Raw genomic sequence first — 57,061 nt, 5'->3', positions numbered from 1 at the left:
TGGCGCACTGGATCCCTGTGACGAGCACAGGGATGAGGGTGGGGAAAGGTCTGCGCGCCTATGGAAACGAAGCCGCTCCTTGCGCTGCCTGAAGACAAGAAAGCCTTTCCCAAAATAACAAAAAAGGCGGCGCCGAGGGCACCGCCTTGGACCGGTCTATCCGGTCAATGCCCGCGAGCTCAAGGGGAGGAGGCTCGAGCGGGCTCTACTGCATTCCAATAGGCCGGTCCGGGAGGGAGGAGACGGACCGGCTTTCAGACTCAGAACGCGTAGCTGGGGGCGCCCTTGTGGCGTGCGGCACGCTGGCCGGCGCCGAGCAGCTTGAGGCTGTCCTCATTCTGCGGGCGGCGGGCGCCGATCACGTGACGTACGGTCTGGCGTTCGCCAGCCTGCACCGGGCTGCTATATGCGAAGCGCGAGAGAGAGGCGGTCATTTCAAGAATTCCTTGTTTGCAGGTTCATCGCGAACCGTTCGATGGCGTCTATATAGCTATTCTGAAATGCGGAGGCAGAGGGTTTCGCTCATGGGAGCCATGCGGCTAATGCATAAAGCGTGCCAAATTAACTTTTGGCGTCACAGTTCTGTCAAAATCTTGAGCGGCCCCAGGGGTTTCGACTCGTTTCGTCGCTTTTTCTCCCCATCGGTTGAAATTTCGCTAACATGGTCGGCATCCCATTCACCGGATTCGTCTCAACCATTCGGGTTTTCCAGCATGTTCCAATCTTTCGAGGTCACCTCCACGCCGCATTTCGGCAGGGATCGCGTATCGGCGCTGCGCGCTGCTTTCGATTCGCTCGGCATTGACGCCTTCCTCGTGCCGCGCGCCGACGAGTTCAATGGCGAATATGTTCCGGCATGTTCGGAGCGCTTGGCATGGCTGACGGGCTTCACCGGTTCGGCCGGCATTGCGCTGATCCTGCGCACGCAGGCAATCGTCTTCGTCGACGGGCGCTATGTGACGCAGCTTGCCGAACAGGTCGACGGCTCGGTCTTTACAGGCGGCGACCTCGTCAACGAGCCGCCGCATCTCTGGCTGGCCGCAAACGGTGCCAGGGGCCTACGGCTCGGCATCGATCCCTGGCTGCATGCGGGTGCCGAGGTGCGCCGTCTTGAAAGGGCGGTTGCGGAAATCGGCGGGACGCTGGTATTCCTGCCGCACAATCCGCTCGACAGGCTCTGGAGCGACCGGCCGGCCGAACCGCTCGGTGCGGTCAGCATCCAGAACGTCGCGCAGGCCGGCGTGCTGGCGAGCGACAAAATCGCGACTGTTGCCGCCGACCTTTCGAAGAAGGACCTCGCAGCGGTGCTGATCGCCGATCCCTCCTCGGTCGCCTGGATCTTCAACATCCGTGGCGCCGACGTGCCGCACACGCCGCATCCGCTGGCGCGCGCCATCATCCATGCCGATGGGCGGGCGGAACTCTTCCTCGACAAGCGCAAGACCGGCATCGAGCCGGAAGCCTATCTCGGGCAGATCTGCACGCAGTTGCCGCCCTCGGCGCTGGAGGAGAGACTGGCTGCGGTTTCCAGGGACGGCGGCCGCATATTGATCGACCCCGATATCGCCTCCTATGCGCTGGCGGAGATCATCCGTAAGGCGGGCGGCGAAGTGGTGGAGGGCGCCGACCCCGCCAAGCTGCCGCGCGCGGTGAAGAACGACGTCGAAATCAACGGCTCGGCCGCGGCGCATCTGCAGGACGGCGCGGCGATGGTGGAATTCCTCTATTGGCTGTCGCAGGAAAAACCCGGCACAGTGAGCGAAATCGCCGCCGCCGAACGTCTCGAAGCGACGCGCGCCCGCGTCGGTGAGAGCATGCAGAACCCGCTGAAGGACATATCCTTCGACACGATTTCGGGTGCGGGCGAACACGCGGCGATCATGCATTACCGGGTGACGACCGAGACCAACCGGATGATCGAGGCCGGGGAACTCTTCCTGATCGATTCCGGCGCGCAATATATCAACGGCACGACCGACATCACCCGCACCGTCGGCATCGGCGCTGTCTCCGAGGAGCATCGGCGCTTCTTCACGCTGGTGTTGAAGGGGATGATTGAGATCAGCACGGCGCGTTTCCCGAAGGGCACGCGCGGCTGCGACCTCGATCCGCTGGCGCGCATCGCGCTGTGGCGGGCAGGGGCCGATTTCGCCCATGGCACCGGCCACGGCGTCGGCTCTTATCTCTCCGTGCACGAAGGGCCGCAGCGCATCTCCAGGCTTTCGACGCAGGAATTGCTGCCCGGCATGATCCTCTCGAACGAACCCGGCTACTACCGGCCCGGCAGCTTCGGCATCCGCATCGAGAATCTGGTCTATGTGCGCGGCGCCGAGGAGATCGAGGGCGGTGACGCGGCGATGCTCGGCTTCGAGACGCTGACCTTCTGCCCGATCGACCGCAGCCTCGTCATTCCGGAGCTTCTGACCCATGACGAGCTGCACTGGTTCAACGACTATCACCATCGCACATGCGAGGCGCTGATGCCGCTGATCCACGACCACGACGTGAGGGCGTGGCTCGAAAACGCGACGCTGCCGCTGGAATATTGAAAAGGGCGTCGACGAGCCGGCACCGTCGCGCTCAGGCGCCGATCGTGTGGCGCCAGGTCATGACGACGATCCAGGCTGCGACCAGCATCCATGTATGCGAAACGCGCAGGCCGACGAAGAGGGCGACGATCAGCGCCAGTTTCGATTCCCAGCCGCCGATAAAGAAGGCGGGGGCGACCAGCGTCGTCAGCACGGCGGCCGGCACGGCATTCAGCGCCGCCTCCATGCGCGGCGGAATGCTCTTCATCCGGGTGATGAGGATGTAGCCGCCGATGCGGGTGGCGAAGGTGGCGACTGCCGCGGCAATGATGACGAGCGCCATGTGAAGATCGAATTCCATGGCTCAGACCTCGTGCACTTCGGATTGCAGGGCGCCGGCTTCGAGATCAGGCGCTTGCGGCGGCAATGGCAGCAGGGCGGCAAGCACGATGCCGGCGGCCGCACCCAGGCTGACATGCCAGGGCGAGCCGACATAGCGATAGGCGAGCACGGAGGCCACGGCGCTGACGAGCGCCACGGGCAGAAAACTGTCGCGCTTGCGGAAACCAAGGACGATGCCGAGGAAATAGGCCGGCAGCAGGATATCCAGGCCGATCGCCTTGGGATCGCCGATGAAACCGCCGAGCAAACCGCCGGCGACGCTGGTCAGTATCCAGGGGACGTAGATGATAATGGCGAAGCCGAAATACCAAGCGAAGCTCACCGGCAGGCCGGACTCGCCGCGTTTCACCGCTGCGGCAAATTGCGGATCGACGAGCAGGAAGAAGGTGAAGAATTTCTGGACCGGCGTGAACTGGCCGATATAGCGGGCCATCGCCGCCGAATAGAGCACATGGCGGAAATTGACGGCGAGGATCGACAGCACGATCAGCCAGGCATGGACATTATGGCCGAAGAGTTCGATGCCGACCATCTGGCTGGCGCCGGCATAGACGGTGGCGCTCATGAAGGCGGCCTCGGAGAGCGACATGCCGTTTTCGACGGCGAGCGCTCCGAACAGGGCGCCAAAGGGCGCCGATGCCAGCGCAACGGCAAAGCCGCCCCGCAAACCTTCAACAAAGTCGGCGCGATTCATGCGATCTTGTCCAGTTGGAATTCAGGTTTCCCTTATGGTCTATGGCTTGCAACGGCAATTGAATTTCCTTGATTGACCAATCGATTTCGCTGAACCATCAAAATCCCGAGCGCATTCGGCCAAGAGGAAACCATGAAGAAGATCGAATTTTCCAAGGAAGCGAAGGCGGCGATCGTTTCAAGCATCCGCCGCTATTTCGAGGCGGAGCTCGACCAGCCGATTGGCGCGCTGCCGGCGGAGTTCCTGCTCGATTTCTTCGCAGACGAGATCGGCGCCCATTATTACAATCAGGGTCTTCGCGATGCGCATGCCGCCCTTCTCAGGAAGATGGAGGACCTGGCGGAAGACATCTATCTGTTGGAGCGCGAGGAGAAGAACAAGGGCACTGCTGCATAGGTTACAGCATTCCCTGCGACGGGACGTAGAATTTGATTCATGCAATGCGCTTTAAGTCATTGTTTTCGTGAATCAGCCGGCCAGGACCTCAGCGCTATCGACGATCGCGATGCCGTGCGCCCGCATCTCCTCAATCGCGGCGGCGACGCCTTCGGGGGTGATGCCGCGGCTTGCATCCTTGATGAAGCGTACGCGGACATCGGGCATCATCTCCAATGCGTCGAGCGCGGAGAACTTGACGCAATAATCGGTCGCCAGCCCACAGATATCGAGATCGGTGACGCCCTGGTCGGTGAGGAAATCGGACAGGCCTGTCGAGGCATCGCGGTCATTGTCGCGGAAGGCCGAATAGCTGTCGATATGGGGATGCTCGCCCTTCTGCTGGATCAGGTCGATCTCTTCGGATTTGAGCGCGGGATGCAATTCGGCATCAAGCGTTCCCTGAACGCAGTGGTCGGGCCACATCATTTGCGGCTTGCCCGAGAGTTCGCCGATCTCGAAGGGAACGGCACCCGGATGGGCAGAGGCGAAGCTGCCATGGCCAGGCGGATGCCAGTCCTGCGAGGCGACGATCAGGTCGTATTTGCCGCTGTCGATCAGGCTGTTGGCGATGGGAACCACTTTGTCGCCATCCGGCACCGGCAGATTGCCGCCCGGGCAAAAGCCATTCTGAATATCGACGAGCAGCAGCGCTTTCATCAAGGCCAATCCCTTCGCTTATTTCAGTGTAAGACGCCAAGCACATTGAACGCATCAACTAGTGAATTTCCGGGAGCGCACATGCAAGTGCTAATTCTGGCGCCAGCGGTAGCAAGCGGCTGAAAAAGCATATCCTAATGCAATCATTGAGAGAATCCGGAGGTTCTCGTGTTGAAATGGACGGCAATGATGCGGGGTCGCGGGTAGATGCCAGCCGGCAGAGGCGGCGATCGCAGTCAAACTCGGCTGCCCGACAAGGCGCTTTTCGCAGATCGATGGATCGAGGCTCCCCCGGCGGAGCCTCATCTCAGCCGGTCAGGCCGCAGCCACGTCGTCGGTTGCCGTATCGGCCGCCACAGCGGAAGAGCCGTAGGTATTGTGGTAGGCCTGAAGGGCCGTCTGCATATCGCTCAACACCTTGGTGAGGAGCGGATCGCTGTCGCCTGACGTTTTGATGCTGCTCGTATCGGCGGCGAGGAATTCGGACTCGGTCAACTTGCCGTCGCCATTCGTATCCATCGAGGCGAAGACGCCCTTGGAAGAGTCGCCGCTCTGATCGCTGCCCTCACTCTGATCATCGCTGCCGTCGGTCTTCTGCAGGGACAGCATCAGCGATAGGATGTCGGCGGTGATCTTCTTGACGATATCGCTGCTCTTGTCGTCGCTGTCGCCGGTCGAGGCCGTGCTTGCTGTCGGGGACTGCGAAGCGGCGGCGAGTTCGTCCGGCGAAATCACGCCGTCGCCATTTTTGTCGAGGCTGGAAAGCGGAGACTGGTACTGGGTCAATGTGCTGCCGAGAGATGAAACACTGGTCACTTGAACCTCCTTCGAAAAGTTCGTCGTGAAACCCGCCTTTCATGGGTGGGCAGCCTCCGGGCTAAGCTGATTTGCGGAAAGCGTCAAAGCGACGTTTTGACAGGGAAGAAGTGCGATTGACGAGGCGGGGCAACGCACGTTAACCTTTCGGTTACCAAAATCATTTCATTGAAAATATTGGATTTTATGAACGCCGGTATGTTCTGGCGCGCGCGAATTATGCCGTTTATCGGATGAGATCGCGCCGGCGCGGCTGGCGGAACGAGCGGCGGCGGATGCGGCCTGCTTCGTGCTGCTGCGGCATTTCGTCCATCTGCTCGGCAGGCGATGCCGGATCGATCTTGCTCGCGGCCGCGATTTCTGCCTTTCTTGCCTCAGAAGCGGGAAGAGAAGCAATGTCCGAGCCCGGGCCAGACGAAAAGATCGATGCGACGTTCCGCAACGGATCGCTGACGGCGACCGGGATCATTCTCGGTTTTTCCCTCAACTTCATCAGTCTTTGGGTCTCCAATCCCAATGACTGGAGCCGCATCGACCTGCTGCCGATGTCCTTCCTGACCGTCGGCATCGTCATTCAGGTGAAGGTGTTTGCCGATCTTTTGGCGCGCGACTCGCTGCTTGCCGTCAAATATGATCGATCGCGGCGGCTCTTCCTGATCGGATTGAGCATCGTCGCCGCGGGAATGGGCATCGCTCTGATGAATGATATTCTTGGTCTCGGAAGCATGCGGATGCTCGGGTGAAGGTTTAGGAGGCGAGGCCTGCATGCCGGCCGCCTGATATCACACGCGCTCGACGAACCCGTCCAAGACGCGCTTCTGCCCCGCACGGTCGAACTCGATCGTCAGCTTGTTACCTTCGATGCCGGTGATGTTGCCGTTGCCGAATTTCAGGTGGAACACGCGGTCGCCGAGGGTGAACCTCGACGGTTCCGACGAGGTCGATTTCGCCACCAGCTCGCCTTCGATCGTGCGCCCTTTCGGGCCGCTTTCGCCGTAGCCGATGCGTTCGACCGCATGGCCGGAGCGGCTGCCCCAATTGTCGCGGGTGGCGTCGGTCTTGTTGGCCTGGGCGCGTTTCCAGCCGGGCGTGGAATAGGAATTGGCGAAGGGTTCGGCCTTGTCGAAGCGCGACTGGCCGTAGCCGCCGCGGCCGTAACCGCCGTAGCTCTGCTCCATCTCGGCGACCTCGACATGAGTTTCCGGCAGTTCGTCGAGGAAACGCGAGGGCAGGGTCGATTGCCAGAGGCCGTGGATGCGGCGGTTGGAGACGAACCAGATGTGGCAGCGATGCTTGGCGCGGGTGATGCCGACATAGGCGAGGCGGCGTTCTTCCTCCAGGCCGGCGCGGCCGCTCTCATCCAGCGAGCGCTGGTGCGGGAAGAGGCCTTCTTCCCAGCCGGGTAGGAAGACGGTGTCGAATTCCAGGCCCTTGGCCGAGTGCAGCGTCATGATCGAAACGGCGTCGAGGTTCTCGTTAGTCTCGGCATCCATGACGAGGGAGACGTGTTCGAGGAAGCCGCGCATCGACTCGAAGCTTTCCATCGAGCGGATGAGTTCCTTCAAGTTTTCGAGGCGGCCGGGGGCTTCGGCGCTCTTGTCGTTCTTCCACATGTCGGTATAGCCGGACTCTTCGAGGATCTGCTCGGCAAGTTCGGTATGGGGTGTGTTTTCAAGCAGTTCCTGCCATCGGCGGAAAGATTGTATCACATCGAAGAGGGCTTTGCGCGCCTTCGGCTTCAGCTCGTCGGTTTCGATGATGTCGGCGGCGGCGGCAAGCATAGGGATATCGCGGGCGCGCGCATAGTCGTGCAGCGCGCGCACCGTCGTATCGCCGAGGCCGCGCTTCGGCGTGTTGATGATGCGTTCGAAGGCGAGATCGTCGGAGGCTTGAGCGACCAGCCGGAAATAGGCCATAGCATCGCGGATTTCCAAGCGCTCGTAGAAGCGCGGGCCGCCGATGACGCGGTAATTGAGCCCGAGGGTGACGAAGCGGTCTTCGAACTCGCGCATCTGGAAGGAGGCGCGCACGAGGATCGCCATGTCGTTCAAGAGATGCTTGTTCCGCTGGAGTTGCTCGATCTCCTCGCCGATGGCGCGCGCTTCCTCCTCCGAATCCCAGGAGGCGTGGACCTGCACCTTGACGTCGTCGGGATCGGAGCGATCGGTGAACAGCGTCTTGCCAAGCCGGCCTTCATTATGGGCGATCAGATGGGCGGCAGCGCCGAGGATATGTTCGGTCGAGCGGTAGTTGCGCTCGAGCTTGATAACCTTGGCGCCGGGGAAGTCCTTCTCGAAGCGCAGGATATTGTCGACCTCGGCGCCGCGCCAGCCATAGATCGACTGGTCGTCGTCACCGACACAGCAGACGTTCTGCGGCTCGCCCTTGGCGCGCTGGGCCAGCAGCCTCAGCCACATATATTGGGCGGTGTTGGTGTCCTGGTACTCGTCGACGAGGATATAGCGGAAGCGGCCGTGATATTCCTTCAGGAGATCCGGATTCTTGCGGAAGATCGCGATCGGATGCATCAGCAGGTCGCCGAAGTCGCAGGCGTTCAGTGTCGTCAGGCGCGCCTGATAGGCAAAATAGAGATCGCGGCCGCGGCCATTGGCAAAGGCGCGGGCGTCGCCCTCGGGAATATCGGCGGGGCCGAGCCCCTTGTTTTTCCAGGTGTCGATCATGCCGGCGAACTGCTTGGCTGGCCAGCGCTTGTCGTCGAGGCCTTCGGCCTGGATCAGCTGCTTGATCAGGCGGACGACGTCGTCGGTATCGAGAATGGTGAAATCGGAACGCAGCCCGACGAGTTCGCCGTGGCGGCGCAGCAGCTTGACGCCGATCGAGTGGAAAGTGCCGAGCCAGGGCATGCCTTCGACGGCGCCGCCGACGAGCAGCGCGATGCGCTCCTTCATCTCGCGGGCCGCCTTGTTGGTGAAGGTGACGGCGAGAATCTGCGAGGGAAAGGCGCGGCCTGTATTGAGGATATGGGCGATGCGGGTGGTCAGCACCCGCGTCTTGCCCGTGCCGGCGCCGGCAAGCACGAGCACCGGGCCTTCCAGCGTTTCGACGGCTTCGGTCTGTTCCGGGTTCAGCCCGGCGAGATAATCCGGCCGCTTGCCGCCGTCACGGGCCGCCATGGCGCGCGCAGCAATGCCGCCACCGGCGGGCGCTCTTCCGGCGGGGGGGGCAGGAGGCTGCGGCTTGCGCGCCATCTCGCCCGGCTCTTCGTCGAAAAAGGGAATATCGTCGAAACTATTGCTCATGGCGCGTAATGTAGTGATTCGGGAAGGAAAGACCAGAAAAGATGTTCTGCTTTCATTCCCGAACTGCCGCAATCCCAAGGGGTTTCCCCAGGCTCGGAAGTCGCGGCTGTGACGTCCATAGAGCGGAGGCGGCTGAAAAAACCTGATGCAGCCTGTCGGAGCCGATCCACGTCGGCCGTCCTTGGATCATGGGACAACGTCCGGATCAACCATCAACAAGGAGGCTGTTCATGCCGAAGGTCGTTTCAAATCTGTGGTTTGCGGAGGAAGCCCGCGAAGCCGTCGCATTCTACGTGTCGATCATTCCGAATTCCAAGATCGACCGCACCACTATATTGCCGGCGGAAACGCCGAGCGGGCCTCCCGGCAGCGTCGAGCTGATCGAGTTCACGCTTGGCGACCAGGCCTTCCTGGCGATGAAGGCCGGCCCGCTCGACAGCTTCAACCATTCCTTCTCGATCGCGATTCTTGTGGAAAACCAGGCCGAGATCGATCGGATATGGGGGGCATTCCTCGCCAATGGCGGCGCGCCGGAGGCCTGCGGCTGGCTTAGGGATCGCTGGGGTCTTTCCTGGCAGATCGTTCCGCGTATTCTTTCCGAAATGATCGCCGACAGCGACCGTGAACGGGCGAAGCGCGTGACCGAGGTGATGCTCGGCATGGTCAAGATCGATGTCGCTGCGCTGGAAAAGGCGTTCAATGGCTGAATCGGGTCGGCGGGCGCACGAATTGGCGGCGGCCGGGATGTGCCCGATTCCATCTGTCAGGGGCGGATCGGCACATGCTGTCCAGCATCGACTTTGCGCAGATTTGGTTGCCAATCGTCGATTTTTCGAGAGTTCGAATCACGGGCGACATTGCACACCCTTTTCATCTTTCTGTCACGTCGCGAAATGTGCTGATACCGCAATGGTGCTTTTTTCAACTATCATGAGAAACAGTTTCGTAGAGTAAAAATAACCGGTGCATGCACGTTTTTGTGCGTTGCAAGAAACGGCCGGTGAGCGTCGAATATACCTGCGAAATTATTGATTCTTAGGAACGTCGTAGCCATCTCGATGGTTATAGACTTTGAGCCTGCGGCATAACCTTACTGGAGGGCCCATGCTGAACGGATCCGTATTTGATGCGTTTACGCGCAGTTACGAAGCGCGCCGCGAAACCGATATGTCGGTGCAGGAGTATCTCGATCTCTGCAAAAAAGACCCGATCGCCTATGCCAATGCGACGGAGCGCCTGCTCGCCGCGATAGGCGAGCCGCAGATGGTCGACACCGCGAGGGATGCGCGCCTCGGCCGCATCTTCATGAACAGGACCATTCGGATCTATCCGGCCTTTGCCGGCTTCCACGGCATGGAAGAGACGATTGAACGCATCGTTTCCTTCTTCCGTCATGCCGCGCAGGGGCTGGAGGAGCGCAAGCAGATCCTCTACCTGCTCGGCCCGGTCGGTGGCGGCAAGTCGTCGCTGGCGGAGCGGTTGAAGCTCTTGATGGAAGTTCATCCGATCTATGTGCTGAAGGCGGGCGACGAGATCAGCCCCGTTTTCGAAAGTCCGCTCAACCTCTTCGATCCTGAGACGATGGGGTCGCTGCTCCAGGAGCAATACGGCATCCCGCTGCGGCGCCTGAACGGGCTGATGAGCCCCTGGTGCCTGAAGCGGCTCGACGACTTTGGCGGCGATATTTCCCGCTTCCGTGTCGTCAGAGTTCAGCCTTCGCGGTTGCGCCAGATCGCCATCGCCAAGACCGAGCCCGGAGACGAGAACAATCAGGATATCTCGTCGCTGGTCGGCAAGGTCGACATCCGCAAGCTGGAAACCTATTCCCAGAACGATCCCGATGCCTACAGCTATTCCGGTGGGCTCAACCGCGCCAACCAGGGCATCCTCGAATTCGTCGAGATGTTCAAGGCGCCGATCAAGATGCTGCATCCGCTGCTGACCGCGACGCAGGAGGGGAACTATATCGGCTCCGAGAATATCGGCGCCATACCCTTCTCGGGCATCGTGCTGGCGCATTCGAACGAAGCGGAATGGCAGACCTTCAAGGCCAACAAGAACAACGAGGCCTTCATCGACCGTATCTGCGTGATCAAGGTGCCCTATTGCCTGCGCGTGACGGAAGAGCAGAAGATCTACGAGAAGCTGATCGAGGGATCGGAACTCGCCAATGCGCCATGCGCCCCGGCGACGCTCGAAATGCTTGCCCGCTTCTCCGTGCTTTCACGCCTGCGCAAGCACGAGAATTCGACGTTCTTCTCGAAGATGCGCACCTATGACGGCGAGAGCCTGAAAGAAACCGATCCGCGCGCCCGCAGCGTTCAGGAATACCGGGATGCTGCCGGTATCGACGAGGGCATGGACGGCATATCGACCCGCTTCGCCTTCAAGGTGCTCGCTTCCACCTTCAACCACGACACCACGGATATCGGCGCCGATCCGGTTCACCTGATGTATGTGCTGGAGCAGTCGATCCGCCGCGAGCAGTTTTCCGACGACGTCGAGAAGCGCTATCTGGAATTCATCAAGGCCGATCTTGCGCCGCGTTACGCAGAGTTCATTGGCAATGAGATCCAGAAGGCCTATCTTGAATCCTATGCGGACTACGGACAGAATCTGTTCGACCGCTACGTCGATTATGCCGATGCCTGGATCGAAGATGTGGACTTCAAGGATCCCGATACCGGTCAGCTTCTCGACCGCGAGCTCCTCAATCAGGAACTGACGAAAATCGAAAAGCCGGCGGGAATCGCCAATCCGAAGGATTTCCGCAACGAAATCGTCAAGTTCTGCTTGAGATCGCGGGCAGCCAACGGCGGAAAGAATCCGTCATGGACCAGCTACGAGAAAATCCGGGAAGTCATCGAAAAGCGGATGTTTTCGCAGGTCGAGGATCTTTTGCCGGTCATTTCCTTCGGGTCGAAAAAGGATTCCGAAACGGAAAAGAAGCACAGCGAATTCGTCTCGCGCATGGCCGCGCGGGGTTACACCGAGAGGCAGGTTCGACGCCTTGTGGAATGGTACATGCGCGTCAAACAGGCAAGTTAATGCGGAGCCATTATGCACATTGTCGACCGGCGGCTAAATCCGCGCGGTAAAAGTCTGGAAAATCGGCAGCGGTTCCTTCGACGCATGAAGGGCGCCGTGCAGCAGGCGGTGAAACGCTCGCTGCAAAACCGCAACATCCGCGACGTGCTCGACGGCGGGGAGATCAGCCTGCCGATCGATGGAATGGCCGAACCGAACTTGCGACGGGGCGGCGGCGGCATCCGCGATCACATCCTGCCTGGAAACAGGGCCTTCGTCGAAGGCGACATCCTTCCTCGCCCGCCGGGGAGCCGGGGCGGGAAACCCAAGGATGCGGGCGAAGGCGACGGTGAGGACGGCTTCCGTTTCGTGCTGACGCGCGAAGAATTCCTAGACGTGTTCCTCGACGATCTGGAACTGCCGGACCTTGCCAAGCGGCGGCTAGCCGAAACCGAGGAGGAAACGCCGTTCCGGGCCGGCTATTCCGTCTCCGGATCGCCGTCCAACATTGCCGTCGGTCGCACGACGAAGCTCGCGATGATGCGCCGTGTTGCGCTTCACCGCCCGCGCCGCGAAGAGATCGAAGCGCTGCAGCGGCAGATCGAGGAATGCGAGGACGACGAGAGCCGCCTGCTGCTTGAGGCAAAACTCAAATCCCTGACGGATAAAAGCCGACGCATTCCCTATATCGATCCGCTCGACGTCAGATATCGCCGTTTCGAAAACGAGCCGAAGCCCGTGGCAAAGGCTGTGATGTTCTGCCTGATGGACGTGTCCGGCTCCATGTCGGAACACATGAAGGACCTGGCGAAGCGGTTCTACCTGCTGCTCTATCTCTTCCTGTCGAAGCGCTACAAGAAAGTGGAGATCGTCTTCATCCGCCATACCGACAGGGCCGAGGAGGTCGACGAGGAAACTTTCTTCTACGGTCCTGCAACGGGCGGCACATTGGTATCCAGCGCCCTTGCTGCGATGCGGGCGATCATCGCGGCGCGTTTCGATCCGGCTGAGTGGAACATCTATGGCGCCCAGGCCTCGGACGGCGACAACGCCCATTCGGACGGAAACCTGACCGGCCAGCTGGTGCGCGAGATTTTGCCGCTGTGCCAGTATTTCGCCTATATCGAGGTCGGGGAAGAAGGCGGCGATTCCTCGGTATCCCGTTCGCCTCTCTGGATGCTCTATGACGGGATCCGGTCCGAACCGCTGCCGCTCTCGATACGCAAGGTCTGCCGGCGAAGCGAGATATTTCCGGTTTTCCACGATCTCTTCCAGAAACGTGAAGCCCAGTCGAAGGTAACGCCATGACCACGATGCTGAGGTCGAAAGAGCTGCTTCTGTTCGAAGGTGCCGATTGGGACTTTTCAACGCTGCAGCGGATCCACGACGCCTGCGAGGCAATCGCGCTCGGTGAACTCGGCCTCGACGTCTACCCGAACCAGATCGAAGTCATCACCTCCGAACAGATGCTGGATGCCTATTCCTCCACAGGCATGCCGCTCTTCTACCGCCATTGGTCCTTCGGCAAGCACTTTGCCCATCACGAAGCCTTCTACCGCCGCGGCATGCGCGACCTTGCCTATGAGATCGTCATCAACAGCTCGCCCTGCATCTCCTACCTGATGGAGGAGAATACGGCGACGATGCAGACGCTCGTCATCGCACATGCGGCTTTCGGCCATAACCACTTTTTCAAGAACAACTATCTCTTCAAGCTCTGGACCGACGCGGAAGGCATCCTCGATTACCTCGATTTCGCCAAGGGTTATATCTCACGCTGCGAGGAACGTTATGGAGAGGTGGCCGTCGAGCGCACGCTCGACGCGGCGCATGCGCTGATGTCGCACGGGGTGCATCGATATGCCGGCAAGAACACGCTCGACCTGCGCCAGGAGGAGAAGCGGCTACAAGAGCGCCGCGCCCACGAAGAGCAGATGTTCAACGATCTGTGGCGCACGGTTCCCGTCGGCAAGGCCAAGAAGGCGGGCGACATCGGTCTCGAAAAGCGCCGCGCCGCCCTCGGCCTTCCGCAGGATAACATCCTGTATTTTCTCGAGAAGACGGCGCCGCGGCTGCAGCCGTGGCAGCGCGAAATCCTTCGCATCGTCCGGCATGTCGCGCAATATTTCCATCCCCAGCGGCAGACCAAAGTGATGAATGAGGGAACCGCCACGTTCGTCCACTACCAGATCATGAACCGGCTGCACGAACGCGGACAGATTAGCGACGGCAACTTCCTCGAATTCCTGAAGTCGCATGCCAATGTCGTGTTCCAGCCGAATTACGACGACCGCCGCTTCTCGGGCTTCAATCCCTATGCGCTCGGTTTTGCAATGATGCAGGACATCGAGAGGATCGTGAAGACACCGACGGAAGAGGATCGCGCGTGGTTCCCCGATATCGCCGGACGCGGCGATGCGATGGGTGTCCTGCGTGACGTCTGGGCCAATTACCGGGACGAAAGTTTCATCAGCCAGTTCCTGAGCCCCAACCTGATCCGGCAGCTGCGGCTGTTCCATCTCTACGACGATCCGGAACAGACCGAGGGAGTGCTCGTTTCGGCGATTCACAACGAGCGCGGCTATCTCCGCATTCGCCGCCAGCTCTCTCGCGAATACGATATCGGCTGGACCGATCCGGCAATCGATATCGTCGATGTCGACCTTGCCGGGGACCGGCGTCTGTTGCTGCAGCACATCGTCGTGAATGGCTGCTATCTCCAGGAAGACGATACGAAGCTTGTCCTGCAACATCTCGCCGATCTCTGGGGCTACGACGTCTTGCTTCAGGAAATCGACAGTTCCAGCACGGTGGCGAGAGAACACACGGCGAGCCCGCGCAAGATCGTGCAGTGATCCAGCGTTTTTCTTGAAGTGTAGGATTTGGAAGGCTCGGGAGCCGATGGCGGGCCGGGGAAGGTCTTGCTTGCTTCCTGCTGGCGGTATGTATCATGATAGCTATCGCAATGCGGAGGCTATCGTGGCATCGAAAACGGCCAAGATTTTTACGACCGGCCGCAGCCAGGCGGTGCGGCTCCCTGCGGAGTTCCGCTTCGAGGAGAGCGAGGTGTTCGTTCGTCGCGATCCGAAGACCGGCGATGTCATATTATCGCGCAAGCCGGATTCATGGGATGGCCTTTTCGAACTCCATGGGAGAGATCAGGTTCCGGACGATTTCATGGGGCCGGCCGATCGCAGCCAGCCTTCGCAGGATCATGATCCTGCGAAGGCTGGAGGGACGGCGTGGATGCTCGACACCAATATCGCCAGCCATGTCATCAAAGGCGATCGGCCGGAGATCCTTAAAAGGCTGGCGGCGCTTCCGATGGACGAGATCGTCATCTCATCGGTCACGGAAGGGGAGTTGCTCTACGGTCTTGCCAAGCGTGGCTATCCGAAGGCGCTATCCGAGCGGGTCAGGCAATTCCTCCTCAGGGTCGATGTTCTCCCCTGGGATCACGACGTCACGCGAGCCTATGGCGATCTGCGCGCTGCTTGCGAAGCCAAAGGCGTGGCTCTGGCGTCCCTCGAGATGATGATTGCCGCCCACGCCGTCGCGACTGCCGCAACCCTCGTTACACGCGACCAGGCTTTTGCCCGCGTTTCGGAGCCTTTGAAGCTCGATGACTGGGCGAATGAAGGAAGTTGAATCGTCCCGGCCGCCTCGCATACCCGGAAAACGCGGGTCGACGATCAGCAATTATCGGTGGCAACGAACACAAAGGCTTAGTAACTTACCGCCGTTGCAAGCGCCTACGATCTCCTATCGACCAGTTTCAACCTTTGCAGCGATCTTTCCGGGACCGATAGCGCGGAGACGAGAGACCATGAGTGACACGCGGCGCAAGCTGACGACGATCTTCTGTGCTGACGTGCAGGACTATACCCGGCTGATGGGGGCTGACGAGGAGGGGACGCTTGCGGCGCTGAAGCGCTGCCGGGAGGCGATGGGGCGGCTGATCGAAAGCCATGGCGGCCGCGTCATCAATACCTGGGGCGATGGGCTGATCGCCGATTTCCCGAGCGTGGTCGAAGCGGTGCGCGCGGCCGTCGACACCCAGAACGAACTGGCGGGCTTCAACGCCCGCCGCCCGGCCGACGGGCGCATGCTCTTTCGCATCGGCATCAATCTCGGCGACGTGATCGTCGAAGGCGACGATCTTTATGGCGACGGCGTCAATATTGCGGCACGGTTGCAGGCCTCGGCTGCGGCCGGCGGCATCGTCATATCCAGCACCGTTTACGACCAGGTCCGCAATAAGGTGGCGGTCGGTTTCGAGTTTCTCGGGCCGCTGATGGTGAAGAACGTCGATGAAGGCGTGCCGAGCTATGCGGTGAAGATCGGCGATGCCAGGGACGAGACGCCGCCTGCCGGAGGATACGGTCCGACGCGACCGCAGCCGCAGCCGCAGCCGCAGCCGCAGCCGATTATGCCGGGCGATATGGCCGAGGCAAGGCAGGCACCGGGCGGACGCAAGCTGTACGGCGTGCTCGGCGTCGTCGCCGCGGTTCTAATCGGCATCAATCTTCTATCGTGGCAGGGCGTTTTCTGGGCGCGCTTTCCGGTGCTTGCGCTTGCTGTCGTTGCGGCGCTCGCCTGGAACCGCGACCAGAGCCGGTTCAACCGCAAGATCACCTTGCTGGCGATCCTGGCGCTCGGCCTTGTCGGTATCAACCTTTTGACCTGGACGGGGCAGTTCTGGGCGGTATGGCCGATCCTCGGGATTGCGGCCGTCATGGGCCTGCGATGGTCGATGCGCCGATAGGCATCCAACCCGCATCGTCAGAGATTTGCCACCGCATCTCGCCCGAAAGCGGCGGCGTGAGTGTCCGTTCAAGCAAAAGTGCGCGACCGGGTTATTTCCATTCTTTGCTGATATTACAAATCGGTAATGCCGGCTGCTTATGCTTGCCGGTAAGCTGTAAACGCGCGATATTGTCGCATCAGACGGGGAATCTTGATCCCGCAGCGCCTCTTTCGACCGACCCTGGTCCAACCTCGAGTCCCTCCGGAGACGTGCATGGCCTTCTGGAAGCAGTTTATACTTTCGCTCATCGTCATTATTGCCGGCTTTGCCGCGTGGGTTTTTTTTGTGCCCGGCGCCGGCGATACGATGCGCGATGCAGGTATTCCAGACGGCATCGTTTCCAGAATCGCGCCGAAGGCTGAGGAGACGGCGGATGCCGACACGCCCACCCGGGCGCAAGGGCAGCAGCGTGGCGAGGGGCAGGGCCAAGGATCGGGACAGGGGCAGAACCGCCGCAATGGCGGCGGGCGCAACGGCGCCATTCTCGTCGCGACGCAGGCCGTGGTCCAGGGCGTCGTCAACGACCGACTGAACGCCATCGGCACGGGTGATGCGATCCGTTCGGTCGCGGTGACGGCGCAGGCATCGGGCACGATCCGCGAAATCCTCATCAAGTCGGGCGACAAGGTGAAGGCCGGCCAGGTGCTCGCCAAGCTCGACAGCGAGGAGCAGGTAATCGCTCGCGGCCAGGCGGATGTGGCGGTCAAGGCCGCCGTCGAGAAATCCAATCTCTATCACAACATCAAGTCCAGCGTGTCGCGCATGGACGTGTTCGATTCCGAGATCGCCGAGCAGGGGGCGCGGCTGCAGCTACAGGCGGCCGAGCTCAATCTCGCACGGCGCAACATTATCGCGCCGATCGACGGCATCGTCGGCATCGTGCCGGTCAACATCGGCGACAACGTCACGACAAGCATTCCGATCGTCACGCTCGACGATCGGTCGGAAATCCTCGTCGACTTCTGGGTGCCGGAGCGCTTCGCCAATACGGTGTCGGTCGGCCAGCCGGTCGAGGCGATGTCGGTGGCAAAGCCCGGACAGGTGTTTTCGGGCATGGTCGAGGCCGTCGATAACCGCATCGACGCGGCAAGCCGCACGCTTCGCCTGCGCGCCAAGATCGACAACAGCTCGGATGAGTTGCGCGCCGGCATGTCCTTCAGCGTCAGCATGAAATTTCCCGGCGATAAATATCCGGCCGTCGATCCGGTTTCCGTGCAGTGGGATTCTCAAGGGTCCTTCGTCTGGCTGGTCGACGACGACAAGTCGCGCAAGGTGCGGGTCAGCGTCGTGCAGCGCAACCCGGATTTCGTGCTCGTCAAAGCCGATCTCAAGGACGGCGACAAGATCGTGACGCAGGGCCTGCAGCGTGTGCGTGAGGGCGGGGCGGTGCGGGTGAGCGCCGATGTCGCCGCGAATGCGGGGGTCGCTACCCAATGAGCGTGACCGAGATTCATCAGGACAGAGCCTCGAGCAAGCAGAGTTTTACCGCGCTTTTCGTTCGCCGGCCGATCCTGGCGCTGGTGTTCAACACGCTGATGGTCGTCGCCGGCCTTGCGGCTTATGTCGGCGTTGAAGTGCGCGAACTGCCTGATGTCGACCGTCCCGTCGTCACCGTGCGCACCAGCTTCGACGGTGCGTCGCCGCAGACGATCGACCAGGAACTGACCAAGGTCATCGAGGGTGCTGTCGCCCGCGTCAGCGGCCTGAAGTCGATCTCGTCGACCTCGTCCTTCGGCCAGAGCAGGGTGACGCTGGAATTCTCGGATGCAATCGATCTCGCGGTTGCCGCCAACGACGTGCGCGACGCAATCGGCCGCATCACCCAGAACCTGCCCGACGAGGCGGATGCGCCGCAGATCGTCAAGGCGGATTCGGATTCCTCGGCGATCATGCGCCTTGCCGTCACCTCCACCAAGCTCAACATGGACGACCTGACGCAGCTGGTCGAGAACGAGGTGATCGATCGTCTCGCCTCCGTCGACGGTGTCGCCGACGTCGAGGAATATGGCGACCAGGAGAAGGTCTTCCGCGTCGATGTCGACCAGGGCGCGCTGGCGAGCCGCGGGCTGACCATCGGCGATCTGACGAAGGCGCTCGACAATGCCGCACTCGACGTGCCGGCGGGATCGCTGAAGAGCAATACGCAGGACATCGTGGTGCGCGCCACCGCCAACCTGCAGACGCCGGCAGATTTTTCCAACGTCATGCTGCAGGATCGCGTCCGGCTCGGCGACGTCGCGACGGTGACGCTCGGGCCGCGAGACGGCGAAACGGCGCTGCGCTCCAACGGCAAGCCGGGCATCGGCCTCGGCATCATCCGCCAGGCGCAATCGAACACGCTGAACATCTCGACCGGCATCAAGGCCGCCGTCGACCAGCTGTCGAAGACACTGCCGGAGGGAACGACGATCGCGATCACCAGCGACGATGCCGTCTTCATCCAGGGGGCGATCCACGAGGTGGTGCTGGCCCTGGTGCTTGCCGCCGTCATCGTCACCGCCGTCATCTATCTCTTCCTCCGCGACTGGCGGGCGACGCTGATCCCGGCGGTCAGCATGCCGGTGGCGCTGATCGGCACGCTGGCGGCGATCTACATGGTCGGCTTCTCGATCAACATCCTGACGCTGCTGGCGATCGTGCTGGCGACCGGCCTCGTCGTCGACGACGCGATCGTGGTGCTCGAAAACATCGTGCGGCGGCGCGCCGAGGGCATGGGGCCGCGCGCGGCCGCGGTGCTCGGCACGCGCGAGGTGTTCTTCGCCGTTATCGCCACGACCGCGACTCTGGCGGCCGTCTTCATTCCGCTCTCCTTCCTGCCGGGGCAGGTCGGCGGCCTCTTCCGCGAATTCGGCTTCGTGCTTGCCTTTTCGGTCGGGCTGTCGTCGCTCGTGGCGCTGACGCTCTGCCCAATGCTCGCCTCGCGCATGCTGACGAAGCCGATGCTCGAGGATCACGGCGTACTCGGCCGCTTCGGCGGGGCGCTTGCCGATCTCTATAAATGGGCGCTGCATGGCTGTCTCAACGCGCCCTTCGTCGTCATCCTGTTTTCGGTGATCTTCGCCGGTGCGGCTGTTATCGCCTTTTCCACCGTCAAGAGCGAGCTGACGCCGGAAGAAGACCGATCGATGGTGATGATGCGGCTGACGACGCCGCAGGGATCGAGCCTCGAATATACCCGCGACAAGATGCAACTCGTCGAGGAATATCTGCAGCCGCTCGTCAATAGCGGCGACATCCGCAACGTCTTCTCGATCTCCGGCCAGGGCGGCTCCTTGAATAGCGGTTTCATGGTGCTGACGCTTGCCCCCTGGGGAGAGCGGCACAGGACGCAGGCGGAGATCGTCGGCGACATCAATCAGGCGGCCGCCAAGGTGCCGGCACTGCGCGGCAACGCCATCTCCTCCAACAGCCTGCGCATCCGCGGTGCCGGCAGCGGTGTGCAGATGGCGCTGATCGGCAATGATCACGAGGCGCTGACGGCGGCGGCGGCCAAGCTGGTTCAGGCGCTCGACGCCACCGGCCAGTACGACACGCCGCGCCTGACCAACGAGCCCAGCCAGGCGCAGGTGTCGGTGGCGATCGACCGCGAGCGCGCTTCCGATCTCGGCATCGACATCACCGGGCTTTCGACGGCGATCCAGTCGCTGCTCGAAGGGCGCTCGGTGGTCGACGTCTTTGTCGACGGCGAATCCTATCCCGTGCTTCTGACCTCGACGACGCGGCCGATCGACGACCCGACCGACCTCGAGAACGTGTTCCTGAAGACCGGCGACGGCAAGATCGTGCCGATGTCGGTCATCGCCACGATGAAGGAAGGCTCGGTCGCGCCGCAGCTCAACCGCGAGCAGCAGCTTGCTTCCGTGGCGATCACCGCCGGCCTGAAGAATGGCATGTCGCTCGGCGACGCCGTCAAACAGGTGACGGAACTTGCCGCGCCGCTGCTGCCGGCGGGATCGCGCCTGTTGCCACTGGCGGAAGCGGCAACGCTTGAAGAGAATTCGAGCGGTATGGCGCTGACCTTCGGCTTTGCCATCGTCATCATCTTCCTGGTGCTGGCCGCGCAGTTCGAAAGCGTGCTGTCCTCGCTGATCATCATGTCGACAGTGCCGCTTGGTCTTGCCTGCGCTGTCTTCGCGCTTGTGATCACCGGCTCCAGCCTCAATATCTACAGCCAGATCGGCCTCGTGCTTCTCGTCGGCGTCATGGCGAAGAACGGCATCCTGATCGTCGAATTCGCCAATCAGCTGCGCGACCGGGGCGAGGACGTGCGCTCCTCGATCGAGAAGGCCTGCGCGCTGCGCCTTCGCCCTGTCATGATGACGATGATCGCCACCATCCTCGGCGGCGTGCCGCTGGTCTTTGCCCATGGTGCGGGCGCGGAAGCGCGCGTCGCGCTCGGTTGGGTGATCGTCGGCGGTCTCGGCTTTGCGACGTTGGTGACGCTGTTCATCACGCCGGTCGCCTATCTGCTGCTCGCCCGCTTCGCCAAGCCGCATGCCCACGAGGAAGCGCGCCTGCACGAGGAGATGGCGGTCGCTACCCGGCCGCGCACGGCCCCCGACGAGGAGCAGCTGCAGGCTGCCGAATAAGGCTTTTATCCGATTTTGCAACGCCGCCCGACTTCGTCCGGCGGCGTTTCTTATGGTGTATGAAACCTTGAAAAATACGATGAATTACTTCTGGAGTTTAGCCGCTTGTTAAGCATAAACGGCAATGATCGTTGCAGACACCGACTGGTCTTCGTCGTTTCTTGAGGGCCACAGCGCTGGAGCGCCAGCGACCCCGGACATGAGCGTCCGCGCGGCACGGTTCATTTTTGTACAGTTTGCGTCTGTTGTGTTTTTGGAGTCTGGTTCCTGTGAGTATCTATCAGCGCGTTTCCGTGGACGCGGCGCTTCATGTGCTGCGCGATATCAATCGGAACATGGCGGTCACGCAAAACCACATCACGACCGGTTTGCGTGTCGCAAAAGCCAGCGACAATGGCGTCTATTGGTCGGTCGCCACCACTGCGCGAACCGACAACAAGGCGGTATCGGCGGTTCAGGATGCGCTCGGCATGGCCGCGGCGACGATGGGAACGGCCTATACCGGCGTTCAGAACGTCATCGACGTCGTCTCCGAGATCAAGGCCAAGCTGGTTGCCGCGACCGAAGACGGGGTCGACAAGAACAAGATCAACGAAGAGATCAGCCAGCTGCAGGAGCAGCTGCGCAGCGTGTCGGAATCGGCGACCTTCAACAGCGACAATTGGGTGATCCTCAACAACGACGCGACGCCGACGCAGCCGCGCCAGATCCCGGCCTCCTTCATCCGCAACGCCGATGGCACGGTCTCTGTGGGCATGCTGAGCTACCACATCGACACGACCCCGGTCGGCGCCACGTCCTCCAAGGATGCGCGTTACCTGATCGACGATCGCGCGACCGGTACGGGCGAATACGGCGTGCTGACCTCGGACCATTTCGCCACCGAACTCGGCGCCTCGCAGAACTACGTGCTGATGACGAGTAAGAACGGCACGACCACGGGCCAAGTGGTGATCTCGCTCTCGTCAAGCACGACGGAGGGCCAGGTCAGCGAAATGATCAGCGTCGTCGACGCCGCGCTGTCGCAGCTGACGACGGTCGGCTCGGCCTTCGGCGCATTGGAAAAGCGCATCAACCTGCAGAACGACTTCGCCACCAAGCTGCACGACAACAACACCGCCGGCATCGGCCGGCTCGTCGATGCCGACATGGAGGAGGAGTCCAGCAAGCTCAAAGCGTTGCAGACGCAGCAGCAGCTCGGGCTGCAATCGCTGAACATCGCCAATGCGACCTACGACACGGTCAGGCAGCTGTTCCAGAATTTCTAATTGTTGTGCCTTGCTGCTGTGTCTTCCGTTTGGCGAGCCGCAACCTCTCTCCGGCCCTATCCTGAGGTGCCCCGCAAGGGCCTCGAAGGACGGGGCCGGCCACCGGCGCTCAGGCGATATCGGCATGTAGCCCGCAGTCACCAGTCATCCCCTCGTGGTTCGAGACGGCCGCGTTGTCACTGCAATCGATTCACCGGATCGATTGCTCCGCTCCTCACCATGACGACTTATCGTTGTGCTTGCTGCCCATAAGCTTGGTCGAGTTGCCAAAACTGGTGATATCTGCGCATTCCCGCAACATGGCTTCTGTTTCGGCGCCTGAAATTCCCCTATCAAGAGTGCATCTTCATTTTCTTGCCGCAATCCTTGCCATTTGCTCGCATCAGCTTTGAACGGAGACCGTCCTGTCCATGATCAAGAAATTCGTACTTCTGGCTGTTGCCGCAAGCTATCTCAGCGCCTGCACGACGACCGATCCCTATACCGGTGAACAGAAGGTTTCCAATACGGCGGGTGGTGCGGCACTTGGCGCCCTCGGCGGTGCTCTCGTCGGCGTGGCTGTCGGCGGCGGCGGCCACGGCAAGCGCAATGCAGCGCTGATCGGCGCCGGCGTCGGCGCACTCGCCGGTGGTGCGATCGGCAATTACATGGATCAGCAGGAATCCGAGCTTCGCGCCCAGCTCGAAGGCACCGGCATTTCGGTGACCCGCAACGGCGACAACATCATCCTCAACATGCCCTCGAATATTACCTTCGACGTCGACCAGGATGCGGTGAAGCCGGGCTTCTATCCGACGCTGAATTCGGTGGCGATCGTGCTGCGCAAGTTCAATCGCACGCTGATCGACGTCAATGGCCATACGGATTCGACCGGCAGCCTGCAGCACAATCAGGATCTGTCGCAGCGCCGCGCGCTTTCGGTTGCCGATTATCTCGGCGGTCAGGGCATCGACCAGCGCCGCGTCTCCGCCGTCGGCTTCGGCCCGTCGCAGCCGGTTGCCTCCAATGCGAGCGAGGCCGGCCGCGCGCAGAACCGCCGCGTCGAGATCCAGATCGCTCCGATCACGCAGGGCTGATCCTAGGCATTTCAAGACAACAGGAAGGCCGGGTCATTACCCGGCCTCTATTTGTTGACAGAGCTTGTTCTTCACGTGACGTCATCCTCGGCCTTGTGCTGCGTTGTGCTGCCTGGTGCCGAGGATCTGCTGCACCAACTGCAGATGCTCGGGACAAGCCCGAGCATGACGTAAGAGTCCGAGTTCGTCGGCATTCTGAGGCCGGGTTATTGCCCGGCCCAACGTTACGTCAGTGCTGCAACGTTGCGCCCTTGGTGATCTTGTCGACGATTCTCTTTTCGGCGCGTAGCGCAATGCCGACGACCTTGGCGTCTTCGGGCGCATATTCGGCAAAGACGGCGCGGTTGGCGGTGTCGTGGCCGGTTGCAAACATCTCCTCGATGAACAGCGAAGCGGTGACAGCGCGCTCCAGCGCGCGGCGGTGGATGGCCGACATCGTCGCATCGTCGGCGGAAAGCACGATGATCGGCTGGATCGACAGCGGATTGTAGAGATTGCCGACGCGGTCCTTGTAGGGTTCGCCGATGATTTCGGGATGGCCGCCGGCGACGCCGGTCATCAGGAAGGCGGTGACGTTCAGCTTCTGCCAACCGGCAAGATTGTTTCGCAGGACGACGGCAATTTTGGTATCAAACATCGGATGGTCTTTCACCTCTCAACGGGACATGGAGTTTGAGCCAGGATCTACATCTGCAGGTCTTCGAAGGTCTTGAACGTTTGTGCGTGGTGCGATCCGGCAACGGCATCATGACGGCGCCGGCCTTTCCCGGCATCGAGCGCATCGGGGCGCAGTTCTCGGGCAATGCCTTCGAACCGCACCGGCATGATACCTATGCGCTCGGCGTGACGCTGAAGGGCGTGCAGACCTTCCGCTATCGCGGCGAGCGGCGTTTCAGCCTGCCCGGGCAGGTGATCGTGCTGCATCCCGATGAGGAGCACGATGGCGGGGCGGGGACCGAGGACGGTCTGCAATACCGGATGCTCTATCTCGAGCCGTCGCTGCTTCTCGAATGCCTGGAGGCGGACGGTGTCGGCCTGCCTTTCGTCGAAGATCCCGTGATCGGCGATCCGGCGCTGGCGGGTGTGCTGCTTGCCGCACTCGGCGAACTCGATCGCGAGCTGGACGAACTTTTCGTCGACGATTTTGTTAGCCAGGTGACCGGCGGGCTGTCACGGCATGCGCACCTGCCGCGCCGGTCTCTCGGAGGCGTCGCCTGGCGGCAGGCGCGGGCGGCGCGGGATTATCTCGAAGCGCACGCAACGCGGGCGGTGCGTTCCCTGGAACTGGAGGCGGTGACGGGGCTCGATCGTTTCGCGCTGTCGCGGCACTTTCGGGCGGCCTTCGCCACCAGCCCGCACCGCTACCTCCTGATGCGGCGACTGCAGCAGGCACGGGCGATGATCGGCGCGGGCGAGGGGATTTCGGACGCGGCGGCGGCCACCGGCTTTGCCGACCAGAGCCACCTCAACCGGCATTTCAAGAAGGCCTACGGCATGACGCCAGGCCAGTGGGTAGCGTTGGCGCACAACGCCGGATGTGCGGCGTTTTAGGCCGGGTTCTCCGCAAGGCCGGACCGGCGGGCGATGAAGCGGGCGAGCGTCGGGCCGATCATCAGAATGACAAGAAAGCGGCCGGTCTGCATCGCCATGACGAAGGGTACGTCGACATCGCTGGAGGCGGCGATGATGGCGACGGAATCAGCGCCGCCGGGGCTGGTCGCGAGATAGGCCGTCAGCGGATCGATGCCAGCGAAGACATGCAGTGCTGCCGCCATGCAGCCGCAGAGCGCCATCAGCAACACGATGCAGGCGGACACCCGCGGCAGGGCGCGCGCCACGTGCTTGAGGATCGAGCGGGTGAAACGCAGGCCGATGCTCCAGCCGACAAGCGCATAGGCGATGGCTAGCAGCCACATCGGCAGCTCGATCTTCAAGAGGCCCGTGCCCTGCAGGAAGGCGCCGAGAAAGAGCGGCACGATGATCGTGCCGCCCTGGACGCGCAGGCGCCGGACGCCATAGGCACAAATGGCCGCAAAGGCCATGGTCGCCGTAAAGGCCGGCCAGTCTACTTCGGGGAAGAGGATGAGTGGCGGCGGCGCGGCGCCGTCGGCGGCCACCCAAAGGCGCGAGATCACCGAGGCGCCGACAGCGACGAAGACGACGCGCAGATATTGCATGAAGGCGACGAGGCGGGCATCGGCGCCATAGGCCTCCGACATGATGACCATGGCCGAAGCACCGCCCGGCGAAGAGCCCCAAACGGCGGTCGTTCCCGGCAGAACCTGCCAGCGCGTCAGCAGCCAGCCGAGGCCGGTGGCGACGGCGATGACCGAGAAGATGAACAGCAGGAAGAGCGGCGCGTCCTTCGCCATGGTGCCGAGAATGTCGGGAGTGATGGTGCGCGCCATCATCAGGCCGACGAGGACCTGGCCGAACTGCAGCGGCCAGCTGGGAATGCGAAGCTTTCCCTTGCCGACCGTCAGCGCCAGCAGGATGGCCGCAGCCATCGGCCCGATCAGCAGCGAGGCGGGCAGAGCGAAAAGTTCGAGGAAGACAACAAGCGCTATAGAAAGCGCCAGCAGCAGCGCCCATTTCGGCAGGCCGGCATCGCGCAGCAGGCGGCGTGCGTCGCTGAATGACATGATCCCCGTATCTTTCCCGGCCGGTGCCAAGCCCTGAGGCTGAAGATGGGAGGAAGCTCCGGCATGACTAGGAGAGGCCGGCTGCAAGGGCCGGCCGGCGCGGGTTTTGTATAGGTAGGTGCGAGGCGCAGGGTCAATTGCAAAATCTGACGTCGTAGCGCCCGGGAATGCGAATTTGATTCAAACGGTCGCTTTAAGTCATTGTATCTATTAGAGACGCACGTGGCTGACGAGGAAATCGAGCAGGGCGCGCACGCGCGCCGGCAGCGGGCCGCCCTGGCCCATATGGAGGGCGTAGAATTCTTCGCGATCACCGGGATTGGCCTCTTCGAGCACCGGCACGAGGCGGCCTGCATCGATGTCGGCGCGCACGGTGAAGGCCGCGAGGCGGGCAAGTCCGGCGCCGGATAGTGCGAGATGCCGCATGGCTTCGCCGTCTCCCACCTGGACGCCAGGGGTGATCGGGATCGTCACCGTTTCGCAGTCTTCGCGCAGCGGCCAGCCTTCGACGGCCCGGGCATAGGAAAAGCCGATGCGGCAATGGCGGCGTAGATCGGCCACCGCCAGCGGTTCGCCGTGACGCTTGAGATAATCCGGCGACGCGACGATGATCTTGCCGGTGGCGCCGAGCTTGCGGGCGATCAGGCTGGAACTCTTCAACGGGCCGGTGCGGATCGCGACGTCGGCGCGCTCCTCCATCAGGTCGACGATCCTGTCGGTATGAGAAATATCCAGCGTCACGGCGGGATGAAGCGCCATGAAGGCCGGCACGAGCGGCGCCAGCACATGGTTGCCGAAGGAGCCGCTGGTGTTGATGCGGATGCGGCCGGCGGCTTCTTCGCCGGTCGAGGCGTGGCGTTCGGCCTCGGCGATATCGGCCAGGATGGCGATGCTGCGCTCATAGAAGGCGCAGCCTTCCGGCGTCAGCTGCAACCTGCGGGTCGAGCGGTTGACGAGGCGGGCGCCGAGGCGCGTCTCCAGCCGGGCGACGAGTTTGCTGACCGCCGACGGCGTCATGCGCCGGGCGCTTGCGGCAGCCGAAAAGCCGCCGCGCTCGACGACGCTGACGAAAACTTCCATTTCGCCGGAGCGGTTGATGTCCTGACGGCTCATGATGAATTCAGGTCACAGATGAAGTGCTGACAGGCAATCTATATCACCAGGCAACCAAGGTCTATCTGATGGGAAACCGAAGGAGACAAATCCATGGAATACAGAAATCTCGGTGCATCCGGCCTCAGGGTGCCGGTTTTAAGCTTCGGCGCCGGCACATTCGGCGGCAGCGGCCCGCTATTCGGCGCCTGGGGCAATACCGATGCCGAAGAGGCGCGGCGGCTGGTCGACATCTGCCTGGAAGCGGGCGTCAATCTGTTCGATACGGCCGACGTCTATTCGGGCGGCGCTTCCGAGGAGGTGCTCGGCCAGGCGATCCGCGGCCGGCGCGATGCCGTGCTGATCTCGACGAAGACGGCGCTGCCGATGGGCGAGGGGCCGCAGGATTGGGGAGCGTCGCGGGCGCGGCTGATCCGCGCCATCGAGGCTGCCTTGCGCCGGCTCGGAACCGACTATATCGACCTCCTGCAACTTCATGCTTTCGATGCCTCGACGCCGGTGGAAGAAGTGCTGTCGACGCTCGCCGGGCTCGTTACGGCAGGCAAGATCCGCTATGTCGGCGTTTCCAATTTCGCCGGCTGGGAGCTGATGAAGTCGCTCGCCGCGGCCGAGCGCCGGGGCTATCCGCGTTACGTCGCCCATCAGGTCTATTATTCGCTGGCGGGGCGCGATTACGAGTGGGAGCTGATGCCGCTCGGCGCCGACCAGGGTGTCGGCGCCCTCGTCTGGAGCCCGCTTGCCTGGGGACGGCTGACCGGCAAGATCCGCCGCGGCCAGCCGCTGCCGGAGGCAAGCCGGCTGCACCAGACGGCGCAATACGGTCCGCCTGTCGACGATGAGAAGCTGTTTGACATTGTCGAGGTGCTGGACGCCATCGCAACCGAGACCGGCCGGACGGTGCCGCAGATCGCCATCAACTGGCTGCTCGGCCGGCCGACGGTATCGAGCGTCATCATCGGCGCCCGCAACGAGGCGCAGCTCAGGCAGAATCTTGGCGCGGTCGGCTGGAGCCTGTCGAAGGATGAGATCGAGAGGCTCGACGCCGTCAGCACTGTGACGGCGCCCTATCCCTATTTCCCCTATCGGCGGCAGGAGGGTTTTGCGCGGCTCAACCCGCCGATCGTCTGAGGTGCCGGGGACGGCGGAGCTGTGTATAGCGACCGGTTTACAACAAAGGGGGAATGAAATCTTCTGCCAATCTTAACTGGACAGCCGCTTTGACTTGCCGCATACCCAGCCTGCTGCATAATTCCTTAAACCGGAATCGATTTAAGGATGAAATTATCCAGCAATTTTAAAGTTCTACAGCGTCCTTTGCGCGTCTGAAAGGATACGCGGCGCTGTAGCCTGCGGGACATGATGTGGTTTCTGCGGAATGGCAGGGAGATCGAAGGGATGGCGCTGAAGGACGCAAAGGCCGGCACACGCAACGAGGCGGGTATCACTGCCGTGCTCGGCATTCTCAAGCAGAGCTTCGGCGAGTGCTTCCAGACCGGCCAGTCCTTCCGCGAACAGCATGCCCACACGACCACCTATATCCCGCCGCAGCTGCCGGACGGGGTGCTCTTTGCCGAGAGCGCCGAGGACGTGAAGGCGGCGGTCAAGGCCTGCGCTGCCCACAAGGTGCCGGTGATCGGCTTCGGTGTCGGCACCTCGCTGGAGGGCCAGGTCAATGCGCCGAACGGCGGCATCGCAATCGATTTCAGCCGCATGAACCGGGTGCTCGAGGTCAATCCAGAAGATCTCGACTGCACCGTTGAGCCGGGTGTCACACGCGAGGCGCTGAACATCCATCTGCGCGATACCGGCCTGTTCTTCCCGATCGATCCCGGCGCCAATGCTTCGATCGGCGGCATGGCCTCGACGCGGGCCTCCGGGACCAATGCCGTGCGCTATGGGACGATGAAGGACAATGTCCTTGGCCTCACCGTGGTTACCGCCAACAGCGAGGAGATCCGCACGGCCCGGCGCGCCCGCAAATCCTCGGCCGGCTACGATCTGACCCGGCTCTTCGTCGGCGCCGAGGGCACACTTGGCATTCTGACCTCGGTGACGCTGCGCCTACAGGCGATCCCGCAGAAGATCGCCGGCGGGGCCTGCGCCTTTCCTAGCATCAAGGCCGCTTGCGATGCCGTCATCATGACGATCCAGATGGGCATTCCGGTGGCGCGCATCGAACTGCTCGATACGGTGCAGATGCGGGCCTGCAATGCCTATTCCAAGCTTTCCTACGCCGAAAGCCCAACGCTCTTCGTCGAATTCCACGGCACCGACGAGACGGTGCCGCTACAATCGGCAGCCTTTGGCGAGATCGCGGCGGAATGTGGCGGCGGCGAATTCCTCTGGACCGCCAATGCCGAGGAGCGGACGAGGCTGTGGAAGGCGCGCCACGATGCCTATTGGGCCGCAAGGGCGCTGGCGCCCGGGCTTGCCGCACTTTCGACTGATGTGTGTGTTCCGATATCGAGGCTTGCCGATTGCGTTTCCGAAACGCAGGCGGATATCGAGGCGCACGGGCTGCTGGGACCGATCGTCGGCCATGCCGGCGACGGGAACTTCCATGTGCTGCTGTTGTTCGACGACAAACGCGCCGAAGACATCGCCATGGCCGAGAGCTTCGTGCAGCGGCTCAACCGGCGGGCGCTCGACATGGACGGGACATGCACCGGCGAACACGGGATCGGGCAAGGCAAGATGGCGTTTCTGGAACAGGAGCTCGGGGGCGCCGTGGATTTGATGCGACAGGTGAAACAGGCGCTCGATCCGGACGATATCTTCAATCCCGGCAAGATTTTCCACCGTGGCTGAAAGCGGAATATTCTCATGAAGTTGGGCCTTGCCCCCGGCATGAATAGCGCTAGAACAGGATTCGGATTTAGGCTGGTCGGGCATAAATCCGAATCCTGTTCTCAATTAAAGAGTTAGAGCATGATGTCGTCCGAAAACCCCGCACACTTTTCGGCATCATGTTCTAGTGTCGGCAACAGAATCCCGAATGGAGACTCCTTGCATTGGTAGGCCGGTTCCTCGTCTTTCTGGGGGGAGTGATCGTCGTAGTGCTGTTTATGGCACTGCTTGCGCCGCTATTCATCGACTGGACGGACTTCCGCAAGAATTTCGAGGATCAGGCGAGCCGTATCATCGGTAAGAAAGTCACCGTCTTCGGCACGGTGGATGCGCGCCTGCTGCCGTTTCCGTCGGTGACGCTGCATGACGTTCGCGTCGGCCAGGAAGCGGACGGCACGCCGATCGTCAAGGTCGAGCAATTCTCCATGGATGCGGAGCTCGCGCCCTTCCTGTCGGGTGAGGCGCTGATCTTCGACATGCGCGTCGTCAATCCGAAGGTGCGCCTGAGATTGCTCAAGGACGGCACGCTCGACTGGATGCGCGGCAGCCGCGCCGAAATACCGGCGAAAACCGTCGTTCTCGAAAACGTGCATGTCAATGGCGGCGAAGTCGAGTTCATCGACGACCAGTCGGGCCGCTCACGCCGCATCACTGGCCTCAATGCGGAAATGTCGGCCAAGTCGCTGGCCGGCCCCTGGCGCATCGAGGGCGATGCGGCGCTCGACGGCGAGCATGGCAGCTTCTCGATCTCCAGCAGCCAGCCGGACGAGAAGGGCGTGCTGCGCATGCGCACGAAGCTTTCGCCGGACAAGCACCCCGTCAGCGTCGATCTCGACGGCGAGCTGAAGCTCGTCGACAGCAAGCCGAACTATCAGGGCCAGCTTTCGGCCGCGATCGAGACCCGCAACAGCGCCAGGCCCGCCAACAAGAACGAGCAGCCGCCCCGCGTCAAGGGCCGCTTCGAGCTCACCAACGAGCGCATCCGGATTCCCGAATACCGGATGGAGATCGGCCCGACCGACGATCCCTATGTCATAACGGGAGAAGCGACGCTCGATACCGGCAATGCGCCGGAATTCCTGTTGACTGCCGACGGGCAGCAGATCGACGTCAACCGCCTCGGCAATCAGGGCGCGGCCGGCAAGACGACGCGCGATCCGGCGGTTTCGGCACGCCAGCGGCTGAGTTCACTGATCGATGTCATCGGACAGGTGCCGATCCCGCAGGTGCCGGGCAAGGCGAGCGTCAAGCTGCCGGCGATCGTCGCCGGCGATACGACGCTGCGCGACGTCCAGCTGGAGTTGGAGCCGGCCGGTACCGGCTGGATGATCGACAGTGCTACCGGTACGCTGCCGGGACGCACCCAGGTCGAAGGCAAGGGTAAGCTCCTGCTCAAGGGCGAGCCCTCGTTCAATGGCCAGATCGTGGTAGCCTCCAGCCAGCCGACCGGGCTTGCCTCCTGGCTTGCCGGCTCGGTCGATCCCGCCATCCGCCAATTGCGGCAGGCCGGTTTTTCCGCCAATGTCAGCCTGACGCATGAATTGCAGCGTTTCGAAAATCTCGAGATTGCCATCGGACCGGCGACGCTGAAGGGCCGGCTGGAGCGGCAGGCGATCTCCGGCCAGACCCCGACCCTGTCGGTGGCGCTGAACGGCGATACGCTCGATCTCGACGCGCTGCAGGCGCTGAGCGGGCTTATGACCGGGCAGGATGCCGGCGACAACGTGCTCGACCACAAGATCGCCGCCCAGCTCAAGGCAGACAAATTCACGGCCTTCGGCGTCGAGGCCGAGAATGTCGAGACCACCTTCACTATCGCCGATGGGGCGCTGGCCGTCGACCGGCTGTCGATCAAGAATATCGCAGGCGCCGAACTGACGGCAACGGGCAGGGCGGAAGGCTCGCTGCTCGACTACAAGGGTGCGGGTGAGATCACCTTCAAATCGGCCGATCCCGGCGGCTTTTTCACCATGCTGCGCGAGCATCTGCCGCATCATCCGGTGCTCGATCGGCTGGTGCGCAATGCGGGTTGGTACGGCAATACGGCGCTGCGCGGCGCATTGACGCTCGGCGGCGACGAGGGCAATGCGTTGACGGTGACGCTTGCCGGCGTGTCGAACGGCAGCCGCGTCAATCTCGATTACCGCATGTCCGACCTCCTGGCGCTGACCGGTAACGGTACCACGAGCCTCGAGGCGACGCTCGAAAATGCCGTGCCATCAATCCTGTTCGGCCAGGCCGGGCTCGACCCGCTGCCGGTCGATGTCGGCGCCAACGGCCGCCTGACGCTGAAGGTAAAGGCATCGGACAACGATCCCGCCGATGCTGCGTTGACCTTTGCCACCGACCGGACCTCGTTCACCGCCAATGGCAAGGTCGATGTCCGGCCGGAGACTTTCATGAACGGCAAGATCGCGCTTTCGCTCGACAGTGCCGATATCGACCCCTATCTCATCATGAACGGGATCGCCCTGCCGCAGACGGGAACCGGGCTGCCGTTCGGTCTGCAGGTCAATGCCCGCGTCGATAGCGACAAGATCGTCTTTTCCGATCTCAAGGGCCATGCCGCCGACAACGACTTTTCAGGCGCACTGAGCTTCGACCGGAAGGCTGCGAAAACGACCGCCAGCGGCGAGCTGACACTCTCCAAGGCGGATGCCGGCTGGCTTGGCGAGGCGGTGTTCGGCCAGATCGTCGATCCCGCCAATGGCGCGCTGACGACGGCGCCCCTCGGGCTGCCGGTCTTCAAGGACCTTGACGTCAACGTGAAACTGACGGCCAAGCAGTTCTGGCCCGGCCTGCCGGAAACGGCGGTGTCCGACTTCACCAGCAACGTCGCCTATAAGGGCGACGAGCTGCAGCTCAACGATATGGCCGGCAACTGGGACGGCGGAAAGCTCTCCGGCAATCTGCTGTTCACCAATGCCGACGGCACCGGTTTCCTGCAGACGAAGCTTGCGCTTGCCGATTCCGATCTTGCCGGCGTCGTCTGGCTGCGTGACGGCGCACCGATTGCCAACGGCAAGTTCGGCCTGTCGCTTTCGATGGAGGCTTCGGGCAAGACGGTCGGCGAAATCGCCAGCTCGCTTAACGGTTCTGGCGAACTGAGGCTCGGCGATACCAGCATACGCGGGCTGAACCTTGCCATCCTTGCGCCGCTGCTTGCCGCGACCGATACGATGCAGGAGCAGATCAACGCCGGCAAGGTGCATCCGATCGTCGAGACACTGCTCAGCAATGGCGAGGCGAAGCTGCCGCCGCTCGGCATCCCGTTCAATATCACCGACGGGACACTGCGCGTGCAGAATGTCACCGTCGCCAACGATCTCGCCCGCATCACCGCCGATGCGCAGATCGTGCTGCCGGAGGAGCGGATCAGCGCCACGCTGGGCGTTGGGCTCAATCCCCGCACGGAGGCGCTTTCCGGCGCCGAACCGGCGCTCAGGCTGAATTTTTCCGGCATGCTGCCGTCGCCCGGCAAGACGATGGATGTGACCGATATCACCAGCTATCTGTCGCTGCGCGCCTTCGAGCGCGAGCGGCGGCGCGTCGAGCGGCTGCAGGCGATCGTGCTCGAAAAGCAGCGGCTGCGCCGCGAGGTGTCGCTCTACCGGTTCAACGACGCCGAGCGAGTCAAGGCGGCCGAAATCGAGCGACAACGACAGGCGGAGGAAGAGCGGCTGCGCGCATTGGCGCAGGCAGCGGCCGAACAAAAGGCCGCGGCCGAGGCGGAAGCCAAGGCGAAGGCTGAAGCGCAAGCGAGAGCCGCCGCGGAAGCAGAGGCGGCGCGGCGCGCCGAGCAGGCCCAGCCGGGCCAACTCAACTTCGACCAGTTGCCGGGTGTTCAGGCGCAATAAGCCAGGCGGCTGTCAAGACCGGCCGTCGGCCTTTACCCAGGCGAGGACATGGAGCCGCAGAGCCGAGGACAGGTTGCTGTCGGCAGGACGGTGGTCGTCGATTTCGGAAATCAGGGTGGCAAGCGGCATCGAACGGCCTGCGGCGATCGTCTTCAACTCGTCCCAGAACTCATCCTCCAGCGAGAAACTGGTGCGATGGCCGTGCAGTGTCGCCGAATGCTTGCGGATCATGAAGGACTGTTTCGCGTTTCGATCGGACTCAAAGATCGATTCAAGGCGACCGTGCAAGTGGTTGATCGCAGACTCCATTCCGGCTCTTCAAGCAGTCGGCGAAACCCTCACGCGCCGTCGTCATCCGTCTCGATCCGGCCGTCGCGATGAGCCTTGTCGGCCTTGTCGTTCAGGCTGCGGGTCAGCTGCTTTTCAGCCTTGGTGCGGCCGAAGGAAATGCGGTTCTGCTCGGCCTGCTTCTCCTTTTCGGAGCGGGCCTGCTTTTTGCGGAACTGGCGCAGATTGATGATTTCGGCGCTCATGCGGTTGCCTGAATTCCCTATGAAAAAGGGAGGCTTGCCCTCCCCTTCAAATCACTGCTTCTTGCGGAAGGAGTCGAGCGAGACGACCGAGCCCGGCTTCTTCTCTTCGCCGTCGGCGGGTTTTGCGCCCGCTGCGTCATCGGGCTTTGCGGCCGCATCGACAGGATAGGCGGTGATTTCACCGGACGGCAGCTCTTCGCCATCGGCGAGCGGCACGTCGAATTCGAGCTCGAAATTGACCGAGGGATCGTAGAAGCCGCGGATCGCATTGAACGGGATCACCAGCTTTTCCGGAACGTCCGAGAAGGAAAGGCCGATCTCGAAATGCGTTTCGGTGATCTTCAGGTCCCAGAACTGATGCTGAATGACGATGGTCATCTGCTCGGGATATTTCGACTTCAGATGCTGGGAGATGCGCACGCCGGCAGCACCCGTGAGGAAGGTGATGAAGAAGTGATGATCGCCGGGCAGACGGCCCGTCGCTCCGACTTCCGCCAAAACCTTGCGGATGACGCCGCGAAGTGCATCCTGTGCCAGAATGTCGTAGCGGATATGATCCTGCCCCATGCTTTTCCTGTCTTTCGTCGGTTCGGAAGTCTTTTCACACGGTTATATGCCACGTCCGGGCGCCTTGGGAAAGACCGGAGCCGAGTCACGTTTTTCAGCAGCATACATGATTTCGGCGGCAGGGAGAAGGTGAAGGCTTCTGTTGCCAGGTGCCTTCGGACCCCGCCTAGAGGTGCGAACCACTAGGACTTTGATTGAAGTGTCACACCGCGATTAAGCAGCGAGACGAGCTTCCGCATAGTTGTCGTTTGCAACTACAATTTTAGCCCGATAACGGCGGTACAATGCCGAGCAAAAAGACGATCTTTACACCCTTGTCGATCCTGTTTCGCCCCCATCAAAAGCCGGCCTTTAAGGCCGCCGGTTTTTGGTGGAGGCGCCGGGTACCGCCCCCGGGTCCAATAGGTTTATTACACCGCTCATTTATCGCCATAGCCGGCCCGAAAGCCGGCAAGGCTGATATAGTGGTTTCCTCAGCCCAAGGAAAGGGCAAACGTCATAAAAGCGTTATGCGCACCATCAGAAACATTGGGAAAATGCCTGCCGGTGATTGGTTTCCTGTGGCTGGAGGCTTAAATTAGCCGAAACGGAATCAGCGCGACATGAAGCAATATCTCGATCTCCTCGCCCATGTGATGGAAAAGGGCTCCGACCGGGGCGACCGCACCGGCACCGGCACGCGCTCGGTCTTCGGCTATCAGATGCGCTTCGACCTCCAAGAAGGCTTTCCCGTGCTGACCACGAAAAAGCTGCATCTGCGCTCGATCATTCACGAGCTTTTGTGGTTCCTGAAGGGCGAGACGAATATCCGCTATCTCAAGGAAAACGGCGTTTCGATCTGGGACGAATGGGCCGATGAAAACGGCGATCTCGGGCCGGTCTACGGCGCCCAGTGGCGTTCCTGGCCGGCACCGGACGGGGGCCATATCGACCAGATCGCCAATCTCGTCAAAGGCATCGTCAACAATCCGAATTCGCGCCGCCATATCGTCTCGGCCTGGAATCCGGCCGAAGTGGACGAGATGGCGCTGCCGCCCTGTCATTGCCTGTTCCAGTTCTACGTGGCCGACGGCAAGCTCTCCTGCCAACTCTATCAGCGCTCGGCCGACATCTTCCTCGGCGTGCCGTTCAACATCGCTTCCTATGCGCTACTGACGATGATGGTGGCGGAGGTGACCGGGCTGAAGCCTGGCGATTTCGTCCACACGCTGGGCGATGCCCACCTCTATCACAACCATTTCGACCAGGCGAAGCTGCAGCTGGCACGCCGGCCGAAGCCGCTGCCCTTCATGCGCATCAACCCGGATGTGAAGGACATTTTCGGCTTCACCTTCGACGATTTCGAGCTGATCGGCTACGAGGCCGATGCCAGTATCAAAGCGCCGATCGCCGTCTGATCCGGGACATTTCATGGCCAACATCCGCAGGACCATCATCGCCGCCGTTGCCCGCAACGGCATCATCGGCCGCGACGGCGACATGCCCTGGCGGCTTTCGAGCGATCTCAAGCGCTTCAAGGCGCTGACATTGGGCAAGCCTGTCGTGATGGGCCGCAAGACCTACGACTCGATTGGCAAGCCGCTGCCGGGGCGGCCGAACGTCGTCATCTCCAGGCAAGCGACGATAGACCACCCGGATGTGCAGATGGCGCATTCGCTGCCCGAGGCGATGACGGCGGCCGAAAGGCTAGCGCGCGAAACCGGCGTCGACGAGATCTGCATTATCGGCGGCGGGCAGGTCTATACGCAGGCGATCGGCCTTGCCGACCGGATGTGCATCACGCATGTCGAGGCCGATCTCGATGGGGACGCTTCGTTCCCGGCGATCGATCCAGACATCTGGCGGGCAGGGGAGTCTATCGCGGTTCCGGCCGGCGAGAAGGACACCTATCCCACGCGCTTCGTCGTCTATGAACGCCGACACGCCTGAAAATGAACTATTTTCCAATTAAATTGACCAAGTTTCTCACGTTGCGTTGAAAGCCGATGCGGCGATACCTATAACGGTCACCAACGCATCCACCGGTCAGCCCCCACGGTTCCGGATGTGTGGAAGACTTAACGAACAACGAGGTTTTGATGCCCTGGAGCAATCAGAATGGCGGCGGCGGCCCTTGGGGCGGCGGCGGCGGTAATAATCAGGGACCATGGGGCCAGGGGCCGAACCGCCCGCGCGGCGGCAAGGGCGGACCGCCCGACCTGGAAGACATTATCCGGCGCGGACAGGACCAACTGCGCAATATCGTTCCCGGCGGTTTTAACGGCGGCGTGGCGGTGATCGTCGCGGCGATTGTCGCCGTCTTCTGGCTGATCCAGTGCGTCTACGTGGTGCAGCCGGATGAGCGGGGCGTCGAACTGCGGTTCGGCAAACCGAAGGAAGAGATCTCGATGCCCGGCCTGCATTTCCATTTCTGGCCGATGGAAAGCGTCGAGACGGTCAAGGTGACCGTGCAACAGCTGAATATCGGAGCGACCTCGGCATCGTCTTCGAACGGCCTGATGCTTTCAAGCGACAAGAGCGTCATCAATGTGCAGTTCGCCGTCTTCTACACGGTCAGTGACCCGAAGGCCTATCTCTTCAACGTCGAAAATCCGGCAGAGACCCTGCAGCAGGTTTCCGACAGCGCGATGCGCGAGATCGTCGGGCGGCGTCCGGCGCAGGACGCCTTCCGCAGCAATCGCCAGCCGATCGAAGTTGATGTGCTCAACATCCTACAGGACACGATGAACCGCTATGGAGCAGGTGTGACCGTCACCGGCGTGACGATCCAGAACGTGGCGCCGCCGCGGGAAGTCGCCGATGCCTTCGAAGAAGTGCAGCGTGCCGGCCGGGACCGCGACAGCACGATTGAAGAGGCCAATCGCTACACCAACCAGAAACTCGGTCAGGCGCGCGGCGATGCGGCGCGAATCCGTGAAGATGCAGCCGCCTACAAGGACCGTGTCGTGAAGGAAGCGGAAGGCGAAGCGCAGCGCTTCACTGCGATCAATGACGAATATTTCAAGGCGCCGGAGGTGACCCGCAAGCGGTTGTACCTCGAAACGATGGAGCAGGTGCTGAAGAACTCGAAGAAGGTCATCATCGACGAGAAGCAGGGCGTGTTGCCCTATCTGCCGCTCAACGAGCTCGGCAAGCCCGCGCAGCAGGGAGGCTGATCCATGACGTCGAACAGACTTCCCATCATTCTCCTCATCCTCGCCATCGTGCTGGTCGGGCTCTATTCGTCCATCTTCGTGGTGAATGCACGCGAGCAGGCCATCGTCGTCCGCTTCGGGCAGATCCAGACGGTCAAGACCGAACCCGGCATTTATTTCAAGCTGCCTTTCGGCTTCATGGATGCCGACCGCGTTCAACTGGTCGAAAAGCAGGCGCTGAGGCTCGATCTCGACAATATCCGCGTTCAGGTCCAGGACGGCCAGACCTTCGACGTCGATGCTTTCGTGATCTACAACATCTCGGATGTTCGCCGCTTCCGCGAAACGGTATCGGGCGACCGCGAGGCCGCGGAAGCGCGGTTGAGAGCGCAGCTTGATTCATCGCTTCGCCGCGTCTACGGCCTGCGTGACTACAATGCGGCGCTTTCGGAAGAGCGTGTCGCGATGATGCTGGAGATTCGCGACGATCTGCGCACAGATGCCGAAAATCTCGGTCTGCATATCGATGACGTTCGCATCCGCCGCACCGACCTTTCGCCCGAGGTTGCGCCAAACACCTATAATGCCATGCGTTCGGAACGCCTTGCCGAGGCCGAGCGCATCCGTGCCGAGGGCAATGAGGAAGGCCAGCGGCGTCGAGCCGTCGCCGACCGTCAGGTTGTGGAGCTGACCGCAGGGGCGCAACGCGATGCGGAGATCCTTCGAGGCCAGGGCGACGCGGAACGCAACCGCGTCTTCGCCGAAGTCTTCAGCAAGGATCCGGCCTTCTTCGAGTTCTATCGCTCGATGGCGGCCTATTCCTCCGCTCTCTCGTCGCAGGACACGACACTGGTGCTTTCGCCGAATTCGGAATTCTTCCGCTATTTCGACAATGCTGCCGGCACCCTGCAGCCGTCGCCCGCAAATCCGGCCGCACCGGCTGCGGCTGTTCCCGCAGCCCCCGCCCAGCCGGCGAACTGACCGTAACGGATATCAATCGCATGCCCAATCATGGAAGGGCCGGCCCGAGTGCCGGCCCTTTTTTCGCGGGATGCCCTTTTTTCGTGGGATGATTGAGATGATCCGGCTTTTGCGAGGCCAAGTCACATTGCACGGGGATTTCGCGAAAAGGTGATTTCGCCCTCCATCATTCCGCCTTATGCTGGTGCTCAATGTGCGCATTTACCCCTTATGAGGAAGCTTGATGGCCCCCACGAATCGCTCGCCCTTCAGACGAACGCTCGCGCTTATGGCCAGCGCTGCAATTCTTGCGCATGCCGGCATGAACGGGGTAGCCTTTGCTCAAATCGCGCCTCAGACGACCGCTCCCGGGGTTGTTGCACCTGTTCCGGCTACTCCCGCACCCACGCAGCCCACACCCGCCGCACCACAGCAGACCGCGCCGATCCAGGCTGTCGCGCCCAACAACGGTCCGGCTTCGGTTGCCGATCTCGCCGAGGGACTGCTCGACGCCGTGGTCAACATCTCGACCTCGCAGAATGTGAAGGACGACGAGGGCGCAGGCCCGGCGCCCCGCGCGCCCGACGGCTCGCCGTTCCAGGAATTCTTCAACGATTTCTTCAACAAGCAGCAGGGCAACAAGGGCGGCAACCACAATGTCAGCTCGCTCGGCTCCGGCTTTGTCATTGATCCCACCGGTTATATCGTCACCAACAACCACGTGATCGAAGGCGCCGACGACATCGAGATCAATTTCGCCAATGGTTCGAAGCTCAAGGCGAAGCTGATCGGCACGGATACGAAAACCGATCTTTCGGTCCTGAAGGTCGAGCCGAAGGCGCCGCTGAAATTCGTGAAATTCGGCGATTCCAGCACGATGCGCATTGGCGACTGGGTGATGGCGATCGGCAATCCGTTCGGCTTCGGCGGTTCGGTGACGGTCGGCATCATTTCCGGGCGCGGCCGCAACATCAATGCCGGCCCCTACGACAACTTCATCCAGACGGATGCGGCGATCAACAAGGGCAATTCCGGCGGCCCGCTCTTCAACATGAAGGGTGAGGTGATCGGCATCAACACGGCGATCATTTCGCCGAGCGGCGGCTCGATCGGCATTGGTTTCTCGGTGCCTTCGGAGCTTGCCTCCGGCGTCGTCGACCAGTTGCGTGAATATGGCGAGACGCGGCGCGGCTGGCTCGGCGTGCGTATCCAGCCGGTGACTGACGATATCGCCGACAGCCTCGGGCTCGACAGCGCCAAGGGCGCGCTGGTGGCCGGCGTCATCAAGGGCGGACCGGTCGACGACGGCTCGATCAAGGCGGGCGACGTCATCCTCAAATTCGATGGCAAGACCGTCAGCGAAATGCGCGACCTGCCGCGCGTCGTGGCGGAAAGCACGGTCGGTAAGGAAGTCGACGTGGTGGTGCTGCGCGACGGCAAGGAGCAGACCGTCAAGGTGAAGCTTGGCCGGCTGGAGGACAGCGATCAGGCGGCTGCATCCGGCGATGGTTCGCAGGATGACGGTGTGATCACGCCGGATCCCGGCGAGGACAACGACATGGATCAGCCCGACAGCGGCGATCAGGCCCAGCCCGCACCTGATGCACCCGACCAGCACAAGGGCCAGGTGGCGCCGGATGCGGCCACGCCGAAGAACGTGCTCGGGCTGTCGCTGTCGCTGTTGAGCGCCGAGACGCGCAAGGCTTTCGGCATCGCCGAGAGCGTCGACGGCGTCGTCGTGACAGAGGTGACGCCCGGCTCGGCCTCGGCCGAAAAGGGGCTGAAGCCCGGCGACGTGATCGTCGAGGTGGCGCAGGAGTTCATGAAGTCGCCGGATGCGGTCGCCGCCAAGGTGCAGGCGCTGAAACAGGAAGGCCGCCGCAACGCCCAACTGATGATCGCATCGGCGAATGGCGATCTGCGATTTGTGGCTGTGCCGATGGAATAGGGGAGCTACGGCGGTAGTGAATTAGCCGCCGTAGTCTCCAACTCTCCTCATTCCCTTCCTCGGGCTTTGCCCGAGGGATGTCACAGGAATCCAGTGCGCCCAAGTCCTTGGGCCCAGAAGACTCTTCTCTCCTGACATAAGTCACTCACCGCGCGGACGCGCGGTGAGTGGATTCCTGTGACGAGCACAGGAATGAGGGCGGAGAGAGTGTGCCGGGCGGCCTTTCGAAACGAGGCCTTTGGCGTAGCGGTCCGGAGGTGACAGGCCATTTGCCGGGTTTACGGAGGTTGCCCTTCCGCGCGAGCCACCAGCGATCATCCCCGATTTCAGGAATGTCGCCGGTATCGCCGTCAAGGCGTCACGAAATCCGTCTTCCGGTAGCCCTGGATATAGAGCAGGGCGGTCAAGTCGCTGTGGTTGATGCGCATCTCAGCCTCGGCGGCGACGGCGGGCTTGGCGTGGAGGGCGACGCCGGAGCCGGCGAGGTGCAGCATGCCGAGGTCGTTGGCGCCGTCGCCGACGGCGATCGCTTCTTCCGGCGAAATGCCGAGGCGAGCCGAAATTTCGTTCAGCGCATCGACCTTCGCCTGCTTGCCGAGGATCGGTTCGGCGACGAAGCCAGAGAGAATGCCGCCGTCTTCGAGCAGGGTGTTGGCGCGGTTCTCATCAAAGCCGAGGGTGGCGGCGATGCGGCTGGTGAAGATGGTGAAGCCGCCGGAGACGAGGGCGGTGTAATGGCCTCTCGACTTCATGGTGGCGATCAGCTCCGGGCCGCCCGCAGTCAGTGTGATGCGCTTGGCGATCACTTCGTCGACGACCGATAGCGGCAGCCCCTTCAGCAGGGCGACACGCTCACGCAGGGCAGGCTCGAAGGCGATCTCGCCATTCATGGCGCGGGCGGTGATGGTCGCGACCTTCTCCTTCAGGCCGACTTCGGCAGCCAATTCGTCGATGCATTCCTGGCCGATCATCGTCGAATCCATGTCGGCGATCAGCAGCTTCTTGCGGCGGGTCTCCTGCTCCTGGATGACGAGGTCGATCGGCGCGCTTGCTATGACAGCAAGGATATTGGCCTCGGCCGCCTGCGCATCCGTGCCGTCGCGCAGCGCGATGTCGCAGGCGATGCCGTCGGCCAGCCAATAGAGGCCGGAAGCCTTGACCGCCCCGGCCGCCTGTTCGGCGATCTTGGGTGACAGCACGGGATTTGACGGATTGGCAACAAGCGTGGCAACGAGGGCCATGATGGAAAACCTTCTGAGCACAGTGAACGCGATCCTGATAACCGGGCCGACCGCCAGCGGCAAGTCCGCGCTCGCCGTCGAATTGGCCAAGCGCCATGGCGGTGCGGTCGTCAACGCCGACAGCATGCAGGTCTACGACACGCTGCGGATACTGACAGCGCGTCCGTCGGAAGAGGAGATGCAGGGCGTGCCGCATCACCTCTACGGCCACGTGCCGGCGGGTACGGCCTATTCCACCGGCGCCTGGCTGCGCGATGTCTCGGTGCTGTTGCCGATGCTCAAGGCTGAAGGGCGGCTGCCGGTCGTCGTCGGCGGCACGGGGCTCTATTTCAAAGCGCTGATCGGCGGCCTCTCCGATATGCCCGAGATACCGGAGGCGCTGCGGGAGGAACTCAGGGCGCGGCTGCTCAAGGAGGGGGCGGACGGGCTCTATGCGGAGCTGACTGAAGCCGATCCCGCCACGGCGGCAAGCCTCAACCGCCAGGACGGACAGCGCATCGTTCGGGCGCTTGAAGTGGTGAAGGCGACGGGGCGGTCGATCGCCGACTTCCAGGGCCGGGCGGGAGCGGTGGCGATCGATGCTGCCGAGGCTCGCAAGATCGTCGTGCTGCCGGACCGGGCGGTGCTCCATCAGCGCATCAACGGGCGTTTCGAAAAGATGCTGCAGCAAGGCGCGGAAGATGAGGTGAGGGCGCTGCTGGCGCGCGACCTGCCGGCCGAGGCGCCTGTGATGAAGGCAATCGGCGTGGCGCAGATCGCGGCCATGCTGAAGGGCGAGATGGAGCGCGACGAGGTGCTGGAGAAGGGCGCTGCGGCGACGCGGCAATATGCCAAACGGCAAATGACCTGGTTCCGCAACCAGATGGACGATAGCTGGGAACGGCTGGTGGTTTAGGCATCAGGCCCGGCGCGGGCTTTCGCTCCAGACATCTGCAAGCTCAGCAGTTTGACGAGTTCGCCGACCGCCGCCTGCAGCTGGTCCGGCAGAAATCCGCCGAAACCCAGCATCAGGCCCGGGCGCGCCGGCTGCGCGGCATACATCGGGGAGATCGCCCGCACGGCGAGGCCGGCCGACAGGGCGCGTGCTGCGAGTTGCAGGTCGTCGACCTCCTCGGGCAGCCACAGAAGAATATGCATGCCCTGGTCGCTCGGCTGAACGTGGCAGCTCTCCGGCAAGGCTCGTTCGAGCGCTGAGAGCAGGACAGCGCGGCGTTCGGCGTAGAGACCGCGGATGCGCCGGATATGCGCTTCGAAATAACCTTCCCGCATATAGGCCGCCAGAACGTGCTGTTCTGTGATTGGCGAATGCCGGTCGAGAATGGCGCGGGCGCCGGCAAAGGCTTCTGCGAGCGGCGGAGGGGCGATGATGTAGCCGAGGCGCAGGGAGGGAAAGAGCACTTTGCTGAAGGTGCCGAGATAGACGACGCGTGACGGACACAACCCTTGCATCGAGGGAAACGGGTGTCCGGCATAACGCAGTTCGCTGTCGTAATCGTCCTCGACGATCCAGGCGCGATTCTGGTCTGCCCAGGCGATCAAGGCATTGCGCCTGGCCATGCTGAGCGGCATGCCGATCGGATATTGATGCGAAGGGGTGACGAATGCGGCGCGCGCCTGCGGACATAGCTCGAGGCCGCGTTCCACGTTCATTCCCTGTGCATCGACCGGCAGGCGGTGCGTCCGGACGCCGAGATCGTCAAGCACGGCGGTCAGGCCGGGATAGGCCGGGTCCTCGGCCCATACCGGATCGTCACGCGAGAGAAGGACCCGGCCCGCCATATAGAGGCCTTGCTGGGTGCCTGATGTGACGATGACCTGTTCCGGCTCGCAATGAACGGCCCGCGCGCGCCTGATGTGATCGGCAATGGCAAGCCTGAGCTCGAGCAGACCCATCGGGTCGTGGTAACCCGAAGGTGCGGCCTGTCGCGACGCGCGCACGCGGTTGCCGAGACGGCGCCAGTTGTCGTCGGGCGCAATGCCACAAGCCGGGACAGCGATGGCGAAGGGAATGGGCGGGTGCGGGGTGAGCGCACGGGCGATGGCGATCAGCCGGGCGGCCTGGGAAGGCAGATCGACAGCATCCGCGCTTGGCGGCACTGCCGCCGCCGGCGGGGGCGCAGGCATTGCGTCGATCAGATCGGCGGCAACACGGGTTCCGGCTCCGACCCGCGCTTCGAGATAGCCTTCAGCGGTCAACTGATCGAATACCTCGACAACGGTGCCGCGCGCGATCTTAAGCGAAGCCGCAAGGCTGCGCGTCGAAGGAAGGCGTTCGCCTGGCCTCAGCTCACTGCAGGCGATTGCGTTCCGCAGGGCCTGCGCAAGCTGGCGGCCGACATTGGCCGTTCGGTCGATCGCGTTCAGCGATGGTATCCCGATGATGCTGCGCCGTTTGGACATCGCAAAATGGTCTATTGAAATTCTTCAAAATGGCGCTTCATGATGGGCCAATTTTCGAGGAAAAGGAAGTGGATCGGCGGCTTCCAGATGGCGCATTCTTCGTCTTCGTCTTCGTCTTCGTCTTCGTCTTCGTCTTCGTCTTCGTCTTCGGGATCGTGCCGTGCGCGGGCGCAAACTTTTGGAAACACGCAAATGCAGGATCTTCTTGTCGTCTATATCGCCTACGCAATCGCTGCAGGCAGTCCCGGACCAAGCAATATGGCGATCATGAACGTGGCGATGCGACAAGGGCGTCGACCGGCGCTCGTCCTTGCTGCCGGGGTCATAACGATGTCGACATGCTGGGGGCTGGTCGCTGTCACCGGCATTTCCACACTCCTGGTCCGCTATGCCCATGCGCTGCTGTTCCTCAAAGTCGCAGGCGGGCTTTACCTCCTCTGGCTCGCCTGGAGGGCGGCCCGCTCGGCAACCGCCCCGGACGGGCCGGCAGGTGAGGTCGTCCGGCCTGCCGCGCAACTCGGCGCGCTCTATCGTCGCGGTATTCTGATGCATCTCGGCAACCCGAAGGCGGTTCTGGCCTGGGTCGCGATCATGTCGCTCGGCCTCAAGCCCGGCGCTTCGCCCGAAATGGCGGTCACGGCGTTCGGCGGCTGCGTGCTTCTCGGGATCTCGATATTTGCCGGCTATGCCGTGCTCTTCTCGACGGCCCCGATGGTGCGCGGCTACGCCCGTGCGCGGCGGTGGATCGAGGGAAGCCTCGCCGTCTTCTTCGCTGGCGCCGGATCGCGCTTGCTGTTCTCACATTGACCGATTTTTCAGGATCGCATCATGTCTGTCGCTTCTCCGTTTCATGGTCTTTCGGCCTTTCCGCCCACGCCCGCCGATAGCGATGGCCGGGTCGACACGGAAGCTCTCGGCCGCCTGCTGGAACGCCTGTGCGATGCAGGTGTCGCGTCGATAGGCCTTCTCGGCAGCACCGGCATCTATGCCTTTCTCACACGTGAGGAACGGCGGCGAGCCATCGAGGCTGCGGTCGAATGCGTTCACGGTCGTATTCCCCTCGTCGTCGGCGTCGGAGCTCTGAGGACAGACCAGGCCCAGAACCTTGCGAGAGACGCCGAGGCCGCTGGCGCCGATGCGTTTCTGCTCGCACCGGTCTCCTATACGCCGCTGACCCAGGAGGAAGCCTACGAACATTTCCTCGCGGTCACCGAGGCGGCGAAGCTGCCACTTTGCATCTATAACAATCCCGGCACGACCCACTTCACCTTCAGCCGGGAGCTTCTGCAGCGCCTGTCCGACATCGAGACGATCAAGGCGGTGAAGATGCCTCTGCCTGTTGACGGCGATCTCGCGGGTGAGCTTGCGGCATTGCGTGAGAAGACCGACCTTGCGATCGGTTACAGCGGCGATTGGGGTGCGGCCGAAGCGCTGCTTGCAGGCGCCGACGCCTGGTACAGCGTCATCGGCGGCTTGTTTCCGCGTGTTACCCTTGCTCTGACTAAGGCTGCGATTGCCGGCGACAGCGGTGAGGCGCAACGGCTCGATACTCTCCTGCAGCCGCTGTGGAAAACGTTCAAGGAGTTCGGAAGCCTTCGCGTGGTCTATGCCCTGGTCGGTCGTCTTTCGCTTGCCCAGGCAGAACTCCCGCGGCCGTTGTTGCCGCTCGGGCCGATGGACCGGCGGCGTGTGCTCAACGCCGTCGAGCCTCTGATCGCGCTGGAGAGCGAGTGGAAAGTTCAATCCTTGTTATAGAGGCTGCTCAGCGGTTTTTTCAGGATGCTTTCGCGCAGCGACGTGCCGGGCTCGCGGCGGGTGATCGCAGGCTGGTCCGTCGGCGATGCCGGTCGGGGAAAGACCGGTTCCTCGCGGCGCATCTCGCGGCGCAGCGCATCCAACCGGGGATCGATCGAGGGGGAGACGCCGGGATCCAGCCGCGGTGTCTGCGGCAGCAGTTCGCGCCGGTAGGATTCGAGCGACGCGGACGACGGTGCAGGCGGCGCGTAGGGCTTGGCGTCCAGATCCTCGTCGGCGGCATCAGCCTCGTCGGAGCTTGTGACGGACGACGCGTAGCTCTGCTGGAAATTCGAGATGTCTGGTCCGACGGTTACCGCCCGCATGCGGGTGACGATCTTGCGCAGGTCGACCGTATCCGGATCTTCCTCGCTGTGTTTGTTATTGGCGCTGCTCGCCTTCGGCAGCAGGTTTTCGTCGACGCGGGAAAAGCGCATGCGCATCGGCACGCTGATCGCCTCGCCGAAAGCGATCGCCTCGCCGTTGCCGATCGAGGAGATGAAGCTCGTCGTCGAGATCGACGAATTCGGGATGGCCGAGCGGATGATTTCCTGGTCGCGGTCATTGGCAAGGCGCATGGCAAACAGCGTCGAACACTGCGACAGGATCGTCTGGTCGAGCTCACCCGGCCGTTGCGTGATGATGCCGAGCGAGACGCCGTATTTGCGGCCCTCCTTGGCGATGCGGGCGATTGCCTGGCGTGTCGGCACGAAGCCGAGGCTCGGATCGGAGGGGATGTAGCGGTGAGCTTCCTCGCAGACGACCAGCATGTGGATGGCGCCGTCGCTCCACAGCGCCACTTCGAAGGCCATGCGGCAGAGCACTGAGGCGACCGAATTGACGACCTCGGAGGGAATGCCGGCAAGCTGGAAGGTGCAGATCGGCCTGCCGTCGCCGGGGATGCGGAAGATCTGCGCGATGGTTTCGGTGATCGTGTCGCTGATCGTGTTGTTGGAGAACATGAAGTGATAGCGCGGATCATTGATCGCGGCGATGAGGCGCATCTTCAGCGATCGCAGGAAGGGCTTTTCCGAGCGGCCTTCCAGGCGGCCGATGCGCTCGTCGATCAGCGCCAGCAGATCGGCCATGCGGTAGGGAACCGGCGTATCGGCAGTGATCGAGCTCTTTTCCGTCGTGCGGCGCACCAGCGAATTGTCGCTGCCGCGGAAGGCGCGCTTGGCCTCCGGCAGGATATCACGCAGCATGTCGAGTTCTTCGGGCACCGGTGGGCGGCCGCGGAAGACGACCTCGGCAAATTCCTCCAGCCGCATCAACCAGAAGGGCAGGTCGAGCGTATCCGTGTCGATGGTGACGGCATGCTTGGGAAAGGCAGCGGCGAATTCGTTGTGCGGATCGAGGATCAGCACGCGCAGCTTCGGGTTCGCCGCGATCGCCTTGTGCAGCAGCAGCGACACGGCCGTCGACTTGCCGACGCCGGTCGAACCGACGACGGCGAAATGCTTGGAGAGCATCGAGGGGATATGGATCGCCGCATCGATGCTTTCGTCCTGCGTCAGCTTGCCGATTACGGCTGTCGTGCCCTCTCCGGCATCGTAGATGCGGATCAGGTCGGCGGCGCGAATGCGGTGGGCGATGGCGCCGAGATAGGGATAGCGTGAGATGCCGGTCGAGAATTCCTCGGTGCCGTCCTCATCGACGCGGACTTCGCCGAGAAGCTCGGTCTCGATCCTGAACGTATTATCCTCGCCTTCGCCCCAGGCATGGCTGCCGGTGTTCATCTGATAGACGAGGGCGACGACGCGATTGCGGCCGACGCTGATCGAAATCAGCCGGCCGACGGACCAGAGTTCGGTGAGATCGGTGCCGCCCTGTTCGGCGACGGCGGCAATCGTCGCCCTGGAGCCGCTGCATGCAACGACGCGGCCGAGAAAGCGATTCCCCGGCGCATGGCCATCGCGGCGATCATGCTCGCCTGCCTTGCCAGACGTGCGCGAGTCGTTGTTGAGCAAAGGGCTACTCCATGCGGTAGCGTATAAGAATAAAGTCGATCCTTTAACAAATCCTTCATCCTATGGATTTTCGGGTGCGCGAGGCTGGGGCAGTTTTTTATTGCGGCATGCGTTGACGCTGCGAAATTTTCTGTCTATCACTTCCGACCATGAAAATCGCAACGGCTCTTATCGTGGTGGGAAAGCGCATGGGCAGGATGGTGTAACCATCCGGCGATAGCCACCCATGCGCTAGATGACAGGCTCCTCCGGGGCCTTTTTTTATGCCCGAAAACAGGGCTTCCGGCCACAAACGCAATCCCAGCATCAAACGGAACAGACAGATGAGCACGGACAATCAGGCGGCAGGCAATCGGATGACAGGAGCGGAGATCGTTCTCAAGGCGCTGAAGGACAATGGCGTCGAACATATCTTCGGCTATCCCGGCGGCGCGGTCCTGCCGATCTATGACGAGATCTTCCAGCAGGACGACATCAAGCACATCCTCGTCCGTCACGAGCAGGGGGCAGGCCATGCGGCCGAAGGCTACGCCCGCTCCACCGGCAAGGTCGGCGTCATGCTGGTCACCTCGGGTCCGGGCGCCACCAATGCGGTCACGCCGCTGCAGGACGCGCTGATGGATTCGATCCCGCTCGTCTGCCTGACCGGCCAGGTTCCGACCTCGCTGATCGGCTCCGACGCCTTCCAGGAATGCGATACGGTCGGCATCACCCGGCCCTGCACCAAGCACAACTGGCTGGTCAAGGATGTCAACGAACTCGCCGCCGTCATTCACGAAGCCTTCCGCATCGCCCAGTCCGGCCGTCCGGGTCCCGTCGTCGTCGATATTCCGAAGGACGTGCAGTTTGCGACCGGCACCTATACGCCGCCCGCCGACTATCCGGTCCAGAAGAGCTACCAGCCGAAGATCCAGGGCGACCTCAACCAGATCCATGCGGCGATCGAGCTGATGGCGAGCGCGCGCCGTCCCGTCATCTATTCCGGCGGCGGTGTCGTCAATTCCGGCCCCGAGGCCTCCAAGCTGCTGCGCGAGCTGGTCGAGCTCACCGATTTCCCGATCACTTCGACGCTGATGGGCCTCGGCGCCTATCCGGCGTCGGGCAAGAACTGGCTGAAGATGCTCGGCATGCACGGCTCCTACGAGGCCAACATGGCGATGCATGACTGCGACGTCATGGTCTGCATCGGCGCCCGCTTCGACGACCGCATCACCGGCCGTCTCAACGCCTTTTCGCCGAACTCGAAAAAGATCCACATCGATATCGATCCGTCTTCGATCAACAAGAACGTCCGTGTCGATATCGGCATCCGCGGCGACGTCGGCCATGTCCTCGAAGACATGGTTCGCCTGTGGCGGGCGCTGCCGAGGAAGCCGGAGAAAAACCGCCTCGAGGATTGGTGGAGCGACATCGCCCGCTGGCGGGCGCGCAACTCCTTCGCCTATACGAAGAACAGCGACGTCATCATGCCGCAATATGCGCTGGAACGGCTGTTTGCGCATACCAAGGACCGCGACACCTACATCACGACCGAGGTCGGGCAGCACCAGATGTGGGCGGCGCAGTTCTTCGGCTTCGAACAGCCGAACCGCTGGATGACCTCGGGCGGCCTCGGCACGATGGGCTACGGCCTGCCGGCAGCACTCGGCGTCCAGATTGCCCATCCCGATAGTCTCGTCATCGATATTGCCGGCGACGCCTCGATCCAGATGTGCATCCAGGAAATGTCGACGGCGATCCAGTACGATGCGCCGATCAAGATCTTCATCATGAACAACCAGTACATGGGCATGGTGCGCCAGTGGCAGCAGTTGCTGCACGGCAACCGCCTGTCGCACTCCTATACTGAGGCGATGCCGGATTTCGTCAAGCTGGCGGAAGCCTATGGCGCGGTCGGGCTGCGTTGCGACAAGCCGGACGAGCTCGACGATGCCATCGTCGAGATGATCGAGGTCAAGAAGCCGGTCATTTTCGATTGCCGCGTCGCCAATCTCGCCAACTGCTTCCCGATGATTCCCTCGGGCAAGGCTCACAACGAAATGCTGCTGCCTGACGAGGCCACTGATGAAGCTGTCGCCAATGCGATTGACGCCAAGGGCCGCGCGCTCGTTTGACATTTTAATTTGCGCATAATCCTTTCTGAAGATCGCTTCCGATTTTCGGGGGGTATGCAGCAGGGAAGAGGAAACTCAAGACCATGAACGCACATCTACAGCCCACGGGCTCCGCCTATTTCATCTCGCCGGAAACGACGGCGGTCGAAAGCCACACGCTTTCGGTTCTCGTCGACAACGAGCCGGGCGTTCTTGCCCGGGTCATCGGCCTGTTTTCCGGGCGCGGCTACAATATCGAGAGCCTGACGGTTTCCGAGACCGAGCACCAGGCGCATCTTTCCCGCATCACCATCGTCACCCGCGGCACGCCACACGTGCTGGAGCAGATCAAGGCCCAGCTCGAGCGCATCGTGCCTGTGCACCGCGTCGTCGATCTCACGGTGCGGGCCCGCGAACTCGGCCAGGACCGTCCGATCGAGCGCGAAGTGGCGCTGGTCAAGGTGATCGGCGAGGGCGAAATGCGCGCCGAGACGCTGCGCCTTGCCGACGCCTTTCATGCCAAGGTGGTGGACGCGACGGTCGGCCACTTCATCCTGGAGATCACCGGCAAGTCTTCGAAGATCGACCAGTTCGTGGCGATCATGAAGCCGCTCGGCCTCATCGAGGTCTGCCGCACTGGTATTGCGGCGATGAACCGTGGCGCGCAGGGGATGTGAGTCTGCCGCTGCTGTCTGGTTGGTGCCGATAGCTGCCCCTCACCCTAACCCAACCGGGGTCGAGCCACTCGTCTCGCCCCCGTCCTTCGGACACCCGTAAACCGGGCGAGGGGACGTGCCATACAAGAGTTCGACAGGGATCAGGAGGGTTGCCACGTGTCCCCTTCGCCCCGCTTGCCGGGAGAAGGTGCCGGCAGGCGGATGAAGGGGCATGGCGTCTGATCACAGCATCTCCAGCGACCTTTTGCCTGTCGGCGGTGGGAAGGCCGCGTCGAGCGCCCTCCAGTCCTCGTCGGTAATGTCGAGCGACACGCAGTCGCGGTTTTCGCGAACGCGCTCGACATTTGATGTCTTCGGTATGACGAAGACGCTGTCGCGTTCCAGCAGGAAGGCGAGCGCCACTTGTGCGGGTGTCGCCTGATTGGCCTTGGCGATGCGAATCAGCTCGGGATGGTGCAGGATGCGGCCCTGTTCGATCGGCGAATAGGCCATGATCGGAATGTTGCGGCTCTGGCACCAGGGCAACAGATCGAATTCGACGCCGCGGCGGGAAAGATTGTAGAGCACCTGGTTGGCGGCGACATTGGCGCCGTCAGGCACGCGGAGCAGTTCCTGCATGTCGTCGGTATCGAAGTTGGAGACGCCCCAGGCGCCGATTTTGCCCGCTGCCTTCAGCGTCTCGAAAGCTTCGACCGTCTCGGCGAGCGGATAGTTGCCGCGCCAGTGCAATAGGTAGAGATCGATGCGGTCGGTACCGAGTCGTTCGAGACTGTTTTCGCAAGCTTCGATCGTGCCTTTCAGGCTGGCGTTCCAGGGATAGACCTTGCTGACGATGAAGACCTCGTCGCGCCGCCCTTTGATCGCCTGACCGACGATCTCCTCGGCGCCGCCGTCGCCATACATTTCGGCGCTGTCGATTAGCGTCATGCCGAGATCGATGCCGGCCTTCAGGCTTTCGATCTCGGCCTTTGCATAGCCGGCAGCCTCGCCCATGGCCCAGGTTCCCTGGCCGAGTGCCGGCACTTCCGCGCCGTTCGGGAATTTGACTGTAGGGATCGGATCATCTTGCATGATTTTTTCCATTTTGCAGGAGATTGCGCGGCGTTCTTATCTTTCAAGTGGTCCTGTCACCATGACAATAATGTAATGGCATCAAGATTTTAGGGCAGTTATGCTGACGTAAATAAAGCAGGCCAAGGAAATGCTGACTTTGGAGGTCGCATGCCGCCGGATACGTTTTTAGCTCTCTTTCTCTTCGCCTTCACGACGTCGATCACGCCGGGGCCGAACAATATGATGCTCTTCGCCTCGGGCGTGAATTTCGGCTTCCGCAGGACGATCCCGCATATGCTCGGCATCGGCGCCGGCTTCTTCACGCTGCTCATCGCCGTCGGCCTCGGGCTCGGCGCGCTGCTGCACACCGTGCCCGTGGTCTACACGGCGCTGAAATTCGCCGGCGGCGCCTATCTCGTGTGGATCGCCTGGAAGATTGCCTCCTCGCGTTCTCTCAGCGAAGGCAAGAGCGGCGCAGCGCCGATGTCCTTTCTCGCGGCGGCGGCTTTCCAGTGGGTCAATCCGAAAGCCTGGGTGATGGCGGTCACGGCGATGGCGACCTATACCAATCCCGAACTCTATCTCATCAGCGTGCTGATCGTCGGGCTGGCTTTCGCGATCGTCAACGTGCCGAGCGTTTCGACCTGGGCGGGCTTCGGCTCGGCGCTTCGGGAATGGCTTTCCGATCCGGTGCGGCTGAAACGGTTCAACATCAGCATGGCTGTGCTTTTGGTGGCGAGTCTCTGGCCGATGCTAAAATAGAGCGATCGCCGGTTTCGTCAGCATCAGCCAGAGAATGCCGACGACAGCGAAAAAGGCTGGAAAGCCGCAGGCGAACCAGATGCGGTAGAGGCTGAAATAGACGGGCGGCAGAGCGCTCCCCGCCATTGTTGCGACGCGAGCGAGATTACGCAGCCGGATCTGGATCCAAACGACCGGCAGCCAGAACAGGCCGGTGACGACATAAAGCAGCAGCGACAGCGCAATCCAGCCTTCCCAAAGATCCCATCCGATCGAGCGGGCGAGCAGTGTGCCAGTCACCGGCTGGAAAATGGCTGCCGTCGCGGTGAAGATCGTATCGGCAATGACGACGGTGCCGGCGACATGGGCAATCAGTCTGGGATCGCGCGTGCGGTGCGCCATCACCATGAAGAAGGCAATGCCGGCGCCGGTGCCGAAGAGCACGGTCGCGCCGATGACATGGGCAAGCAGCAGCCATTCCTCAAGCATCAGCGTTCGTCCTGGGTGGCAAGTGCGGTGAGCGTCAACAGGATGGACGGCAGCACCTTGACGAGGGGCCCGAGCGGATCGAGCCAGAGCACGGGTTCGAGCAGGCTGGCGCCGGCGAGATAGGCGAGCGACACGCCAAGCATGCCGAGAAGGGCGCGTTTCGCCAGGGGACGGACAAGCACGGCGGCGCCGAGCGCGATGTCGATGAGGCAGGTCGCAAGCGTCGTCGTCGTTGCCGCCGCCTCCGGCATGAACGGCAGGAAGTGGGCGGATGTCTTCTCCAGCGACAGCAGCGGGATCAGGCCGGAGAGCAGCCAGAAGGCGGAGAGGCCCGATATGACGAGCGGCTTCAGGAGATAGAGCCGGCCAAACCAGAGATCCTGGACGCCCGAGGGGTTGGCTGCGAGCGTTTCCGCCGCCGATGTGGCGGCAAGCCCGCTTTCTCGTCTGACGCTTCGTATGCCCTCCTGCATGACGGTCATCGCCGTTGAGCGTAGCGGCGAACGCCAGCCGAGCAGGCCCGCCATATCGGCCAGCCGCGTCACGGGCTTTGCAAGCCACGGGGCAAGAGAAAGGACGCGGACGGTCGGCAGGCCCAGCCATTGCCGGTGAAGACGGACGAGATCGGCGAGCGTAAGCACCTCGTGGGCGGAAAGAACGATATCCCCGCGGAGATCGCCTGCGACCGCCCGCGACACGGCTTCCGCCACGTCGTCCACGGAAAGTGTTTCGACCGGGCTTTCGGCATGGACGAGCGGCAGCGCCAGCGGGAAGGCGGCAAGTGCGCGCAAGAGCGACGAGCCGCCATGGGCATTGCGGCCGAGAACGAGGGCGGGGCGCAGGATGAGATGAGGCAGGCCGCTTGCCGCCAGCGCTTCGTCGGCCCGCCGCTTGGTGGCGAGAAAGGGCAGGTCACCTGCCGGGCCCGCCGTCCTTGCCGATATCTGCACGATCAGAGGCTGCGATGAGCGTTTGGCGGCGGTGTAAAGCGCCAGCATCGCCTGGGCCTGGGTGGCCGCCAGATCGTCCGATAGACCGTCCTGCAGGGCGCCGGCACAATTGACGACGACATGCTGGTCCTTGAGGATATCGTCCCAATCCTCAGGTTTCGTCATACGGGAGAGATCGGCCTGGCGCCAGCCGATCGCAGGCTGCTTCAGCCGTGCACGCGCCGGATTGCGCCCGAGGCCGGTCACGGCGTGGCCGTCGGCCACCAGCCGGGCCGCGACGATGGAGCCTATGAAGCCGGTAGCGCCGAGAATCAGGATGTTCATGGCAGGAGATTAGCGGAAAAGTTTGAAGGGGATAGGAGGGCTTGGCGGGCGCGTTGTGTGTGATAGAAAGAGGGGAGAAGTTTGCGCTGCTTTCCACGGGCGATGCTTTGAGAAGGGCGAGGCCTTGCCACGATTCTGCTTCTCCCCAGCGGGGAGAAGATGCCGGAAGGTAGATGAGGGGGCGAGCGGCGAAGCCGTGAGTGCACGAAGCGTAAGCGAAGGGGCAACGATGACGGGCGTGCCGTGCGGCGAGCCGCGGATCTCGCTTACTTTTCCGTCAGAGAGTGTTGAGAGCCGCTTATCTGCCGTACCGGGAGGACATTGCCTTGCACGATCATGACCACCACGACGACGAACATCATCACCATCACGACAACCACTATTCCGACATGCAGGCGCGCGTGAAGGCGCTGGAGACGTTGCTGACGGAGAAGGGCTTGATTGATCCGGCGGCGATCGATGTGATCGTCGAGACCTATGAGACCAAGGTGGGGCCGAGAAACGGCGCGCATGTCGTTGCCAGGGCCTGGAGCGATGCCGATTTCGCCGAGTGGCTGAAGCGCGACGCGACGGCGGCGATATCAAGTCTCGGTTACACCGGCCGGCAGGGCGAACATATGCGCGCCGTCTTCAATACATCTGAGACCCACAATCTCATCGTCTGCACGCTCTGCTCCTGTTATCCCTGGTCGGTGCTCGGGCTGCCGCCGGTCTGGTACAAGGCGCCGGCCTATCGTTCGCGCGCCGTCATCGATCCGCGCGGCGTGCTTGCCGAATTCGGGCTGACGCTGCCCGAGGAGAAGAAGATCCGCGTCTGGGATTCGACGGCGGAGCTGCGTTATCTCGTGATCCCCGAGCGGCCGGCGGGGACAGAAGGGATGGACGAAGCCGCACTTGCCGGGCTCGTCAGCCGCGATGCGATGATCGGCGCGGCGATCGCAGGCAGCTCGAAGATTTCAGCTGCCGGCAGCCCGGAGGCTCTGCCATGAACGGACCGCATGATCTCGGCGGCCAGATGGGCTTCGGGCCTGTCGCGCCCGAAAAGGACGAGCCCTGTTTCCATGCCGAATGGGAAAAGCGGGCGCTCGGCATCACGCTTTCCTGTGGCGCTTTCGGCGCCTGGACGATCGATGAAAGTCGCCACGCGCGTGAGAATATCCCGCCGGCCGATTACCTCGCCGCCAGCTATTACGAGATCTGGATCCGCGGCATCTACAAGCTGCTCGAGCGGCATGGTTTTGCGACGCGCGAGGAACTCTCGTCCGGGCGGAAGCTGCAAGGTGGCGCCGTGCCGAAGCGGGTGCTGAAGGCGGACATGGTGCCTGCCGCTCTGGCAAAGGGTGGGCCTTGCGATCGTCCTGTTGACACCGCGGCGCTCTTCGCGGTCGGCGAACGCGTGAAGACCAAGAATTTCAATCCGGTGACCCATACGCGGCTGCCGCGTTATGCCCGCGCCAAGACCGGCAAGGTCGAGGCGGTGCAGGGTTCGTTTGTCTTTCCCGACGATAATGCGCATGGCAAGGGCGAGAACCCGCAATGGCTCTATACCGTTGTCTTCGACGGCGGCGAGATCTGGGGCGAGGGCGCGGACCCGTCGCTGACGGTCTCCATCGATGCGTGGGAGAGCTATCTTGAGCCTGTGTGAAACCCCCTCGCAGCTCTCGCAATCACCGGGCCTGCCGAAGTCGCCGGCGGGTGATCCCGTCTTCCCGGAACCCTGGGCTGCCGAAGCCTTCGCCATGACAGTGCATCTGCACGAAAAGGGTGTCTTCACCTGGAGCGAATGGGCTGCGGCGCTTTCGACGGCGTTGCACAGGCCTGGCCGGGCCGAAGACGGCAGCGACTATTTCGACTGCTGGGTGGAGGCGCTTTCGGATCTGCTCGTCAGTCGCGGCGTGGCGGATGCCTCCGCCATCCTCGCCCTGCAGAAAAGCTGGCAGCGGGCCGCCGAGGCGACGCCGCATGGCAAGCCGATCGAGCTTGGCAACGATCCGCTGCGCTGATCGCTCACGACGGGAATTGCCGATAGCACTCCTCGGCCACCCCTCGCAGCGTCTCGCGCGAGATTTCGCCGGTGACGGCGTAGCCGAGTTCGCCGTCGATCCAGTAAAAGGTTTCGAGATTGCCCGACGAGGCGAAGCGGAAGCTCGTGGTGCGGTTTTCCCT

51 protein-coding genes, 1 other RNA gene and 1 pseudogene (1 of these 53 cut by a window edge) are annotated in these 57,061 nt (G+C 62.3%); 32 read left to right on the top strand and 21 right to left on the bottom strand.

Annotated features, from left to right (window positions below; all coding sequences use genetic code 11):
• Positions 1-260 precede the first annotated feature (260 nt).
• Positions 261-434 carry a hypothetical protein gene (locus tag QMO82_RS15710; RefSeq protein ID WP_183608211.1) on the bottom strand — a complete coding sequence of 58 codons (174 nt, stop codon included), beginning with the start codon at positions 432-434 and terminating at the stop codon, positions 261-263.
• 279 nt (positions 435-713) lie between these two features.
• Here QMO82_RS15710 and QMO82_RS15705 point away from each other — a divergent pair, with 279 nt between their 5' ends.
• Positions 714-2,549: an aminopeptidase P family protein gene (locus QMO82_RS15705; RefSeq protein ID WP_183608212.1), complete on the top strand. Its 1,836-nt coding sequence runs from the start codon at positions 714-716 to the stop codon at positions 2,547-2,549.
• Between the two features lie 31 nt (positions 2,550-2,580).
• On the opposite strand, the gene QMO82_RS15700 is transcribed toward QMO82_RS15705, so the two are convergent.
• Positions 2,581-2,889, bottom strand: coding sequence for an AzlD family protein (locus QMO82_RS15700; RefSeq protein WP_183608213.1), 309 nt, complete (start codon positions 2,887-2,889; stop codon positions 2,581-2,583).
• Between the two features lie 3 nt (positions 2,890-2,892).
• Entirely contained in the window at positions 2,893-3,624 is a 732-nt protein-coding gene (locus QMO82_RS15695; RefSeq protein ID WP_183608214.1) for an AzlC family ABC transporter permease, read from the bottom strand.
• 132 nt (positions 3,625-3,756) lie between these two features.
• Here QMO82_RS15695 and QMO82_RS15690 point away from each other — a divergent pair, with 132 nt between their 5' ends.
• Positions 3,757-4,020: a DUF2164 domain-containing protein gene (locus QMO82_RS15690; RefSeq protein WP_183608215.1), complete on the top strand. Its 264-nt coding sequence runs from the start codon at positions 3,757-3,759 to the stop codon at positions 4,018-4,020.
• A gap of 72 nt (positions 4,021-4,092) precedes the next feature.
• Here the strand turns inward: QMO82_RS15690 and pncA are convergent, their stop codons facing one another.
• Positions 4,093-4,719, bottom strand: a complete 627-nt coding sequence (gene pncA / locus QMO82_RS15685; RefSeq protein WP_183608216.1) for a bifunctional nicotinamidase/pyrazinamidase — start codon at positions 4,717-4,719, stop codon at positions 4,093-4,095.
• A gap of 315 nt (positions 4,720-5,034) precedes the next feature.
• The gene (locus tag QMO82_RS15680) at positions 5,035-5,535 is read right to left on the bottom strand and encodes an EF-hand domain-containing protein (RefSeq protein WP_183608217.1); all 501 of its coding nucleotides are present in this window, start codon (positions 5,533-5,535) and stop codon (positions 5,035-5,037) included.
• A gap of 395 nt (positions 5,536-5,930) precedes the next feature.
• On the opposite strand from QMO82_RS15680, the gene QMO82_RS15675 reads away from it, so the two are divergent.
• Entirely contained in the window at positions 5,931-6,278 is a 348-nt protein-coding gene (locus QMO82_RS15675) for a hypothetical protein (protein ID WP_183608218.1), read from the top strand.
• Between the two features lie 39 nt (positions 6,279-6,317).
• On the opposite strand, the gene QMO82_RS15670 is transcribed toward QMO82_RS15675, so the two are convergent.
• A complete protein-coding gene (locus QMO82_RS15670) occupies positions 6,318-8,795 on the bottom strand; it encodes an ATP-dependent helicase (RefSeq protein ID WP_183608219.1) in 2,478 nt (825 codons plus the stop codon).
• A gap of 230 nt (positions 8,796-9,025) precedes the next feature.
• On the opposite strand from QMO82_RS15670, the gene QMO82_RS15665 reads away from it, so the two are divergent.
• The 11 genes and pseudogenes from QMO82_RS15665 to QMO82_RS15615 all read left to right on the top strand — a co-directional run bounded on the left by QMO82_RS15665 (position 9,026) and on the right by QMO82_RS15615 (position 23,562).
• Positions 9,026-9,502: a VOC family protein gene (locus QMO82_RS15665; protein WP_183608220.1), complete on the top strand. Its 477-nt coding sequence runs from the start codon at positions 9,026-9,028 to the stop codon at positions 9,500-9,502.
• A 397-nt stretch (positions 9,503-9,899) separates the two neighbouring features.
• Complete coding sequence (locus tag QMO82_RS15660; protein WP_183608221.1) at positions 9,900-11,843, top strand: PrkA family serine protein kinase; 1,944 nt, start codon at positions 9,900-9,902, stop codon at positions 11,841-11,843.
• A gap of 12 nt (positions 11,844-11,855) precedes the next feature.
• Entirely contained in the window at positions 11,856-13,130 is a 1,275-nt protein-coding gene (locus QMO82_RS15655; protein WP_183608222.1) for a YeaH/YhbH family protein, read from the top strand.
• Entirely contained in the window at positions 13,127-14,677 is a 1,551-nt protein-coding gene (locus tag QMO82_RS15650) for a SpoVR family protein (RefSeq protein WP_183608223.1), read from the top strand. The genes QMO82_RS15655 and QMO82_RS15650 overlap by 4 nt, the downstream gene beginning before the upstream one ends.
• A 124-nt stretch (positions 14,678-14,801) precedes the next feature.
• A pseudogene (locus QMO82_RS33830) lies at positions 14,802-15,061 on the top strand (antitoxin); the annotation flags it as partial.
• A 7-nt stretch (positions 15,062-15,068) separates the two neighbouring features.
• Positions 15,069-15,470, top strand: a complete 402-nt coding sequence (locus QMO82_RS15640) for a type II toxin-antitoxin system VapC family toxin (RefSeq protein ID WP_210305768.1) — start codon at positions 15,069-15,071, stop codon at positions 15,468-15,470.
• Between the two features lie 178 nt (positions 15,471-15,648).
• Positions 15,649-16,587 (top strand): adenylate/guanylate cyclase domain-containing protein, encoded by a 939-nt coding sequence (locus QMO82_RS15635; RefSeq protein WP_183608224.1) that lies wholly within the window; start codon positions 15,649-15,651, stop codon positions 16,585-16,587.
• Positions 16,588-16,842: 255 nt separating this feature from the next.
• Complete coding sequence (locus QMO82_RS15630) at positions 16,843-18,066, top strand: efflux RND transporter periplasmic adaptor subunit (RefSeq protein ID WP_183608225.1); 1,224 nt, start codon at positions 16,843-16,845, stop codon at positions 18,064-18,066.
• Positions 18,063-21,218 (top strand): efflux RND transporter permease subunit, encoded by a 3,156-nt coding sequence (locus QMO82_RS15625; RefSeq protein WP_183608226.1) that lies wholly within the window; start codon positions 18,063-18,065, stop codon positions 21,216-21,218. Before QMO82_RS15630 ends, QMO82_RS15625 begins: the two co-directional genes overlap by 4 nt.
• Positions 21,219-21,487: 269 nt before the next feature.
• On the top strand, positions 21,488-22,486 hold the full coding sequence (locus tag QMO82_RS15620) for a flagellin (protein WP_183608227.1): 999 nt from the start codon (positions 21,488-21,490) through the stop codon (positions 22,484-22,486).
• Positions 22,487-22,896: 410 nt separating this feature from the next.
• Entirely contained in the window at positions 22,897-23,562 is a 666-nt protein-coding gene (locus QMO82_RS15615) for an OmpA family protein (RefSeq protein ID WP_049733608.1), read from the top strand.
• Between the two features lie 229 nt (positions 23,563-23,791).
• On the opposite strand, the gene QMO82_RS15610 is transcribed toward QMO82_RS15615, so the two are convergent.
• Positions 23,792-24,199 carry a DUF2000 family protein gene (locus QMO82_RS15610; RefSeq protein WP_183608228.1) on the bottom strand — a complete coding sequence of 136 codons (408 nt, stop codon included), beginning with the start codon at positions 24,197-24,199 and terminating at the stop codon, positions 23,792-23,794.
• 35 nt (positions 24,200-24,234) lie between these two features.
• Here QMO82_RS15610 and QMO82_RS15605 point away from each other — a divergent pair, with 35 nt between their 5' ends.
• On the top strand, positions 24,235-25,113 hold the full coding sequence (locus QMO82_RS15605) for an AraC family transcriptional regulator (RefSeq protein ID WP_183608229.1): 879 nt from the start codon (positions 24,235-24,237) through the stop codon (positions 25,111-25,113).
• Here the strand turns inward: QMO82_RS15605 and QMO82_RS15600 are convergent.
• Together QMO82_RS15600 and QMO82_RS15595 are read right to left on the bottom strand one after the other, a co-directional pair.
• The gene (locus QMO82_RS15600; RefSeq protein WP_183608230.1) at positions 25,110-26,204 is read right to left on the bottom strand and encodes an AbrB family transcriptional regulator; all 1,095 of its coding nucleotides are present in this window, start codon (positions 26,202-26,204) and stop codon (positions 25,110-25,112) included. The genes QMO82_RS15605 and QMO82_RS15600 overlap by 4 nt on opposite strands.
• 210 nt (positions 26,205-26,414) lie before the next feature.
• On the bottom strand, positions 26,415-27,317 hold the full coding sequence (locus QMO82_RS15595; protein ID WP_183608231.1) for a LysR family transcriptional regulator: 903 nt from the start codon (positions 27,315-27,317) through the stop codon (positions 26,415-26,417).
• 93 nt (positions 27,318-27,410) lie between these two features.
• Here QMO82_RS15595 and QMO82_RS15590 point away from each other — a divergent pair, with 93 nt between their 5' ends.
• The 3 genes from QMO82_RS15590 (at position 27,411) to QMO82_RS15580 (ending at position 34,021) form a co-directional block, all read left to right on the top strand.
• On the top strand, positions 27,411-28,445 hold the full coding sequence (locus QMO82_RS15590; RefSeq protein WP_183608232.1) for an aldo/keto reductase: 1,035 nt from the start codon (positions 27,411-27,413) through the stop codon (positions 28,443-28,445).
• A gap of 267 nt (positions 28,446-28,712) precedes the next feature.
• Positions 28,713-30,125, top strand: coding sequence for an FAD-binding oxidoreductase (locus QMO82_RS15585; RefSeq protein WP_183608233.1), 1,413 nt, complete (start codon positions 28,713-28,715; stop codon positions 30,123-30,125).
• 203 nt (positions 30,126-30,328) lie between these two features.
• A complete protein-coding gene (locus QMO82_RS15580) occupies positions 30,329-34,021 on the top strand; it encodes an AsmA family protein (RefSeq protein ID WP_183608234.1) in 3,693 nt (1,230 codons plus the stop codon).
• A gap of 12 nt (positions 34,022-34,033) precedes the next feature.
• On the opposite strand, the gene QMO82_RS15575 is transcribed toward QMO82_RS15580, so the two are convergent.
• The 4 genes from QMO82_RS15575 to ssrA form a co-directional block, all read right to left on the bottom strand.
• Positions 34,034-34,252, bottom strand: coding sequence for a ribbon-helix-helix domain-containing protein (locus tag QMO82_RS15575; protein ID WP_183608235.1), 219 nt, complete (start codon positions 34,250-34,252; stop codon positions 34,034-34,036).
• A 107-nt stretch (positions 34,253-34,359) separates the two neighbouring features.
• The gene (locus tag QMO82_RS15570; protein WP_009996659.1) at positions 34,360-34,554 is read right to left on the bottom strand and encodes a DUF4169 family protein; all 195 of its coding nucleotides are present in this window, start codon (positions 34,552-34,554) and stop codon (positions 34,360-34,362) included.
• Positions 34,555-34,605: 51 nt separating this feature from the next.
• Complete coding sequence (locus QMO82_RS15565) at positions 34,606-35,121, bottom strand: SspB family protein (protein ID WP_047610856.1); 516 nt, start codon at positions 35,119-35,121, stop codon at positions 34,606-34,608.
• 128 nt (positions 35,122-35,249) lie between these two features.
• Positions 35,250-35,612: a transfer-messenger RNA gene (gene ssrA / locus QMO82_RS15560) on the bottom strand.
• 111 nt (positions 35,613-35,723) lie between these two features.
• On the opposite strand from ssrA, the gene QMO82_RS15555 reads away from it, so the two are divergent.
• The 5 genes from QMO82_RS15555 to QMO82_RS15535 all read left to right on the top strand — a co-directional run bounded on the left by QMO82_RS15555 (position 35,724) and on the right by QMO82_RS15535 (position 41,163).
• Positions 35,724-36,518, top strand: a complete 795-nt coding sequence (locus QMO82_RS15555) for a thymidylate synthase (protein WP_272782135.1) — start codon at positions 35,724-35,726, stop codon at positions 36,516-36,518.
• A gap of 13 nt (positions 36,519-36,531) precedes the next feature.
• Positions 36,532-37,050, top strand: coding sequence for a dihydrofolate reductase (locus tag QMO82_RS15550; protein ID WP_183606700.1), 519 nt, complete (start codon positions 36,532-36,534; stop codon positions 37,048-37,050).
• 149 nt (positions 37,051-37,199) lie between these two features.
• Positions 37,200-38,276: an FtsH protease activity modulator HflK gene (gene hflK, locus QMO82_RS15545; protein WP_183606701.1), complete on the top strand. Its 1,077-nt coding sequence runs from the start codon at positions 37,200-37,202 to the stop codon at positions 38,274-38,276.
• Between the two features lie 3 nt (positions 38,277-38,279).
• Positions 38,280-39,236 carry a protease modulator HflC gene (gene hflC / locus QMO82_RS15540; RefSeq protein WP_183606702.1) on the top strand — a complete coding sequence of 319 codons (957 nt, stop codon included), beginning with the start codon at positions 38,280-38,282 and terminating at the stop codon, positions 39,234-39,236.
• A gap of 223 nt (positions 39,237-39,459) precedes the next feature.
• Entirely contained in the window at positions 39,460-41,163 is a 1,704-nt protein-coding gene (locus tag QMO82_RS15535) for a DegQ family serine endoprotease (protein WP_183606703.1), read from the top strand.
• 350 nt (positions 41,164-41,513) lie between these two features.
• On the opposite strand, the gene serB is transcribed toward QMO82_RS15535, so the two are convergent.
• Entirely contained in the window at positions 41,514-42,404 is an 891-nt protein-coding gene (serB, locus tag QMO82_RS15530; RefSeq protein WP_183606704.1) for a phosphoserine phosphatase SerB, read from the bottom strand.
• On the opposite strand from serB, the gene miaA reads away from it, so the two are divergent.
• Positions 42,403-43,299: a tRNA (adenosine(37)-N6)-dimethylallyltransferase MiaA gene (miaA, locus tag QMO82_RS15525; protein WP_183606705.1), complete on the top strand. Its 897-nt coding sequence runs from the start codon at positions 42,403-42,405 to the stop codon at positions 43,297-43,299. The genes serB and miaA overlap by 2 nt on opposite strands.
• Here miaA and QMO82_RS15520 read toward each other — a convergent pair.
• Entirely contained in the window at positions 43,296-44,804 is a 1,509-nt protein-coding gene (locus QMO82_RS15520; RefSeq protein WP_183606706.1) for a PLP-dependent aminotransferase family protein, read from the bottom strand. The genes miaA and QMO82_RS15520 overlap by 4 nt on opposite strands.
• Before the next feature lie 11 nt (positions 44,805-44,815).
• Complete coding sequence (locus tag QMO82_RS15515) at positions 44,816-44,992, bottom strand: hypothetical protein (protein WP_183606707.1); 177 nt, start codon at positions 44,990-44,992, stop codon at positions 44,816-44,818.
• Between the two features lie 4 nt (positions 44,993-44,996).
• On the opposite strand from QMO82_RS15515, the gene QMO82_RS15510 reads away from it, so the two are divergent.
• Both QMO82_RS15510 and QMO82_RS15505 read left to right on the top strand, forming a co-directional pair.
• Positions 44,997-45,611: a LysE family translocator gene (locus QMO82_RS15510; protein WP_183606708.1), complete on the top strand. Its 615-nt coding sequence runs from the start codon at positions 44,997-44,999 to the stop codon at positions 45,609-45,611.
• 21 nt (positions 45,612-45,632) lie between these two features.
• Positions 45,633-46,559 carry a dihydrodipicolinate synthase family protein gene (locus QMO82_RS15505; RefSeq protein ID WP_183606709.1) on the top strand — a complete coding sequence of 309 codons (927 nt, stop codon included), beginning with the start codon at positions 45,633-45,635 and terminating at the stop codon, positions 46,557-46,559.
• Here the strand turns inward: QMO82_RS15505 and QMO82_RS15500 are convergent.
• Positions 46,544-48,568, bottom strand: coding sequence for an ATP-binding protein (locus QMO82_RS15500; RefSeq protein ID WP_183606710.1), 2,025 nt, complete (start codon positions 48,566-48,568; stop codon positions 46,544-46,546). The genes QMO82_RS15505 and QMO82_RS15500 overlap by 16 nt on opposite strands.
• A gap of 323 nt (positions 48,569-48,891) precedes the next feature.
• On the opposite strand from QMO82_RS15500, the gene QMO82_RS15495 reads away from it, so the two are divergent.
• Together QMO82_RS15495 and ilvN are read left to right on the top strand one after the other, a co-directional pair.
• A complete protein-coding gene (locus QMO82_RS15495) occupies positions 48,892-50,682 on the top strand; it encodes an acetolactate synthase 3 large subunit (protein ID WP_183606711.1) in 1,791 nt (596 codons plus the stop codon).
• An 83-nt stretch (positions 50,683-50,765) separates the two neighbouring features.
• Positions 50,766-51,338 (top strand): acetolactate synthase small subunit, encoded by a 573-nt coding sequence (gene ilvN / locus QMO82_RS15490; protein ID WP_183606712.1) that lies wholly within the window; start codon positions 50,766-50,768, stop codon positions 51,336-51,338.
• A 222-nt stretch (positions 51,339-51,560) separates the two neighbouring features.
• Here ilvN and QMO82_RS15485 read toward each other — a convergent pair whose 3' ends face one another.
• Positions 51,561-52,409: an aldo/keto reductase gene (locus QMO82_RS15485; RefSeq protein WP_183606713.1), complete on the bottom strand. Its 849-nt coding sequence runs from the start codon at positions 52,407-52,409 to the stop codon at positions 51,561-51,563.
• 150 nt (positions 52,410-52,559) lie between these two features.
• Between QMO82_RS15485 and QMO82_RS15480 the strand changes: the two genes are divergently transcribed.
• The gene (locus QMO82_RS15480; RefSeq protein ID WP_183606714.1) at positions 52,560-53,153 is read left to right on the top strand and encodes a LysE family translocator; all 594 of its coding nucleotides are present in this window, start codon (positions 52,560-52,562) and stop codon (positions 53,151-53,153) included.
• On the opposite strand, the gene QMO82_RS15475 is transcribed toward QMO82_RS15480, so the two are convergent.
• Positions 53,145-53,621, bottom strand: a complete 477-nt coding sequence (locus QMO82_RS15475) for a DUF2269 domain-containing protein (RefSeq protein WP_183606715.1) — start codon at positions 53,619-53,621, stop codon at positions 53,145-53,147. The two genes, QMO82_RS15480 and QMO82_RS15475, sit on opposite strands and share 9 nt — an antisense overlap.
• A complete protein-coding gene (locus QMO82_RS15470) occupies positions 53,621-54,895 on the bottom strand; it encodes an SDR family oxidoreductase (RefSeq protein WP_183606716.1) in 1,275 nt (424 codons plus the stop codon). The genes QMO82_RS15475 and QMO82_RS15470 overlap by 1 nt, the downstream gene beginning before the upstream one ends.
• 326 nt (positions 54,896-55,221) lie before the next feature.
• Here QMO82_RS15470 and nthA point away from each other — a divergent pair, with 326 nt between their 5' ends.
• From nthA to QMO82_RS15455, 3 genes are read left to right on the top strand one after another with little or no spacing between them, the layout of a single operon-like run.
• The gene (gene nthA, locus QMO82_RS15465; protein WP_183606717.1) at positions 55,222-55,884 is read left to right on the top strand and encodes a nitrile hydratase subunit alpha; all 663 of its coding nucleotides are present in this window, start codon (positions 55,222-55,224) and stop codon (positions 55,882-55,884) included.
• Entirely contained in the window at positions 55,881-56,540 is a 660-nt protein-coding gene (gene nthB / locus QMO82_RS15460; protein WP_183606718.1) for a nitrile hydratase subunit beta, read from the top strand. Before nthA ends, nthB begins: the two co-directional genes overlap by 4 nt.
• Positions 56,527-56,898 carry a nitrile hydratase accessory protein gene (locus QMO82_RS15455; protein WP_183606719.1) on the top strand — a complete coding sequence of 124 codons (372 nt, stop codon included), beginning with the start codon at positions 56,527-56,529 and terminating at the stop codon, positions 56,896-56,898. The genes nthB and QMO82_RS15455 overlap by 14 nt, the downstream gene beginning before the upstream one ends.
• A gap of 4 nt (positions 56,899-56,902) precedes the next feature.
• Here the strand turns inward: QMO82_RS15455 and QMO82_RS15450 are convergent, their stop codons facing one another.
• Positions 56,903-57,061: the end of an anti-sigma factor gene (locus QMO82_RS15450; protein ID WP_183606720.1), read on the bottom strand. Its footprint extends 624 nt past the window's final position; the window shows 159 of its 783 coding nt (coding positions 625-783); its start codon lies beyond the right edge, outside the window — the gene reads right to left on this strand; the stop codon is at positions 56,903-56,905.

The sequence above is a fragment of the Rhizobium sp. BT04 genome, assembly GCF_030053135.1.
Taxonomy (GTDB): Bacteria; Pseudomonadota; Alphaproteobacteria; order Rhizobiales; family Rhizobiaceae; genus Rhizobium; species Rhizobium binxianense.
The sequence above is the reverse complement of the archived record's forward strand: the minus strand, read 5'-3'. Positions and strand labels throughout refer to the sequence as shown.

What these genes read in the sequence shown, in the direction of transcription:
- miaA (WP_183606705.1), top strand. Translation starts at nt 42,403, where the DNA reads ATGATGGAAAACCTTCTGAGCACAGTGAACGCGATCCTGATAACCGGG.
- serB (WP_183606704.1), bottom strand. Translation starts at nt 42,404, where the DNA reads ATGGCCCTCGTTGCCACGCTTGTTGCCAATCCGTCAAATCCCGTGCTG.
- QMO82_RS15590 (WP_183608232.1), top strand. Translation starts at nt 27,411, where the DNA reads ATGGAATACAGAAATCTCGGTGCATCCGGCCTCAGGGTGCCGGTTTTA.
- QMO82_RS15630 (WP_183608225.1), top strand. Translation starts at nt 16,843, where the DNA reads ATGGCCTTCTGGAAGCAGTTTATACTTTCGCTCATCGTCATTATTGCC.
- hflK (WP_183606701.1), top strand. Translation starts at nt 37,200, where the DNA reads ATGCCCTGGAGCAATCAGAATGGCGGCGGCGGCCCTTGGGGCGGCGGC.
- QMO82_RS15655 (WP_183608222.1), top strand. Translation starts at nt 11,856, where the DNA reads ATGCACATTGTCGACCGGCGGCTAAATCCGCGCGGTAAAAGTCTGGAA.
- QMO82_RS15670 (WP_183608219.1), bottom strand. Translation starts at nt 8,795, where the DNA reads ATGAGCAATAGTTTCGACGATATTCCCTTTTTCGACGAAGAGCCGGGC.
- QMO82_RS15505 (WP_183606709.1), top strand. Translation starts at nt 45,633, where the DNA reads ATGTCTGTCGCTTCTCCGTTTCATGGTCTTTCGGCCTTTCCGCCCACG.
- hflC (WP_183606702.1), top strand. Translation starts at nt 38,280, where the DNA reads ATGACGTCGAACAGACTTCCCATCATTCTCCTCATCCTCGCCATCGTG.
- QMO82_RS15695 (WP_183608214.1), bottom strand. Translation starts at nt 3,624, where the DNA reads ATGAATCGCGCCGACTTTGTTGAAGGTTTGCGGGGCGGCTTTGCCGTT.
- QMO82_RS15535 (WP_183606703.1), top strand. Translation starts at nt 39,460, where the DNA reads ATGGCCCCCACGAATCGCTCGCCCTTCAGACGAACGCTCGCGCTTATG.
- QMO82_RS15610 (WP_183608228.1), bottom strand. Translation starts at nt 24,199, where the DNA reads ATGTTTGATACCAAAATTGCCGTCGTCCTGCGAAACAATCTTGCCGGT.
- QMO82_RS15475 (WP_183606715.1), bottom strand. Translation starts at nt 53,621, where the DNA reads ATGCTTGAGGAATGGCTGCTGCTTGCCCATGTCATCGGCGCGACCGTG.
- QMO82_RS15510 (WP_183606708.1), top strand. Translation starts at nt 44,997, where the DNA reads ATGCAGGATCTTCTTGTCGTCTATATCGCCTACGCAATCGCTGCAGGC.
- QMO82_RS15555 (WP_272782135.1), top strand. Translation starts at nt 35,724, where the DNA reads ATGAAGCAATATCTCGATCTCCTCGCCCATGTGATGGAAAAGGGCTCC.
- QMO82_RS15690 (WP_183608215.1), top strand. Translation starts at nt 3,757, where the DNA reads ATGAAGAAGATCGAATTTTCCAAGGAAGCGAAGGCGGCGATCGTTTCA.
- QMO82_RS15595 (WP_183608231.1), bottom strand. Translation starts at nt 27,317, where the DNA reads ATGAGCCGTCAGGACATCAACCGCTCCGGCGAAATGGAAGTTTTCGTC.
- QMO82_RS15550 (WP_183606700.1), top strand. Translation starts at nt 36,532, where the DNA reads ATGGCCAACATCCGCAGGACCATCATCGCCGCCGTTGCCCGCAACGGC.
- QMO82_RS15585 (WP_183608233.1), top strand. Translation starts at nt 28,713, where the DNA reads ATGGCGCTGAAGGACGCAAAGGCCGGCACACGCAACGAGGCGGGTATC.
- QMO82_RS15565 (WP_047610856.1), bottom strand. Translation starts at nt 35,121, where the DNA reads ATGGGGCAGGATCATATCCGCTACGACATTCTGGCACAGGATGCACTT.
- QMO82_RS15705 (WP_183608212.1), top strand. Translation starts at nt 714, where the DNA reads ATGTTCCAATCTTTCGAGGTCACCTCCACGCCGCATTTCGGCAGGGAT.
- QMO82_RS15710 (WP_183608211.1), bottom strand. Translation starts at nt 434, where the DNA reads ATGACCGCCTCTCTCTCGCGCTTCGCATATAGCAGCCCGGTGCAGGCT.
- QMO82_RS15575 (WP_183608235.1), bottom strand. Translation starts at nt 34,252, where the DNA reads ATGATCCGCAAGCATTCGGCGACACTGCACGGCCATCGCACCAGTTTC.
- QMO82_RS15675 (WP_183608218.1), top strand. Translation starts at nt 5,931, where the DNA reads ATGTCCGAGCCCGGGCCAGACGAAAAGATCGATGCGACGTTCCGCAAC.
- QMO82_RS15650 (WP_183608223.1), top strand. Translation starts at nt 13,127, where the DNA reads ATGACCACGATGCTGAGGTCGAAAGAGCTGCTTCTGTTCGAAGGTGCC.
- QMO82_RS15625 (WP_183608226.1), top strand. Translation starts at nt 18,063, where the DNA reads ATGAGCGTGACCGAGATTCATCAGGACAGAGCCTCGAGCAAGCAGAGT.
- QMO82_RS15665 (WP_183608220.1), top strand. Translation starts at nt 9,026, where the DNA reads ATGCCGAAGGTCGTTTCAAATCTGTGGTTTGCGGAGGAAGCCCGCGAA.
- nthB (WP_183606718.1), top strand. Translation starts at nt 55,881, where the DNA reads ATGAACGGACCGCATGATCTCGGCGGCCAGATGGGCTTCGGGCCTGTC.
- QMO82_RS15615 (WP_049733608.1), top strand. Translation starts at nt 22,897, where the DNA reads ATGATCAAGAAATTCGTACTTCTGGCTGTTGCCGCAAGCTATCTCAGC.
- QMO82_RS15470 (WP_183606716.1), bottom strand. Translation starts at nt 54,895, where the DNA reads ATGAACATCCTGATTCTCGGCGCTACCGGCTTCATAGGCTCCATCGTC.
- pncA (WP_183608216.1), bottom strand. Translation starts at nt 4,719, where the DNA reads ATGAAAGCGCTGCTGCTCGTCGATATTCAGAATGGCTTTTGCCCGGGC.
- QMO82_RS15485 (WP_183606713.1), bottom strand. Translation starts at nt 52,409, where the DNA reads ATGCAAGATGATCCGATCCCTACAGTCAAATTCCCGAACGGCGCGGAA.
- QMO82_RS15520 (WP_183606706.1), bottom strand. Translation starts at nt 44,804, where the DNA reads ATGTCCAAACGGCGCAGCATCATCGGGATACCATCGCTGAACGCGATC.
- QMO82_RS15660 (WP_183608221.1), top strand. Translation starts at nt 9,900, where the DNA reads ATGCTGAACGGATCCGTATTTGATGCGTTTACGCGCAGTTACGAAGCG.
- QMO82_RS15600 (WP_183608230.1), bottom strand. Translation starts at nt 26,204, where the DNA reads ATGTCATTCAGCGACGCACGCCGCCTGCTGCGCGATGCCGGCCTGCCG.
- QMO82_RS15640 (WP_210305768.1), top strand. Translation starts at nt 15,069, where the DNA reads ATGCTCGACACCAATATCGCCAGCCATGTCATCAAAGGCGATCGGCCG.
- ilvN (WP_183606712.1), top strand. Translation starts at nt 50,766, where the DNA reads ATGAACGCACATCTACAGCCCACGGGCTCCGCCTATTTCATCTCGCCG.
- QMO82_RS15700 (WP_183608213.1), bottom strand. Translation starts at nt 2,889, where the DNA reads ATGGAATTCGATCTTCACATGGCGCTCGTCATCATTGCCGCGGCAGTC.
- QMO82_RS15570 (WP_009996659.1), bottom strand. Translation starts at nt 34,554, where the DNA reads ATGAGCGCCGAAATCATCAATCTGCGCCAGTTCCGCAAAAAGCAGGCC.
- QMO82_RS15635 (WP_183608224.1), top strand. Translation starts at nt 15,649, where the DNA reads ATGAGTGACACGCGGCGCAAGCTGACGACGATCTTCTGTGCTGACGTG.
- QMO82_RS15480 (WP_183606714.1), top strand. Translation starts at nt 52,560, where the DNA reads ATGCCGCCGGATACGTTTTTAGCTCTCTTTCTCTTCGCCTTCACGACG.
- QMO82_RS15495 (WP_183606711.1), top strand. Translation starts at nt 48,892, where the DNA reads ATGAGCACGGACAATCAGGCGGCAGGCAATCGGATGACAGGAGCGGAG.